Origin of the sequence: Paraliobacillus sp. X-1268, from assembly GCF_003426095.1 — a bacterium.
In the GTDB taxonomy this organism is placed as follows: domain Bacteria; phylum Bacillota; class Bacilli; order Bacillales; family Amphibacillaceae; genus Paraliobacillus_A; species Paraliobacillus_A zengyii.
Genome location: NZ_QJSK01000004.1, coordinates 1 through 57,671, shown reverse-complemented (window position 1 = coordinate 57,671; position 57,671 = coordinate 1). Strand labels below are relative to the sequence as shown.

Here is a 57,671-nt window from a genome sequence, read left to right as displayed (position 1 = left end):
GGTGGGGATAACTTCTGGCTTATTTATAATGCGAAAACAGGCGTAACAAAAGGATTAAATGCAAGCGGGAAGTCTAGTGAAAATGCTACGATTGAATGGTATAAAGAAAAAGGACATGATCGTATTCCTTCACGAGGCTATGAAGCTGCTAATACAGTTCCAGGCGCGCTTTCTGGTTGGGATGAGGTTTATACATACGCAAAAAATGAAATGGGCTCGGAGCTTAAGTGGTCGGAGCTGTTACAAGATTCGATTGATTACGCGGAAAAGGGCTTTCCAGTAACACCAAGTCAGGAAAAATGGACAAGAACAAATATTGACTCTACACAACAGGAGAATCGTTATCTACAAAGGTTTAATGGATTTAGAAAGACATATCTTAAAGAGAGTAAAGATATCTATCAAGCGGGAGAAGTTTTTAAACAACCTGATTTAGCTAAAACGTTGAAGGCTATAGCAGATGAAGGTGTATCAGCGTTTTATCAAGGAAAGATAGCTGATAAAATTGTTGCCGATATGAAGAAGAATAGAGGGTTATTATCGAAGGATGACCTCGCTAACCATCGTGCGGTATGGGTGCACCCAATCGAAACAGATTATCGTGGTTTTAAAGCTATCAATCTACCACCAAATACCCAAGGTCTAGCTTCTCTTATGATTCTTAATACGCTAAATCAAATTGATTTTAGTAAGGTAAAAGAAGGAGAAGACCAGTATATTCATTATATTGTCGAAGCAACGAAAAAGGCATTTGAGGCTAGAGACCAATATGTGACGGATCCAGCGTATATGGAGGCGCCGATAGAGCAGCTGTTATCTAAAGAATATGGAGAAGAGATTGCACGAGGCATTGTGGAAGAGGAAAAGGCAAAGGAACTGGCTAGCTTAGATCCAAAAGGGGATACAGTTTGGTTTGGTATTGTTGATTCAGATGGTAATGCCGTTTCGATTATTCAAAGTATCTATCATGATTTTGGTTCAGGAATTATACCTGAAGGAACAGGAGTCTTACTACAAAATAGAGGAAGTTTCTTTAATCTTGATGAAAACCACATACATGGTTTAGCACCAAATAAAAGACCATTCCATACACTTAATCCAGCTATGTTACTAAAGAATAATAAACCACACTTGGTCTACGGCACAATGGGTGGAGAAGGCCAACCGCAAACACAGGCTGCTTTAGTTACGCGCATAGTCGATTATCAATTTGATCTTCAACAAGCGATCGAGGCACCAAGATGGCTTTATGGCCGAACGTGGGGAGAGGAATCAAATTCACTTAAGGTAGAAAAACGTCTTTCCGAGAAAACAATAGCTGCTCTAAGACAAAAAGGACATGATATCGAAATGGTACCGCCATTTTCTGATGTAATGGGTCATGCTGGAGCAATATTAGTTAATCAAAAGAATCATGTGAAATTTGGAGCTGCGGATCCTAGAGGAGATGGAGCAGCACTTGGATATTGAAGTAGAAAAAGAGAGAAGCGGGATACATGTCCTGCTTCTCTCTTTTATTAGAATCTTTTTGTAGCTAATCGTAAAGCAGGTTTATTGTTTTGACCTGTTTCTTTGTTAATTTTCAAGAAAATCTTTTTGAATAGTGCTTCCATTTCAGGGTATTCCGCTTCTGTAATAGGGATTACTTTTGACAAAGAGCCATTTTCTAAGATACCTTCTACAATAACACACTGTTTTTCTAATTTATTCTCACACTCTAGTGCTAAAAATTGACGATCATGCCGAACAAAATTACATACTACCATGTAGGTAGCGGACGTATCTGGATTACTCGGATCTCCGACGTGAATCTTTGTCGGTTCATCAAAAATAGGTCTATCTAATCCATTTCTTTTTCGTTTATAGTCGCTGAAATCAATTACATTGTTTTTCACTGACATCATAAACTCTCCTCGCTTTCTGGATTAGTAGTACATGACTGCTTTAGTCTTACTAGTAGAGATGAGAAGGCTTGATCCAATTATATCACCTTATGTTAGAAAAAAGGGAGTTATTCTTACTCAGTTCCAAGTAAAAGGATAGGACAGGAAATAATTAACGCATGGCTAGTATTAAAAAAATAACGATTCCCCAAAATGGTAAACAAAGTAGTAACCCCCATCTTAGTCCCTTGAGGAAATCATTTTCTTTCAATGTAATCTTCTCCTTTACGTATTCTTACTGTTAGTCTCGCCGAATATACATGATTTTAGTCTAAGGAATATACATAGTTAGACATCTGTTGTAAACAATAACTAAAAAAAGAGGTATTATATCATGACAGAAAAATTATTAGCTGGAAAAGTAGCGTTCATTACTGGTGCTAGCTCTGGAATTGGTAAAGCAGCTGCTATTCGACTTGCCAAAGAAGGCGCAAAAATTGGCCTAGTTGATTTAAAGGAAAAAAATGCAGAAGCGGTCAAAAGTGAAATTGAGGCTACGGGTGGAGAAGCAATCATAACGGATACAGATATTTCAGACCCAGAGCGAGTGAAAAGTAGTATCGAGGAAATTGTGCGTAAGTGGGGAAGACTCGATATAGTTTTTGCTAATGCAGGAATAAATGGGAAGGTTGCACCTATTGAAGATATAATGCCTGAGGAATGGGACCAAACACTGACGACAAATTTGAAAAGTACATTTCTCACAGTGAAGTATGCTATTCCACATATGAAAGAAAAGGGTGGTAGTATTATTATCACGAGTTCTATTAATGGCAATAGAACATTTTCTGGGATCGGGATGTCAGCTTATAGTTCCAGTAAAGCAGGACAGGTTGCATTTGGTAAGATGGCAGCTTTAGAGCTTGCTACTTATAGGATTAGAGTTAATATTATTTGTCCAGGTGCGATAGAAACGAATATAGGAAAGAATACGTTTGCTGAGCAGGATAATCTCAAAAAAGTTCAAATACCGGTTAATTACCCAAATGGAAGTCAGCCATTAGAACACAAAGCTGGTGCTCCTGCTCAAGTGGCGGATTTGGTTTGTTTCTTAGCGTCAGATTCCGCAAGTCATATTTCAGGTACAGAGGTATATATTGATGGGGCAGAATCCTTGTTATGAACTAGTACGTTGATTCAAAGAAAAAGCATCCCGGAGTTTTAGGGATGCTGGATAATATGTCTTCTTTCTTCACTTATTTCATCAGCTCTTTTAGCAACTACCATCAAGCTCATTATAAATACACCTATGATACCAACAAGTAAAGCGCCTAGAACAAATATGATCATGGTCGATCCCTCCTGTATTAAGGTAATATTTTCTATAACTTTATTATACACCATATTGTAAGCGTTTACTAAATAAAACATTCTTCTCTTTTCGTGTTATTTTGCACTAGTAGTTAAGTTATTTCAATTTAATCTTTAATAGTCTGAAATTGACAAATGATTGATTTTATATTTCAATTATAAGGTCGCGTATTTTATATTCTTTTAAAAATGAGTCGACGATTAGTATAAGTAGTCTTAAATAATAGAATTAATCATATAGGGGGTTAGCAAGATGAGTTTAACGAAAAAAATATTTATTGGTCTTATACTTGGTTTAGGGATTGGCATACTACTACATTTTACAGCCCCTGATTTATTTACTACGCTGGATAGTTATCTATTTAGTCCTCTGGGTACTGTTTTTCTTAATTTAATTAAGATGCTAGTTGTTCCAATTGTTTTCTTCTCGATCACATTAGGAACTGCTTCCTTAGGTGACCCAAAAAAGTTAGGACGAATTGGTGCTAAAACACTGGGCTTTTTCTTAGCGACAACAACTGTTGCCATTTCAATCGCAATAGGGTTAGCTTACTTATTTAAACCAGGAAATACAGGAATCGATACATCAGGTGCTGAATATGAGTCTACTGAAGCGCCATCTGTAGTAGAAACGTTTACAAGTATTATCCCTACTAATCCAATTCAATCAATGGTAGAAGGAAATATGTTACAGATTATTACGTTTGCTGTTTTTGTAGGCTTTGCTTTAGCGGTGCTCGGTAAGAAATCAGAAGGTATTTATAAATTAGTAGAACAAGGAAACGATATTATGATGTTTCTTGTAAATATTATTATGAAATTTGCGCCATATGGTGCATTTGGTTTATTAGCATCAGCAGTTGGTAGAATGGGATTAGATGGGCTGGATGCCATGTTCTCTTATATGAGTGTTGTTTTAATTGCCTTATTAATTCATGGAATTGTAACGTATGGTTCAGCAATTATGTTGCTTGGAAAGATGAATCCAATTTTATTTTTCAGGAATTTCTTCCCAGCTATGACTGTAGCATTTAGTACATCAAGTAGTAGTTCAACACTACCAATTTCAATGAAAACTGCGCAGGAAAAATTAGGTGTACCTAAACCAATCAGTAGCTTTGTTCAATCATTAGGGGCTACGATTAATATGGATGGCACAGCTATTATGCAAGGTGTGGCAACGATATTTATTGCTCAAGTTTATGGAACAGAACTATCGTTTGCACAATTGATTATGGTCGTTCTAACAGCTGTACTTGCTAGTGTTGGGACAGCTGGAGTTCCAGGTGTAGGTCTCATCATGTTAGCGATGGTACTAGAACAAGTATCCCTACCTGTTGAAGGAATAGCATTAATTATCGGTATCGATCGTTTACTTGATATGGCTCGTACTTCACTTAACATTACAGGTGACGCAGCATGTGCTGTCATCGTAGCCGAAACGGAAAAGAAATATGATAGTGAACCTAATTTATCCGAAAATTCATAGTGAAAACCTAATAAATTACTTTTAGAAATAATAAACCTGTACGTAACATTTCAATATGTTGCGTACAGGTTTTTAGTGGTTTATGTGCTTCTCTCTCAATGATACATGTTATTGCAGATTCGGAAAAATGGAGATTTTATTTCTTCCAGATGTCTTTGCCTGGTATAAGGCTTGATCCGCTTGTTTTAATATATTATTTTTGTTTATCATGCTGTTAGGACGGACAGTAATTAACCCAATACTTAATGTTACATACTTGGAAACTGGGGATTTCACATGAGATATTTGTATTTTTTCTACTCGTTCTTTAAGTTCCTGCGCAATTTTTTTTGCTTTAATTTCATTGGAATTAGGTAATACACAGACAAATTCTTCGCCACCATATCGCGCAACTATTCCTTCTGATAAGCCTGTTATACAACTATTTAATTCAGTAGCTATTTTTTTAAGACACTCATCTCCCAATTGATGTCCATAATAATCGTTATAGTCTTTAAAGTAATCGATGTCTAAAAATAATAGAGACAGGAATTTATCTTCACGCACGCATATTTCATATTCTTCTTTATAATATGCATCAAAACGTCTCCGGTTGGGTATACCTGTTAGACCATCAATTAGTGCCATCTTTTTAAGTTTGTCGTTAAGTTCTTCTAATTTAACATTAGCCAATTGAATTTGTTTAGTACGCTGGTCGACTTTAGCTTCTAGTTCATTATTTAATTTTGATAGATCCTTAGTCAGATTAACTGAGAGTTCAAGTGAACTTGAGAGTCTTTTGGATAGAACTATTGAGAAAGAAATAATAAAGAGTGCAATTCCAATAGGATAGAAATTTAACTCAGGATAGGCAAGAATAAAACCAAATGTATCAAAGAGAACGGAAGCCATTAAAAGAATGATTCCGACAAGTAGATATACAGCTTCATTTCTTTTATTTCTAAGAGATTTGGCAGCGACAAACAACACATAGAGTACACCTATAATTATAAATATTTGAAAATAGGTTAAAAAATGATAATAGAATTTTGCATTAGTAAAAATGGTTAATAACGCGTATATACTGGCGACGATGATAGTTATTAGAGTGAATAATCTATTACTCTCTTTTGGATATAGGCGATATATTACCATTCCAAATAAGGGGACATGACTATATAGACTTATGTATTCTAGTTTCATAAGAATATCCCAATCAAACATAGGGAACATTTTTGTTATAAAAACTTCACCAACCAGCAAATAACGAAATCCAGCAACTAAACAAAATAATCCAAAGTATAAGAAATATGATTCAGTTTTCCTGAATAAACCTAAACTAATATGATAAATACCGGATAAAATTAAAACTCCAAGTAAGATAGATTGTACAAAATTTTTTTTGGAATTACTTTGATGGATGGCTTCAAATCCGCCTAGTTTAATAGATTCCCACATGCCACCTGCGGCATTGTCGTAGTTAGATATTTGCATTGTGATAGTGAATTTATTATCTTCAGGCGCAAAATAAACAACTTGGGTATTTTTCTGTGCAACACTTGTATCCTTGTTTGTGCCAACTTGTCCGCTTTTCGCAAGAGGTTTATCATCGATCCATATAATATAGTTTGAATACATAATGGGAAGCATTAAACCTAACACCTCGTCTTTCACGTTGGTAACGCTTACTTGGAAAGTAGCGAAACCTTCTCTAGGGAGTGACGACCCGTTTACAGAAGTGGTATGCCAGTTACTTGGTAAAGATATTGTACCGGTTGGTTGTATAGATGGATCATTTATGAAATCAACTGGTTCAAGTAATTGGTTCCAATAAAGATCCCATTCGCCATCTAATTGAATTAGAGAATTCGTATCATGCCATTTAGATAGATCCAATTGGCCATTATTAGCTAAGTATTCAGACTCAGCTAGTTGATTCGAGCATCCTTGTAGCGTCAGTATAATGAAAAACAGTATGGGTAAGATCGATCGTCTCAGTTTCATTATTTATCCCTCTCTAGCCAAAATCTGATTAACTTTAAATTATATGTATAAGAAATCCGCATTGTAAGAATATCATGGAACCAAGGTGCTGTCACTGTCTGATCTTTAATGTTATTAATAATAAAAAACGGCTAATAGTGTGGCTATATAACGGTGACCCAATTGGATTTTTTTGCATGGATGGAAAGGGGGTTAGGCATACAGTAATAATAAGAGGGGATTCGGTTCATTCAAAATTTCAAGGGAGAAGTATAGGGATATTTTAATCAGAATAATATAATGCTACATAAGTACTATAATGTGGTAAAGTTATAGTACTAAATACGAGGAGTATTATGATGAAAAGATTATTTAGCTTTACTCTGTTAACTACTATTTTTATATTAGGAGCCTGTGGAATATAGAGCAAGAAGATTCTCAAGTTGAAAAAGAAGTGAAAGAGGAAAGTGCAGTAAGTGAAGCAGCAGTAACTGTAGCAGAAAGCCAATTAAGTGTAGAAGTAGAGGAAAGTGAAGTAAGTGAACAGAATAGTGAACCTATAGGTAATGAAACGGATCCACTGAAAATTGCTATGAATCTGGTAGAGCAGGAGATGTCAAAGCAAGTTGGATTAAAAGAGTGGGAGATCACGGAAAATTACATTACTTCCGATGAAATCGTTGATAATATAGCTGATTATGACAAACCTGTGGGAGAAATGAGGAAGTTGTGGGTCTCTGGGAATGTTAAAGCAACTGCTACCGATGAAGAGGGCGGTGCTACAGGGGATTTTGGTTATGAATTGCAACTCTATCAAATGAAAGATGATCCGACATGGTATATTGGAGAACATTATGGGGTCTTAATTGGTCTTATCGTAACAGAGAAACCAGAGGTAGACGAAACAGGAATGGAACTTAGTGATAGCGAAGAACTGCCGACTTCGAATGTACCTATGGACAGTGATGAAACAGTAGAATATGATCAGGAAACGGAAGATTATTATGAGGGATTTTAATAATAGTATCTAGTTTTTAAATATAACGAGCGATTATACTTTTTTGCATTAATATATACTATTTAGAGAGACTATGATCCAATAAGACTCTAGACGTTTACAGAAAAGAAACAATTTAAACATTCAATAATCCATTTTTAATAAATGTATTTAATGAGAACATAGTGAACTATAACTTTATTTTTCAAAATCAGGCGCTTCTCTATACAAGAGAATGCGTTTTTTTTCTATAGGTTTAGTCAAAGAACTCCTGCTTTTTTATTTCCAACGTTAAGCGTATTTTTTCTCTAATCTCTAATATAGCTTCCCTATTACGCCTTTTCATGTACTTTACTGAATAGTAAATAATTTGATATATTAACAAAAAATTCATATCTAGTTAATGGTTGAACTTTATACTTATCATAATGAGATTATGAGGAGGTTCACTATGAGAAAAGAAACTAGAAAGAATGTAACAAAAGTTTTGGCATCTCTCTTAATTTTTTCTGTAATATTTATGGATTTTGCAATGGTTTTCCCTACTAATAGGGTGCTAGCTGTAGAGTCTAATAATATGACGGAAGACTCTGAAGTAGAAATAGTAGAAGAAGATTCCTCCACAGACACGGATCAAGAACTAGACAAAACGGAACAAGATAGTGAGACTGTTGTTGAAGAACCTGAGCAGGGTGATCAGCCGAACAGTGATGCTGAACAGGAAGGCGAACCATCACCATCCCAAGAGGAAGAAGGCATCTCTGAGCCAGTCGTAGAATCACCAGAGGAAGTACCAACAATTAATGAAGAAGATACATCTACAGATGAGGAAGAAACAGATAAACAAGAATCAATAGATAATCCAAAAAGTGAAGAAGAAATTGACTTTAATACACTACCGCAACTACTTCTAACAGAGGTTATGCCAAATAACAATGGAACAGATGATTTCGAGTATTTTGAGCTATATAATAATTCAAATCAATCGATCATTCTTGACCATCATAACCTTGCTATTCGTTATACAGACGGTAGTGGGAAGGAGGATGTTCAAATAGATTTCTCTGAGGCAACAATTGATTCCGGCCAGACACTTGTATTTTGGCGAAATGCTGCAGGCAGCGAGTTAGCTGATTTTAATGCCCATTACGAGACGACCTTATCTCAAGAAGATGTTGTCGAATATACTGGAACAGGTTTCAGCAATAGTGGAAACCGTGCGCTAGTTGTCAAGAACACGAGCAACGAGGTTATTATTTCTGCGAATTATTTATCTGAAGATATTGCTAGTGGGAAAGTTGTAGACTATCAGTATCCGACAACTGGAAATGAAATGGTAAAGTACCAAACACTTAGTGATCCGAATCCTGGTTCACTGATTAATGAACAAGTGCCAGATCAAAAAGTGATTCTATCGGATCATACAGCACCTACCATTAATCATGAGGAAATAAAGGAAATTGAAGCAGGAAAAGACATGAAGATCGAAGCGAGTATAGTAGATGATCAAGCTGATATTTCTGCAAAACTTTACTATCAAACGAATAAGCAAGATAGTTATCAGATGATAGAAATGACCAATATAGAAAGTAATACCTATCAAGCTGTCATTCCTAGTGATGAATTACGAGCTGAAACACTAACCTATTATATTTCGGCTACAGATTCTAATCATCGTGTCTCCTATCCAACTTCAATAGACAAACGGATAGAAATTTCAATCAAAATGGAAGAAGAAGTAGACGAAGATTTCAATCGTTATCCTCATTTATTAATTACAGAACTTGCACCTAATTCAAAAGGTGGTGGAACAGACAATTACGAGTATTTTGAACTATACAATAATACGAATCAGTCACTCTCATTAACTAATTATACGTTTGTCTATCGGTATACTGATTCAGGAGTAGATGTTCCATTTCAGATTCCAGCAACTACAATTGAATCTGAACAGACACTTGTTTTTTGGTATAACAATAGTGGAAAGGAGCTAAGTGACTTCAATCAAAATTTCGATCGCGACTTAACAGTTAAACAGGTAATTGAAGTTACCGATACTGCATTCCCAGGCTTTGCTAATGGTGGGAATCGCGCGCTTTTAATAAAAGATAATCAAGGAGAACAGGTTACGTATGCTGATTATCTTGGAATTGACAATGATAATACTGGAGCTGTTATCGCGTACCAGTATCCGCGAGAGGGATCGAATATGGTTAAATATAGAACTATGGCTGATCCCACACCAGGTATTATTGAATCTGAACAAGTACCGATAAGCACGGTATTAATTCCTGAAATAGAAAAAGACACCGAAGCTCCACAAATGTCACACACACCGGTGACAGAAGTTGATGCCTTTACCTCGATTGAATTAGAGGCAATTATTACAGATGATAAAGCTATTCCGGTAGCGACTTTATATGTTAAAGGTGAAGATGACGAGCAGTTTACTTCATTTGCAATGAGTCCAGACCCGGAGAATCCTAGTAATTATGCAGTAAGTATCCCCGGTGTATATGTTGAATCGGATATAACATATTATCTCGAATCAACAGATGGAACAAATATAAGTAAATCAGACGAATATAAGATAACGGTTCGTAAAGAGGATGTGGATTTTAGCAAGGTGCCTGGATTGCTTGTTACAGAAGTAGTTCCTGATAGTACAAATGTCGGAACTGCAGATGGTTATGAGTTTATCGAAATTTACAATAACACAGATCAAGCAATTAACTTTAAAGATTATAAATTGCAATATCGTTATGGTTCTGATCCAGAAAGTGATATTACGTGGCCGTCCATTCCAGATGATGTTGTTATCCCATCAAAAGAAACACTTGTTTTTTGGATAGTTAATGGCCAGAATGATGCACAAACTGTGGCGGATTTTAATTCGAATTATAATACGAGTTTAGTGGAAAATGAAGATATTGTTAAAATATATAGTGCTGGTATGGCAAATGGAAGTATGCGCGGTTTACTAATCGCAACTAATACAGGACAAGAAATTTCGATCGCTTATTATAATGATGTAGAAACAATCGATGATACACAAGCTGATAAAGGTATTGTTTATAAATTTCCTGTAGATGGATCGAACGTCATGGACAAGATTAGTGCTGGATTGATATCTGCAACTCCTGGAAATGTTGAAGCATTCCAAGTACCAAAACAGCAAATTACAATGCCAACTGATGAGCATGCACCAACGATTGAAAACCTTACGGATGAAAATGATGTGTTACAAACAGATAATATAGACATTTTGGCAGACGTACAGGATGAACTGGAAGTTAAGACAGTTCAAGTATATTATAGAACGAATGAACAAGAGACTTTTCAAACGGCACTATTAACAGAGGATTACGATGATATGCTCTATCACTATCGGATATATTCACCAGAAATAATTGGGAAGGAATACGTCGAATATTATTTTGTTGCATCAGATGGGGTCAATCAAGTTACAAGTGACAGCTATCAAGTTAAAGTGACAAATGATTTAAATGATTCAAGTTTACGTCTAAACGTAAGCGAGGGAGAAATAGTAAACGGTGAAAAAGTGATCAAAGGTACCTCTAAGGATGACCTCCCGAATGACATTACCTTGTCTATTGATGGTGTAAAGCAAATAACGAGTCTGTATAATACAATTGAACATAAAGCCTATTTTGCATACGAGGTTAGTGGAATTAATACGTATTTCCAAAATGGTGTCACAATTGGTGATGAGATTATTCATATATTTGATGACTGGATGGCACAATGGGAAACGATTACTGTGCCAATTGAAGCAGATCAACTTCAAATTGGAGAGAACACGATAACGATACGTGCAGGAAATAAAGCAACGCCATGGGAGGGTGATCCTGGTGAAAATCGGGATGATTATAATCTTAGAAATGTCCGTCTCGTATTAGCGGATGGAACAATTTTAATTGATCCAACACATGGAGATCCAAATCAGGTATATGATATGGGTGACGATGGTACCGACCGGATTTCAGAAGACTTTATTTTTACAGTTAAGGATGAATTAGCTTCATCACAATCTTATCTTTGGGATACAACAACTATTTCTGACGGTGAACATCTGATTACTGTGGCAGATAGTGATGAAGAGCTCCAAACGACTGTACTTGTCGATAATACCGCACCAACGATTACAACAACAATAGAAGAAGGAAAAGAATATAAAGGCGCATTTGAAATTGATGCGACAATTTTAGATGAAATTGCAGGGGTAAAGAACAGTGAAGTATCGTTAGATAATAAGAAAATTGAGCTACCTTACCAGACATCATCGGGTATGTTGCCTGCTGGTAGCCATCAATTAAAAATAGAGGTAGAAGATCATGTTGGTAATACAGCTATATTAGAGGTTGATTTTTCAGTAGTAGATGAAAATCCAAAGAAACCTGGTAGTAATTCAGATGAATTAAATGATTCTGTTACTGGTGATCCTGTTTTAAAAGTGCGCGTTACTGATCCGGAAGGTGACGATATGGACGTAGCTTTTTATCAAGGATACCAATATGAGCCGAGTGATTTGAATCAGGTAAAATCATTTAGTGGTGCATCAGATGTGGAACCGCCAAATACACCAGTTCCAGAAGGTGAAGCAGAATTTAGTGAAGCGGATATTTCTTTGACTTCTAAACAGGATCAGGAATACATGATAACAGATTCAACCACGCAATTTCCGTATCATCGTTTTGATGTCACGGTAGATAGTAAAGTGGATGAAAACGATATTGTTGAGTTTGTTTGGAATGGTAACTCTTTGTCAGGAAGAAAAGTAACGATGTATGCATGGAACCATTCGTTGAGTCAGTGGAATATCGTTGATTCTGAAGTAGCAGGAGAAAATGATTTTGAACTAAAAGGCTCAGTTATTGTAAGCGATTTTGTAAAAGATAGTAAAATTAATGTCATCGTTCAAGATGAAATCCCAGAGACTCCTGAGGAATATGATTATACATTTGTTTGGATGTCAGATACACAGTACTATTCAGAAAGTTATCCATATATTTATGATAGACAAACACAATGGATTGCAGAAAAACAAGAGGAAATGAATATTAAATATGTGTTTCATACGGGTGACCTTGTTGATGAATCTGATAAGGAAGTTCAATGGGAAAATGCAGACAATTCGATGCGTACATTAGATGAGGCAAACATTCCATATGGTGTGCTGGCAGGAAATCATGATGTCTCGCAAAAAACAAATGATTATACAGCATATTATAAGTACTTCGGAGCCGATAGATTTGAAGATAGATCTTATTATGGTGGATCATATCAGAATAATCGTGGTCATTTTGATCTCATTTCTGTAGATGGAAATGATTACATTATGGTTTACCTTGGTTGGGGAGTAGAAGATGAAGGGATTAAATGGATGAATGACGTACTTGCTGCATATCCAGATAGAAAGGCGATACTCAATTTTCATGAATATATGCAGGCAACTGGTACACGTCACCCGCTTGGTGAGAAGTTATACGAAGAAGTTGTTTTACCGAATGAAAATGTATTTGCGGTTCTTTCTGGTCATTATCATGAGAGCCAATTATTAGTAGACGAAATTGATGATGATGGAGACGGAAATACAGATCGTAATGTCTATCAGATGTTGGCTGATTATCAAGGAGGTCCAGAAGGTGGACAAGGCTACATGCGATTACTTCATTTCGATACGGATAATAATCGAATCATGGTTAATACCTATTCGCCTTACCTTGATGATTATAATTATTATGATACAGATGCCTATCCAGGGAAAGATGAGTTCGTATTGGAGCTAGACTTAGCAGCCACAGATAAGCGTGTTGCTACAGATTATTTTGCTGTTAATGTATATAGTGATACAGAGATTGGTTTGGTTAAGGACGTCTCAAGTGGTGAAATAGCGGAAGTAACTTGGAAGGGACTAGAAGAAGATAAAACCTATTCATGGTACGCAGTAGTCACCGATCAATTCACAGGTAAAACGACATCAGATATCTGGTCCTTTATAAAAGGGGACGATATTCCGATTGAAGTTCCTGTTGAAGAAGATAACGAGGATCAAGAGAATGAATCACCAACACCTACTTCTCCTGTAGATGAAAATGATCAACCTACTCCTCCAGAAGTTCCAGGTGAAACGGTTGAGAATGATGGCGAAGATATAATAATTGAACCTGTTTCGAATGAAAATACGTTAAATGAAATAAAAAATGAACAGTCAAATCCTCTGTATGTTGAAACAAGCGATAGTGATGACGGAGGAACAAGTGGACTTGCAAACACGTCGACAAATATGTTTGATTGGCTATTAATTGGTTTCCTAAGCATCATCATGGGTCTAGTATTACTAGTCTATTACAGATACAGAAGAAAACAGATGATTATCTAAGAATAATAACTTAAAAACGCCTTCGTTGAGTGAAAAGCGAAGGTGTTTTGTTTTATAATTTCTGTACTAATAATTAATTAGTAAAACAAGAAGGAAATAGTCGCAAGGCACTATTATAGAAGATAACGTCTATTTGAAGTACCTTGTAACCCCAAATTATTCTTTAATCATAGTATCCATAAGTTTACGCATTTTTATTAGGAGCAGACCTTTTGTTTCCTCAGCAAGATCAACTTCATCCATAGATTTCTCCATAGTGTCTAACCATAATGCAGCATTTTCAGGTGTGGTTTGATAACTGTGTCTTTCTAGAACTTGTTCTTTTTGTTCTTCGTCTGATGTGGCATGTTCCTCATTTAATAGACGTGCAATAAAAATCTTTTGTCGTGCTTTAAGCTTTTCAATATCTACATTTCGTTCAGCGAACATCGTAGTATAGTAAGACTCTTTTGTTAGGTTTTGATAAAAATTTTCAACCAACGCATCAATTACAGACTGATTTATAACGTTGTTAGAAACTTCTACAGTCCCAACCTTATAATCAATGTTTCCAACAATTGATTTTCCGATAAAACAGTTATCTTTAGCTGTATCTGCGACTTGTTTGTAATTAGAAAGCATTAAATTGTCCCCACCAATGATGGTAGGATGAACGATTAATTGTTCGAATTTAGTTGTTAAAGGATAACCGGTAACAATCCCTTCTACACGAACCTCAACGTGATGAACTGGTAATTTATTATTGACCAAGCTACTGTATAACGTACCACTATAGCAAGTTGCAACTGCGCTAATTAACAAGTCTTCTGGAGTAGTTCCAGAGCCTTTTCCCCCCATTGAAGTGGGACTTGAGAATGTGATCGGCCGCTCGTTAAGTGTTACTGACCCTTCACCATCACTTCCGGTTCCATGCCAATCTACATTTGCTTCAAACTTTATATCTGCCATGATCTATTCCACCCTTTCCTCGTGTTTCTTCATTATATCGAACTTTTATGTAAGAATAATTGATTTATATCATTTATTTATTTATTTTTTAAAAATTAAGGCGATTTTGTGATCAATGCTAAGAACATTATGTGTGATTGACTTGTACTTAATCTGGATTTGCTGGAGGTAAGGTTGTAACCTGATTTTTATACATAAAGGTTAAAATAGTGGTACAATAACATTTGTTTTTGTTTATCTCTCATGATTAATGATTTGGAGGATATAAGGATGTTCCAGTTTATAAACCACAGAGCAGCAACGCTTTTTCCTGGTTACTTTGCGCTAGTAATGGCAACGGGTGCATTATCAATAGGCACTCATTTACTAGGGTATGTTTTTTTCGCTAATGTCTTACTATATATCAATACAGTTTCTTATATTGTTCTATGGGCTTTGACACTGCTACGTTTGTGTAAATATTCCAAAAAATTATTAAGTGATATAACAAGTCATACTATAGGACCTGGATTCTTTACATTAGTTGCTGGAACATGCGTGTACGGCAGCCAACTAATTGTTGTTGGTAACATTATTGTGATACCTTTGATCCTTTGGTTCATTGCAATTTGTTTGTGGGTGATTGTTATGTATACCTTTTTTACTGCAGTCACAATAAGTAAAGATAAGCCTACTTTAGCCGAAGGTATCAATGGTGCTTGGTTAATTGCTACCGTTGCAACGCAATCGATATCTATACTTGGTACGTTGTTATCACCACACGTTGAAACAGGCAGAGAGGTTATTCTATTCTTTACGTTGTGTATGTATTTTCTCGGGTGTATGCTTTATTTAAATATTATTACATTAATCTTTTATCGCTTTACTTTTTTAGGATTAAAATTTTCAGCATTAACGCCACCATATTGGATTAACATGGGTGCTGTTGCTATTACAACGCTAGCAGGTTCGACGCTTATACTACACCGAGGCTATTGGGAATTGATAGATGTATTTTCATCCTTTTTAAAAGGCTTCACCTTATTTTTCTGGGTTGCAGGTACTTGGTGGGTTCCCTTACTACTCATACTGATGATATGGCGTCATATTTATCATCGCCACCCTTTATCCTATGAGCCACAGTTATGGGGAATGGTGTTTCCATTAGCAATGTATACAACAAGTACATTGCAATTATCAAAGGCACTTGAAGTTGATTTTCTAAGTTTCATTCCGAAGATCACGGTGTTTATAGCTATTATTGCGTGGTCAATTTTATTTTGTGCTCTTATAATAAATCTCTATAAAGGTATAAAAACAGAAGTAGTTTCAATTAAGGTTTAGAATAAGTAAAAGTACATTTAATTAAGCTATAAATCATAAAATCATGTGATTATAGGAGTCAAACGATTAGATGGATATTTTTCCATCTTGGTGCTTGACTCCTTTTTCTTTTCTAAAAGTTAAATGGTATAATTATCAAAAGAAATAATTTAAAAATTAAAGGAGAATTTTATATGAAAAGGGTTGGAATTGTTGGTGGATTAGGTCCAGAATCTACCGTTGATTACTACCAGTCTATCATCGCTAAATACCAAGAACGGATGCAAAGTAAAGAAGTTCTACCTGAAATGTTTATTAATAGCATCAATATGTATCAAGTTTTTGAATTTATTAATAACAAGCAACTAGATGGGTTAACGAACTACCTTGTTGATGCTGTTAAAAAGTTGGACGCCGTGGGGTCTGACTTTGCGATAATCTCGGCAAACACACCTCATATTGTATTTGAAGAAGTCCAAAAACAAATCCCGATTCCAATGATAAGTATTGTTGAGGCCACATATAATAAGACTTTGGAGTTTGGCTTGAAAAATATTGGATTAATCGGAACGAAATACACAATGGAAAATGACTTTTTTAAATCTCCATTTACATCACGGAATAAAAAAGTCACTGTACCAACGGAATCTGAACAGCAATATATCCATGGTAAGATTGTAGCGGAACTGGAAAATGGGATTGTGAATAATGAGACCAAAATAAACTATTTGAACATAATCAAACGGATGAAAGAAGAGGAAGGTATCGAAGGAGTAATTTTGGGCTGTACAGAACTTCCCATGATTATTAAGGGAGAAGATTTGGATATCCCCGTTTTTAATACTACAGAAATTCATGTCAACCGAATTGTAGATACAATTTTTAGATGAGCGATTAGAAAGTAATTTAGTTGAAATCGATTATTTATAATTATTTTTCTAGGGCCTACACCTTTTGATGTAGGCTTTTTGCTATACTAAAATTTTTTAAACATAATTGAAAATGTACTTAGAACTCGAATGAATTTGAGTGATTGAGGCGAATTATCTTATGATCTATTATTATCCAAATAAAACTACACAGTGCTCAATTAATAAAAATCGACAATCGAATAATAAAATGTCGAAACAACACTAAATATCACGTTTTTTCGTTGCGGTGTCAATAATTTGCTTGTATTATACTTGTATATCAATTTTTTTTAGCTGACACCAATATCTACGAAAAATTTTATAGAATTGACCTCTTTCATTATATTTTGGTGTAAGATTGGATACTGCGGGAAATGATACTATTTTTATCCATTTTTGAAAAAAATAAGCAGCTCAAGTACTTAAGAACGTGAGGTGAATGGAGATTATGCAGTATAAGAGAGAGACAGCGTTTCGTTATGCTTTTGAACAACCAATTTCTGCACTATTTAGAATAGAAAACATTAATGGGAATTCCGTAACTACTTCTGCTGGAGAAGCTAAAATAATTGACATAAGTACAGAAGGGGTCAAATTCACTTCAAAATTGAATATACCAGAAACAGACAAGTCGATCCATCTAGTCATATCTTTTGAATTAAATAAGCAAGAAATGAAATTTAAAGGGATAATAGTTTGGAAGAAAAAAAACCATACTACAAATGATTATGGTGTTAATCTAATGATTGAAGAAAATGCTAAAAAAGAGTTAATAGAACAATTGAAAATATATTCAAAAAAAGTAAAAGGTAATATTGATTAAACTTATTCTTAAATTAATTGTTTGATTTATTTGAAATCGAATATTTATAATTATGTTTCTAGAGCCTACACCATTTGATGTAGGCTTTTTGCTATCCTGAATTCTAATTAATTAATATTTTTCGACAAAAAATTTAAAATACCCCCTCAAATAAAAATAATTCCACGTATTAATAGTAGATTCCTAATTTCAATAAAAACAAAGGCAAAACCATTGAAAGGTGGTGACGCTAAGCTAGAGGGACTAAAAGGTAAATATGCCTATGTCAGCCAGTTGCGATAAGTGAAATAGATACGTTTTTTGGCATTATATTATTCGTGTGAGGGAGAGAATTATTTTGAAAATAAAAGACATATGTGCTACCGGTTTTTTGATAGTCGGCGTATTATTTACTAGCAATTCTGTATATGCAGAAGTTGATACGAGTCAATTAAATGAAATTGAGGACTTGAACAATGAGGATGTAATAGAAGATACAGGTTTAACACCAGATAACTTCTTTTACTTTTTAGATAAAGCAGTAGAAAATTTGCAATTACTACTTACAACTGATTCAGAAAAGGAATCGGAGCTTTTACTTCAAATAGTAGCAGAACGTTTATCAGAATCAGAACAAATGGTTGATGAAGAGCAAGAAGAATATATGAGTGAATTAATTGAGGAATATTTAGTTGCATTAGAAAAGGCACAAGAAGAGGTTGCAGAAGTTGTATCCAATGAACAAGTTGAAGAGGATATCAAAGAAACATTAGCAACTGAATTGGAAGACTCCACAACGGTAACAGAGGAAGTAACAGAAACTATAGAAGAAGAAAAGTTAGTAGAATTTGAAGAAAGGCAACAAGAAGCTTATTTAGTAGCAAATGTTGTAAAAGACCTTGATCCCGAAAAGGTTGCGGAATTACGTGCTCAAGAGCTTGGGTTTGGTCAAATTGTTAAAGTGGTCACTTTAGCAGAAGAGAGCGGTAAAACAGAGGAAGAAATTATTGCTTTATTACAAGAAGGTAAAGGATTTGGTGAAATAGCGAAAGAGTTGAATATCCACCCTTCTCAAATCATGAAAAAGGTAATGGCTAAAAAAGAAAAAGAAATGGAGCAATTGCTAGAAGAAGCGAATGCGTCTGGTGATGAAGAGGCAATCTCGAAACTATCTACTTCATTAGCAAACCTTGATATAAAGAAACTAGATTTTAACGTCACATATGATGAATTGACGGTTGAAGATAAAGCGGTTGTGGATGAAACAGAAATAGAAGTAGTTTCTGATGAAACAACACAAGATGAGGCAAACGACACGATAGTTGAAACGATAGAAGAGACTGAAAATGAATTAATAGAGGAAACAACATCAGAGAACACAGAAGAAGTGGTTGAAGATGAGGTAGAAAACGAAAGAAAAGAAGAAACAAACGAATTGTCCAAAGTAGCTACTGAAGTTGCAGAGGCTGAGAAACAGGCAGCTAAAGAAGAAAAAGCAAGATTAAAAGAGTTAGAGAAAGAAGCGAAACAACAAGCAAAAGAAGAAGCTAAAAAAGAGAAAGAAAGACTAAAAGTATTAGAAAAAGAAGCAGCAGAACAAGCGAGAGAAGCCGCAAAAGAAGCAGCAGAGCAAGCGAGAGAAGAGGCAAAAGAAGCGAAAGAGAAATTGAAAGAAGAGAAGAAAGAACAAGCTGATAAAGCTAAAGAGGCAGCAAAAGGAAAACAAAACAAAGAAGACTAAAGGTAAAATGAAGGAGCCCTATTTTAGGGCTCCTTAAGTCTATTATATTGTTCTTATAAGTAAGAAGATTTAGATGATAGATTCAAATATATGAATAGACAAGTTTTGGTTATTTACCTATACATAAAAAAATCGTATGCTTAGAGTTCAAATGACTGATGATTGAGGGGTGAATAGGGTGCATGAAACTGAAGTGAATCACTATATAAAAGCTGCATCAAATGGTGATGACATTGCTAGAGAGAAATTAATTAATCATCATAAACCCTATATTATCAATACAGTTGGACATGTTTGTAAAAGATTTATCACGTGGAGTGATGAAGAGTCTAGTCTAGGATTACTAGCATTTGATCGCGCAATTGACACATATGATAGTTGCGCTAATAAAAGCTTTCTAAATTATGTATATTTACTTATTAAACGAGAGTTAATAGACTACTTTCGTCGAGAAACTAAGCTAAAACATATACCATTAGAAGTAGAATCAATTAATAGTGAGGATTCAGTAACTGTTTATGATGTTGATCATTCTATGGATACGTATCACCAACATCTTCAACAAAGAGAATTAGTGGAAGAAATTCTGGAATTAAGCGAAATCTTAAAACAATTCAACATTGAATTTGAAGAATTGGAAGCATGTTCCCCTACACATCGGAAAACGAAAGCAAACTTGATTACAATTGCGAATGATTTTATTCAAAATCCAGAGTTAGTAGATTTCTTTTTAAAAAAGAAACGTTTTCCTGTTACTAGATTTATAGAAGTGTCTGGTCATCGATTAAAAACGGTTGAGAGACATAGGAAGTATATCGTGGCTTTGGTTGTTGTACGACTGCATCCAGAATGGCGACAACTATCTGCCTATATACAAGTAACATTCGGAAATGAGGGGAAATCATGAGGTCAAACCGGTTTAATGGAGTCGTTATAAAAGTCACTGCACACTATATTACAATCTTGTGTAAGGATGGTAACTTTAAAAACATGCCGCGTTCAAAGAATGAATTTCCACAACTAGGAGATTCATATACTATTAGTGAGAAGCAGTTCCCAAAAGGCGAGATTATCAAGAAATATTTATCCCTTGTAGCTATATTGTTTTTAACAGTTATGAGTTATTATATAAGTACATTTATGACAAAAGATGAATCGTATCTTTTTGCTATAGATATCAATCCAAGTATTGAAATTTACACAGATGCTGACCTTAATGTAACAAAGGTGAATTCCCTAAATGAGGATGGACAACTTGTTATGGATTCCATTGCATACAAATATAAGCAGATTGACATTGTTTTAGAAGAAATAATTACTGCTGCTGTAAAAGGAGATTACTTGAAAAGTGAAAACGCCCAGGTAGATGTAACAGTTGTTTCTTTAACGGAAAAAAATGACGTGGATATCAATAAAGTAAAAGAAACTATTGATCAATCTTTAATTACGAATGCAACAACTGCGACTGTTCAAGTTAAAAATGGCAGTAAAGAACTAGTGGAAGATGCTAGAGAAGCGAATCTATCAATAAATAAGTTACAGTTATATAACCAAGAGATACAAGGAATAGAAGTACAGCCCGAAGAGCTAAGCGATAATTCTATTACTAAAGTTAATGAGGATATTAAGAAGGAACAAATAGATAGTGAAAAAAAGAAAAGTGTTGAAATAGAAAAAGCAAATAAAAATAGTTCAACAAAGATTGAAAAGGCTAAAAATGATATTACTAATAGCCAAATTAAAAGGGAAGATCAACAAGTTAATAAGCCGGACAAAGTAGAGTCTAATAGACAAGATAAATTGACTGAAGCGAAAAAAGAAGAAAAGAAGCCTGTTGAAGTTAACAAACCTAAAACAGAGAAAGTAACTAAGGAAATTAAAAAGAGTGAAAAAGCTAAAGAGAAAAAGGAACAACAAGCTGACAAGAAAGAAATGCAGGTTATAAAGAAGGATAAGACTGAAGTAGATTCAGAGAAAAATACTTTAAAAGTAGAAAAGTCTAACATTGAAAACAGCCCAGAAAAAAAGGGAAAATCTCCTAACTAAGGCATTACAACCGAATGTTATTATAAGACAAAGAAAAGGACGGATAAAAGTTGAAAAAAGGTTTTTATTATGTATTAAAAATGGCTCCAAAGTTTTTTCAAGTAGTTTTAAATGTTTCATTGGTTATTTTAGCTGTTATTCTATGCTCCCTGCTAGTAAAAGAACTGTTTGTTTTTGCAAACGTATTGTTGACTGATGGTACAAACGATTATAAAGTTTTCGTATCTGGGATTCTCGTATTTTTCCTATATTTTGAGTTTATTGCAATGATTGTCAAATACTTTAAAGAGAACTATCACTTTCCTCTCCGATACTTTATGTACATTGGAATTACTGCGATGGTAAGATTGATTATTGTTGATTATGATAAACCATTAGATACTTTAATATATGCGCTTGTTGTGTTAGTTCTTGTCATTGCAAACTTCATTATGCATATGACTCCGCGCGAAAGACCGACCACAACGAAATTGTCTAAAAAAATAAGCAAAGAATAACATCAGTTACACCAGGGAAACCTGGTGTAATGATTAATAGTAAACATCCCACGTACAGATACTTGTAAAAACACCACTAAATAAAATTGTTATTGCAGAAAGTAGAAACGAACTTGACGATAGTAATAGGCTACCTAAGCAAATAATGAAAATATCAAGAATAAAGATAATAATGACAATATTAACTTGAAATCTTGCTGCTAAAAATTGAGCTAGTAAATCGGTTCCGCCCGTACTCGTTTTATAACGTAGCATGATCCCCATTCCTGTTCCTGTAAGAATGCCACCCAAGATCGCACTTAATATAACTGGAATTGGATAGTTAATTGGAAAGAGCTCTGGTAAGGAAGCGAAATAATCGATAGCAAATGATGAAAGTAATAAGCCATGTAAACTACTGATAAAATAATTTTTATTATGAAACAATGCAAAGATAAAAATGGGAAGACTGACACAAATAATAACCAACCCAGCCTTTATGCCTGTTACATATTTGATGATTAATCCAAGTCCGATTACACCACCATCAAATAGTTCAAATGGAACTAAGAAAAAATTAACTCCCACTGCTATGAAAACACTTCCTACTTTCTTTATGAAATACATAGATAACATCATCTCCGACATTTTTGGGACATGTCTATCTATATGTTAATTATCTGTAATTGTTTCCCATAAAAAAAACAACATGTGGGTAACCATGCTGTTAATGATAATAATCTTCTATTTGTTTTTGAATACTAGTAATATTTTGTTTTGAAATTTGTGCAGGTTTCTCATAATTATAAAAATAAACCATATAGCTTTTACCGATCGTTTGGATATATGATACATGACTAAGGTTAATGATAAAAGAGCGATGAGACTGGACAAACTTTTCTGGTAATAATGTTTTAAGTTCCTCTAATGAATCCATTGAAGGGTAAGTATGATTTGTTGTGTGAAGAATGGCTTTTCGACCTTCCTTTTCTATGAATAATATATCTTCAATAATGACATAGAAAAGCGATCGATTAAACTTAATCGGAATTTTTTTGTTTATTTGTTTTGGTGGATTTATTATTCTATCATTTTGCAATCGTTGCTTTGCTTTTTCTAAAGCTTGGAAGATTCGATCCTTTTGTATCGGTTTTAAAATGTAGTCTAGTGCATTAATCTTAAATGCTTCAACTGCAAAATCATCATGTGCTGTCGTAAATATATAGCATAGATTTGGAATTAGTTGCTGACATTGTTTGATTGCATCTACACCTTTTAATTTAGGCATTTCTATATCACATAAAACAAGATCTGGCTTTTCCACCATGACTTTCTCAACTAATTCCTCTCCATCAGCTGCTTCAGCAACTATTACAAAAGAAGGTTGAATAAGCGAAATAAATTTTCTTAATAATCTTCTAGCTTCCTCGTGGTCATCAGCAATAATAACACGATATTTTTGGTCGGTCATTTATACCATCCCTTAATTGAAAGTAAAGTAATTCAATCACTCTTAGTATACTTCAATTAGTTATAGTAAAAAAGGGGTAACTTGTTGGTTTATTTATCCAGAAATAGAATCAAGTAGCCAAGGTGGCTCTGCTTGATTCTATTTCGCTAATCTTCCAGATCAATGTCTAAAATTTCATGTATGGTTTTGGTGAATTCTTTTACATCGATTGGTTTTGTCATATAATCAATAAATCCAGCGTTTCTTGCCTTTTCTAAATCGCTTGCCATTGCATTTGCACTGATAGCAATGACAGGGATTTCTTTTGTTAACGACTTACTTTTTAGTTTCGTTAACACCTGATAGCCATCTATATCTGGTAAGTGAATGTCGAGTAATACTAAATCTGGAGCAATCGTTTCTGCTAAGTCTAATCCCTTTTGGCCGTCAGTTGCGAAAAATAATTCTACGTAAGGAAACTTTATTAGAATGCTTTCGACTAGACGAACGTTAGCCATGTTATCCTCTACATAAAGAATGCGATAGATAGATCCACTTTTATCAGTATTATATGACGTTAAGTCAACTAGTTGATCAATTTGTTCCAAGTTTTCCGTGTCATATATGTGAATTGGTAATTCGATCCAGAAAGTTGTTCCCTTTCCTTTCAAGCTATTGACGTGAATCGTTCCATTTAAGAGTTCGACTAATTGCTTCGCGACTGATAAACCAATACCTGTACCCTCAATATATTTATTTTCTTCATTTAATCTTAAAAATGGTTCGAAAATATAATCTAATTCATCATCATTAATACCTATTCCTGTATCTGTAACACTTATTTCTATTTGTTCGTTTTGTTGTTTAAAATCAATGAAAACAAAACCGTTAACTTTATTATATTTAATTGCATTTGTTATTAAATTTAATAATATTTGTTTTAATCGAGTCCGATCAGCTTTAACAAAAAGTGCGTCATCATTTTGTGTGTTATTTACAATTGTGATGTTTTGTTTCGCGGCAATTGGTGTTGTAATGCCGATCACATCTTGAAGGATCGATGTGATATTTATAGGCTCCATTGAGATAGATAACTTTCCTGATTCAATCTTTGCTAAATCAAGGATGTCGTTAATTAAAGATAATAAGTGATTTCCCGCTTTTAAGATATCGCTAACGTTCTCTTGTTGATCCTCTGTTAAAGGTTCATTGTCATCTAATTCTAAGAGCTGACTAAAACCAATAATAGCATTTAATGGTGTTCTAAGCTCGTGGCTCATACTTGATAAGAATTCGGATTTAGCTAAATTTGCTCGTTCTGCTTGTTCTTTCGCATTTATTAGTGATTTTTCCATTGCTTTAATTTCAGTAATATCGCGAGCAGATAAAGATACATTCTCAAATGTATTTTGTTCGTCTACAATGATTGGAGACATTCTTCCTTGTAACCAAGTACCACCTTCTCCTTCAGGTGCTGGAACGAATAGTTCCAACACAGTTGCATTTCCTGTGCTGAAAACTTCTTCTAAGTTATTAGAGAACATTTTCAGATCAGCCCCTGATAAAATGGCGGAAACAGAGAGTCCAATTAACTGATCTTTTGGTAGAAATAACTTTGATTCATCACTCAACCATACATTTAAGAATGTACCATGCTCGTCCAATATAAAAATTACATCTTCAATCGAATTAACAAGGGAGCGCAAATCTGATTCGCGTTGTCTTAACTCTGCCTCAGCTACAAGTAAAGCATCATTTTTAATACCTAATTGATCTCCCATTTCAACAATTGCATCAGCAGTTTCTTGGATTTCTATAACTTTTATAGCTTTTGTGGATTGATAGTAGTTCCCTTTCCCAATATCTTTTGCCATCGTATTAATCTGAATAAGTGGTGAATGAATGGTATTGCTCATTTTATGAGATTGTTTATAAATGTATATGAAGAACAAAAGGTAAAAGAAGACAAGTCCAGCAAACATATATATACCTACATGTGCTAATTCCACACTCAACTGATCAAAGTCGGAAAATACATTCGTTAAGGGAACAAATACTATTAATTTCCAATTCGTATCATCAATAGATGTCCAAGAGACAAAATGTTGTTTATTAGCTAATTGTAATGAAGTAGTTCCACTGCCACTCTGGTTCATTTTTGATGTTAGTTGGGCAAGTTCTGTTTGATTATTTATATTGAATTCTTCAGGTTTAAACGTATTTTCCTCAATGGCTTCCTGATAAGTATGGTCATCCAAGTTAACAATAGGAAATGTTTCTTCCCCTTGTTCAGGCATCGCTAAGATCGTTCCATCATCGCTTACTAACAGGCCATTACCGCCCCAAGGTAATTCTATATCTAATATTTGGTTGACTATCGTATTGAGGGTTATATTAATCCCGACAACAGCTTCTAACTTATTATCGTTATAAACAGGTGCAATAGCAGAGGTCATCCAATCGCTACTCGCTGGATCTAAATAGGCCTCAGTCCAAATTAATTCTTCATTGGGATTATGTTCTTTGTCTGCTTCATAGAAAAAATTATAAGAAGGAATGTCCATTAACGGAGAATACTGATCAATGACATTAAAATAAGGGTACCTAACATTTAACGAATCATAGGTATTTATATAAATGGCATTTGCAAGTGGTTGGGAATGATAAATATCCTTCATCACGTCTTCAACAGCTAAAAGTTTATGTACTTTTAGCTCCTCTTTTTCACCAATAGGAACAATACCACTATAGAAAATAGCAGCCCCATCTTGATTAGTGTTTGTTTCCGTATAGAGGGCACCATCACCAGTGGTTTGTAGACGGCTTTCATTCTCAGGCTTTATTACAACATCAGTATTGGTTTGTTGAAAGGCTCTTTTTACTTGTTGTTTATATAGTTCCGTTGCATTCGCAACGCCATTTAACTGATTTTGGATTGAGGTGGCTTCGTTTTCTGCATATTCTAGAAGTTCTTCTTGTGTTTCCAATTCAAAAAAATCTCGTGTTTCACTATAGGCATAACCATTCACAAAAAAATAGATACCAATGAACACTAATTCTACTAATACGAGAGGAATTAGTGCAGTTTTTAAAAAGGTACGCAAAATCCATTTAGATAATGGTTTACCATTACCTTTTTTATCCATAATCAACACTATCACCATCCATTAGATAAAAGCTAAAGTAGTTTTCTAAATCAAGTATACTAGATTTTAATGTAAACTGGCCTATTTTTCAAAAGAATTAAAGTGGTAAATAAATCTATCAACTACTTAACTAACTTGATAGCTGTTATGATCGCCTTTCTTGATTTCCGTAAAGTAATCATTATAGAAACAAGTAGGTTTTTGTATGAGAAGAGAGGAAGATAAGCCTCTGTTTTCGATCTCTTCTTTAAGAAGTGCAATGAATTCATTGGAGCATTTAGCACTATAAGATTTTTGGTATGCTTCTATTAAAAGTTCATTACTCAATTGTTTAATTGGATTAGAATATTTCATTTGTATTTCTCCTTTCGGTGTTGTCGAGTGATAGATAGGTAAATAGTTGTGTTATAACTCTATAGTAGATCAAATAGCCCTATTAATAAAACTTATTCATGCAGATATTTGCACCATACATGCAGAAAAATGTCATATCCAGACGAAAACTTTGACTGAATATGTCGATACAGTCATGAATTTTTAATTAAGTTTTTATTAATTTTATGCGACAAATAGATACAAATTTGATTTGTGTGTAAAAAAAAGAGGAGGTTATATAATAGGAAGGCCTACGAAAAAGGAAATACACTACGCTTTCTGAGCGAACGGGATTTCCGTGATTTTAATAAGAATTAAAAGAAATTACAATAATCTTAAGCAGGAATATTTATCAACTGCAACGTAACCGCCATGTTGATTTTCGCTTCGGCCAGTCGCTTTCCGCGGGCAAGTCTTTTCGATGGGTCGAGTAATCGCAGACCCAACGCTTCAACTTCCTCGGAAGCAAAAAGCGCTTCCTGCGGGATTTTCAGCTGTTGCTTTTCCCGCAGGAGTCGACTGTCCTACGCTACAATCAATCAGCATAACGTGAACAACTGTCATAAGCACAATAAAAATTCTGACCAGTAGACGATATATCACTTTTAACACCTATCCAGCGGAGCAGTGAAATGGGTGAGACTCCTGTGGGAACAGCGCGAGCTGAAGATCCACTCGGAAAGCGATTTATGCTTATCCGAGTTAGCTGAAGCCGTGCCCACGGAAAGCGAGCCCATTTCACTGTGGAGCGGGTAAGGTCTTCTGTTATGTCGCTGTTTCTATCTATTGTGAGGTTAAAAAGATTTGATTTTCAAATGAGTAAATCATTTCATTAGTATGATTATTTAACTTCAATTAAAGTTAAATAAAAGTCTCCAATGTTACCCTTTTTATATAAATTAGTTATCGATGTAGAGTAGTTCTCGATTGTTCCGATAAATGTTAGATTTTTTTCTGGAATGTTCACATCGAAACTGCCTTTATATAGTAAAGTAGTTACATCATGATACTCTTCATGGCTTACCTTAAAATGAACCGTGATCCTCAGATGACCAGTTTCTGTGTTGTTTTCCTGATAATCAACTAAGGTAATTGATCTGTTATCTAAAATAAGTTTTGTAACCAAAGAATCATTCCTTTTTGTTTGATTTATGAATTGCCCTTATTCTACATGTATTTTATCTTTAATCCTAACAAAACAAGTTAGAAGATAGTAAAAAACGTTCTTCTCAATTTATGAAAAGAACGTTTTTGTATTCGTGCATGAACTTATAACCTACTAACAGTTTCATCAAACTCTGCTTCTATTTCAGATGATGGTTTACCACCTAAAAGACTTATGACGATAGCAACAATTAAGTTGAGTAGAAAAGCAGGAACAATTTCATAGAGGTCAAATATTCCTCCAGAAAGGAAATCTCCCCAAATTATAACGGTTAGAGCACCAACGATAATCCCTGCTAACGCTCCATTTCGAGTCATTCTTTTCCAAAATAACGCTAGGATTAGAACTGGACCGAATGCACCACCGAAACCAGCCCAAGCATAACTAACGAGAGTTAATACAGAACTTTCTGGGTTAGTTGCTAAAATGGTTGCAATCAATGCTATAACAGCAACTGCAATACGACCGACCCATACAAGTTCCTTTTGAGAAGCATTTTTACGCAATAATGCTTTATAAAAATCTTCCGCAACAGCAGAAGAAGAAACCAGTAGTTGCGAATCAATCGTACTCATAATAGCTGATAAAATAGCTGCTAATAAAACACCAGCGATAATTGGATCAAATAAAATTTGTGAAAAAGCAATAAATATCTTTTCAGGATCAGCTAACATTTGGATGCCAGCTCCATCTGTAGCAACTTTAATACCAAATTCAGAAAGGACACCAACGTCTTGTGTGCTAATAAAAGCAAGACCTGCAAGGCCAACAAAGACAGCTCCATACAAACCTAGGACCATCCAAGTTATACCAATGAAGCGTGCTTTTGGTACATCTTTAGCAGAACGTAGCGCCATAAAACGAGTTAGTATATGTGGTTGACCAAAATAGCCTAGTCCCCATGCTAGAGATGAAATAATGCTCATTACACCAACACCTGCCACCATATTGATGTGACTAGGTGAGATATTACCTACAGCATCAATCGTAGCATCCCAACCACCAACGATAATAACTGCTCGGATTGGAACAACAATAAGTGCAATAAACATAAGAATACCCTGGATAAAGTCCGTCCAGCTTACTGCTAAGAATCCACCTAAGAATGTATAGGATACGATAACTAATGCGCCGATCCAAAGTGCTTGGTCATATGTTAAACCAAACGAAGCTTCGAATAATTTTGCACCACCAACCATACCGGATGAAGTATAAAAAGTGAAGAACAACAAAATAACGAGTGCAGAAATAACGCGTAATAAATGCGATGTATCGCGGAACCGGTTTTCTAGAAAATCCGGGATGGTAATGGAATTGCTTGATACTTCTGTATAGACACGTAAACGTTTAGCGATGAATTGCCAGTTTAAATAGGCACCTATTGCGAGCCCCACAGCAATCCATGCTTCTCCTAAACCTGAAGCGTAAATCGCACCTGGAAGTCCGAGTATTAACCAACTACTCATATCTGATGCACCCGCACTTATTGCTGCAACACCAGGACCTAGACTTCTTCCGCCAAGCACGTAATCGGATAAATCATTTGTTAATCGATAGGAGATAACACCTATAAGTAGCATACCGAGTAAATAAATGATAAATGTTATTAATGTAACTGTAGACATGATTTACTTTTCCCTCCTTTCTGTAAACATGGAAATAGCTGATAAAATAATTAATATTGGCATGGGTATAAATAACCAAAACCATGTAGCACCACTCAGTGCGAAATCTTCCATGAGATAGCCTCCTCTGCTTATTCATTTTGTTCGCAATGCGTTTTCTTGACACCAAATAAACAAAACATAAGTAACAGCATAACGTAAATTGAAAGAAGATTCAAATCATTGTGATATAATTCACATATTTATGTAGAAGTAAAGAAATTATTATATCAAATAGCTTTGAAATAACTTCCACTCCTTAAGTGGATTTTTAGTTATACATTCTTATGCATATTTTGATCGTTAAATAATATACTACTTATATGTTTTCAAATTCTGATTTATCAGTACAAAATTTGACGTTTATGTGTCGAAAACGTATAATTATTACTTGCGCTTCTTTTAATGTTCTTAGTTATTAAAAATAACAGACATAAAAAGGCGACACAATTGTATAGTAAGCAAGCGGATTGTTCTAGAACTTTACGTAATTATTTAACTGGAGATTTGGTAGATACTGAGCTTTAATAATTTGTTACTAATCATTAGTTGATTAATTTACATCGATTTGTCTACAATACATATAGAAAAAATTGTTGGCACTTGCTTCTAAAAACTAGGAGGAAAAGAGTGTATAAAAACGAAGGTAAAACAACGACGGATAAACCCGTATTAATTATTAGTGGAGGGTTATTGCTCTCATTTGTTGTATTAGCAATTATCGATTTAAGTATGGTAGAAAGCTGGATTAATACTTCATTTGCTTTTTCTGCTAAATATTTTGGCGCTTATTGGGAGCTATTGTTACTAGCAAATTTCGTAATTGGAATTATTTTAGCATTTACAAAGTATGGGAATGTGCGACTAGGTAAAAAGGATAAACCTGAAAATGGTTATTATCGTTGGATCGCAATGATACTTTGTACACTACTTGCTAGTGGAGGGGTATTTTGGGCTGCCGCAGAACCGATGATGCATTTTATCGCTAACCCACCATTATTTGATGATAATTCTTCAACTATGGCTGGCGTTTCACCTGCTTTAGCGCAGAGCTTCTTTCATTGGGGATTTCTTGCATGGGCTATCCTCGGAACATTGGCTACAATAGTTTTAATGTACTTACATTATCACAAAGGATATCCAATGAAGCCAAGAGGAATGCTATATCCACTTTTTGGTGAAAAAATATTCAAAAAAAATAGTATTATAGGTAGCGCTGCAGATATTATTTCAATTGTAGCTGTTGCTGCAGGGACTATGGGTCCAATCGGATTTCTTGGATTACAGTTAGGTTACGGTTTACATTCTTTATTTGATATTCCTAATACACTTACGACCAATATCATTGTAGTTAGTGTACTAATTGTTATCGCTGCAATTTCAGTTGCAACTGGAGTTGATAGAGGTATTCAATTCTTAAGTCGAATGAATGTTGGTTTAGTTGTATTGTTAGCGCTTTGTGTGCTGATGCTTGGACCAACACTTTTTATCATTAATATGTTTGTTTCAGCTGAAGGATTCCATATCCAAAATATGCTAACTATGGCTCTATATCAAGGTGATCAAGGTTGGTTAGGCGGATGGACGATATTCTTTTGGGGTTGGTTCCTGGGATATGGTCCAATGATGGCGATTTTTATTGCTAGAATATCACGAGGTAGAACAATTCGAGAATTAGTAATTGCTGTTTCTATAATCGCTCCACTAGTAACTAACTTTTGGTTTACAGTTGTTGGAGGAACAGGAATTAAAGCTGAATTAGATGTCCCTGGTTCAATTTCTGGACCACTTGCTGAAGGTGGAATGCCTGCAGTAGTAATGGCAATTATGGATTCATTGCCATTAGGGTTCTTTTTAGCAGTAGGATTCTTACTTGTTACATTAGTGTTTGTTTCTACAACAGTGGATTCAATATCCTATACAGTTGCAGTATCCTTAACTGGTACAGATCATCCAAGCAGACTTATTCGCGTATTCTGGGTGTTGATTTTTGGATTAATGTCAATTATGCTACTTGCGATTGGAGAGAATAGTGTATCTGCTATTCAAAACTCTATTGTTGTTACCGCAGTACCTGTATCAATTATTATGTTACCAACACTATGGGGTGCAGTACAGGTTGCACGTAAATTAGCTGTTGAACAGAATATTGTAATGGCTAGTAAAAGTAAAAAGTAAAATAGTTTATGTCTCACTCTCTAATTGTGCAAAGTTCAGTGCATATAATTAGAGAGTTTTTTTTATTCTGGCATAACTGTTCGAAAGACCGTCGATTGAAATCGCTAGAAAGTATGCTAAAGATCTTACATTTAATTCTTCTAGATAATTTGTATTTCTATGTCGGTTTATTTCCGGGGAAATAAGATAGTGTCATATCGTATGTGTTTATTTTGGTTTAGAAATTATGGCATAACCATAATTGGAAAAAACAGGTTGAGTTTTCACGTTTTATAGGTTACCATAACCCTGAATATAAATGTGTTTAGTGGGGTGAAGTAATGAAAGATTTTTCTAGATCAGATCGCGAAAAGATTGTAAGAGAAGAAATGCGAGCATTATCAGATCAGGGATTAATTGATGAGGAAGAATTCATACATATTATGGATGCTTATAAAAAACATCAAAACTACCAACTGCAGAAGACAGAGAAGAAAGAACGACTTATCCAGAAAGATATAGCGCCAAATATGAATCAGAAAAAAACAATTACAAAATCAGAGAAACAACCAAAAGAGAAACCTGCAAAAGTAGTAAAAGGAAAGGAAGAAGTGAGAGAACGAAATATTATTTGGTTGTTAATACTAGGTGTTATCTTTTTACTTATTAGTGGTTTAGTTGTAGCTACAAGTACATGGGCGCAAATGGGGCCATTATTAAAAGTACTCGTATTATCATGTGTTTCTGTATTTTTCTTAGCTTTGAGCGGGATTTCATCTAAGTTTTTAAAAATAGATAAAACAGCTTTTGCTTTTTTAACGTTAGGAAGTTTATTAATACCGATTGCAATTGTGGCAATTGGATACTTTAGTTTGTTTGGAGATTACTTGTCGTTAAGAGGGGAGGGAAGATTTTTATTAGGTGCAATGGGTACTCTAATTCCTTTACCATTATATGTGCGGAATGCTTGGAAACATCGTTCTAGATTATTTGTCTGGATTTCATATTTGTTTTTAACCTTTTCAGTAGGTTTTCTTATTGGATTTACTCCGGTATCTGTCGATGTTTTCTACCTATTGATAATGGTGTTCAACGCGTTACTTTTATACTTATATCACCATTATCGTAGGGCTCCTAAAGTAACGTTATTTGTAAAAGAACTGCCTAAGTATGCACAGTTGAATTTAATTGTGTCAACATTACTGATGTTAGTAATTTTTGAACAATCGCTTTTTTACAGTTTCAATATTCTATTAACCGCCACAATTTATATTGCAATGGTGTTTGTTTATAACACAAAAGAATATCAATTTGTATTCTCTGCATTATTTGCATATGGTGCTTATCAATTAACAGAATCCTCTTGGCTAGGTTCCATTGATTTAATTGTTTATGGATTGATTGGTGTATTTTATCTGGTTTTTGCACAAATCGTAAAAAGTGATGTATTTATATCACACATGTTTCGCTATACCAGCGCTGTAATTTCATTTTTTGCTTTTATTTATATTAGTTACCAAGGGATTGTTATAAGAACAAATGAGGACTCTTTGATTTTATTAGCTGCTTACTTGGTTATTACTTTTACCTATACCTATTTATCTTATATAACCAATCGAGTAATTTTCAGCTGGTTAGCGACAATTTTTCTATACACATTTGGTTTGCAACTTGGAGATATATTACTTGATTATTTGATAGGTATCAGAATGGATTTGTTTCTATTTTTTTATGCTATGCTGCTATTTATATTAATTGGTATAGGTGACCGAATTGTATTTTTGTTGCCGATAAAAAGAAGTGTTTTCTATTTGTCTGTTGCTGCAATGGTAGCTTCCATGATGTATGCAACTCTTTTTGGACCACTTATACAGGCTTCACTTATGTATACATTATTCGGTCTTAGTGCATTGTTTGTTGTTTCTAGCAAAAATAACATAGAAAGAGAAATAGCGAAGTGGACGAATGGAGTCAGTTGGTTGTTTGCTTTGTATTGCTTAAATCCAAAGATTGGAGAGCTGATTTCAGGATACACCGTCTATTTAGATCTTCCATTTCATATTGCGATTTCATCACTTATCCTACTGTTCGTTAGTTTAATTTGGCGAAGATACAAGAAAACTGGATTAGCTAAAGCTGCCTTTTATATAGGTCAAGGTAGTTATCTATTTGGATTATCGTCTCTTGTCGGTCTCTCTACGATTGATACGACCTTTATTCGGCCTGTCTTACTCTTAGTAGGTATTGGTGTATTTATCTGGTTAGTAAGACAGACAAAACTGGACGCATTATGGTTTCTTGTAGCAATCACTACTTTTTGCTTTTACGCTTCTTTACTAAGCACTTTTTCAATTCAAGATTTTGATTCTATTGTAATTTTTCTTTTGTTTGGCCCATTGGTCTTACTTGTCGTGGAAGGGTGGCAAGGAAAACGTCTTCCTGCATTAAAACCATACTTTTTTTGGATTGCACAGGTTATTCAATTGAATGTAATGTTAGTTATTTTGATTGATCAAGCTTTTTCGCAAATGATAAATCCACTATTCTTGTTTGTTCCGTTGGGTGTTTATATATATAGTATGTTAATGAAGAAAAAAGAATGGACGATCAAGCTATTTCTTTATGCAGCTTTGACTTTGGTTACATTTATTCTAATTACGACCGTTCCGTATTATAATTTATTTGAAAATGTCTCACAAGGTTACTATTGGTTTTGGTCTAGCATTCTATTCTTTGTAGGATGGTTCGTTGTAAATAAGACTTGGAAGGAAAGAATGGAATGGTATATTATTCCTTTTTCTAACTACGGTTTATATACGATTCTTAGCGTATACGAAGTTAATTCATTAGGAGGGGTTTTATCCGTTCTATCTTATGTACTTCTTAATGTTTACTTTTTACACAGGAGAAAGTGGTTTGTTGGTTTAGTGATTCCTTTAACATTATCGTTAGGCATTTGGGAACAACAACGCTATTTGTATCAAGATACTCAGTTGTTTTTAATTAGTTTGGCTAGTTTTTTTATTCTATTTATTGCAGGGAAAATCTTGTTTAAGAGCCTGTACCAATGGAATGAAGAAAGTCGCTATATTGATTGGTATTCTATTGTAGCTGTATTTTATCTTGGTTATTCTTTCACTTTTCTTCAAACATTTAATAGTGTTTGGATACAGATTATTCCATATGTGTTACTAACGATATGGCTATTTGCGCAAGTGAGAAGGTTTCAATATCACATAGCGCAGAAAGCTATTGTCACATTAGGTTTGGTTAGTTTTCTGCCAACTTATTATTCTATTATAGAGGAATATCTCTCTTTTATTTCGGAACTTTTTCATACGGAATTTAGGGTTTTACCTGTTCTTGTCTTAGCAATTATTTTGAGTCTGAAGACTTGGAAAAACTATAAAAACATAATGTCACCTATTCAATCGCTCTCTTTATTGTTAGTGACCGTCATTTTAGTAATGGATGCAATTTCGAGTAATACGATATGGGATGCTTTAATTGTCGGAGTTCTTTCCTTACTATCTTTAGTGATAGGAGCTCAATTTCAAATTAAATCTTACTTTTTTATTGGGTTTGGTACACTTCTCTTTAATGTGATCTATCAGACTAAACCATATTGGGGCAATATGCCTTGGTGGGCGTATCTATTACTTGCAGGTTTCCTATTAATTGGTATAGCAAGCTATAACGAGTGGCAAAAGCAAAGAAAAGAAGAGGGAAGGCTAGTAAAGAAAGTGAAAAAACTAGTCTCGAAATTCAAGGAATGGAATTAACGTCATCAAAAATAGAAATTTTTTATTAGTGAGAAAAACACGCGTCTATCATCTGAATAATGGATAGACGCGTGTTTTTTAATGATGATGTGGCGGTAAGCCTTTAGATGAGTTACTTATAGCAAATCCTTCTTGTGGAACAAAGAAATATTGAATCCAGACGCCATCTAAAAAGTCTTCTCTAGCATCTAGTAATACATCGATATCTTTATCCGTTTTAACAATTTCATCATGTTCTGTCGGTGTATCTAACATCACGTCATAGTGCGCATGATTTCCGTGCATCTCCGTTACATATACACGAACCATTTTTCCTTCTGCACCATCACTTTCCAACCAACCTCTAAGTATTTTTGCAGCATTGCGATTCATTTTACATTGCATGTTCGACACCTCATTTCTATATCTATTATTACCGTGTTAAAGAAAAAAATAAAGTGATTTGCATAAACCAACTATTTAATACAGTGAATTTTATGGGAAATATTTTGTTTGAAGTCAAATTATAGTTATAAAGTACCGCATAGGCTGCTTATTTATGATACAATCGAACTATATTATAAAAATGAACTTCTGCATTGAAAAGGCAAACTTATTGAAAAATAAGGACGCAAAGTAACAGGCCTAAGGGAAAACTATGGTGGCTGTGTTACCAAATGGGCAACGATAACTGGTAATTCTAAGGTTATTTCCATTGGGAATAGCCTTTTTATGTATGTTGTGACTATCTGGATCGGGGTGAAGTGCGATGTTTTCCTCTAAACGAAAAGCGATTTTATCCGCTTTTAGTATAGCTTTTAGTTATTATATTGTCTTGTTACTTTTACAGGATCATGATTGGCTACGTTCTTTTCTTACTATTAGTCTACAAGCTATACTCGGAATTATTGCTTTATTTTGGTTAAACAAAGCATATCGTATTACTACTGATAAACAAAGGTATTTTTGGCTGATTTTAAGTATCGGTCTATTTTTTCATACAGTTTCTAGTATTAATTGGTTGGTAGCTTTCCTAACACTGGATTCTATGAAGTATCCTGAAGCATCTTTTTTATTATGGTTACTAGCTTATATTTGTTTTCTAATTGGGTTACTTTATAAAATTAGGGTTATTAAAACAACTATTTCTACTACTCCCTATTTATTTACCGTAGTGGTTTTTATGACTTTTACAACTTCAGTCAGTGCGTATTATTTAATGAGTCCAATTCTAGTTGCTCAAGGAGAAGAGATATTTGGCACGGTGGTCACCTTACTTTACCTAATTTGCAGTATTAGTATTTTGTTTGCGATTTCAAATTTATATTTCCTATCACATAATTCTAAAGAAAAGGAGATCATGATCTTTATAATTGCTGGCTTCTTTTTTCAAGTAGTTGCTGATATATACTATACGTATTTAAATGTAATGGGAGGATATCAGATTGGAAGTCTTGTGGATGTTGTTTGGTTTTTCGCTTTATTAATGATTGGTGTCTCAGGGAAATTCGTGCATTCAAATACAACAGAGTTAGATTGGAAAGTCATTAATTACTTTAACAACAGAGAAAATGCCTTACCTTATATTAGTGCGATTACATTATTAATCCTCGTAACACAAAGTTATAATTGGGAACTTAATGCGTTAAGTATAGGATTAAGTGTTACCTTTTTCATGATTATTGGTCGCCAACTAGTAGTTATGCGAAAAAACAGTAAGTTAGTAAGTGAGTATAGAAACTTAGCTTATCATGATACATTAACAGGTTTGAAAAATAGAGCTTCCTTTATTGAAGATCTAGGAACGATGATGGAAAAGGCTAAAGAATCTAATAAACCGTTGGCGTTATTGTTAATGGATTTAGATCGCTTTAAGAGTATTAATGATACATTAGGACACCAAATTGGAGATCGTGTCTTACAAATAGCCTCAGACAGATTAAGAAAAGTATTAAGCAGTACGGCAGATGTTTATCGAGTTGGGGGAGACGAGTTTGTTGTTATTTTGCCAGGTCAGAATCAAAAGGATTGTAGCCATATTGCCGATAACTTGTTGTGTGTTTTTAACAAACCTTTTTTAATTGATTATCATGAAATTCCCATTGCACCCAGCATTGGAATTAGTATGTATCCAACCGATGGGTTAGACGGACTTAAATTATTTAAACATGCAGATGCAGCAATGTATGTTGCGAAGAGTAAGGGAAATAAATATCACTTTTTTAATCCAGAACTAAATGCACATATTACGCGCAAAATGACAATTGAGATTGAGTTAAAAAAAGCAATTGAATTAAATCAATTATCACTTTTGTATCAACCAAAAGTAAATATCCAATCAGGTGCGATAATTGGAATGGAAGCATTGTTAAGATGGAATCATCCAGTATTAGGTCAAGTCTCACCTGCTGAATTTATTCCCATAGCAGAGGAAACGGGACAAATATTTTCGATTGGTGAATGGGTCATGCGTAGAGCTTGTCAGCAGAATATAGATTGGCAAAAGAAAGGTTTTCAACCGTTATGTGTTTCCGTAAATATTTCTGTCCAACAGTTTGAACAAGAAAGCTTTGTTACGATAGTACGTGATGTTTTAATTGAAACAGGTCTTCCAGCAAACTATTTAGAATTGGAAATAACAGAAAGTATTATGCATAATATTGAATCGTCCATTGAGGTTTTAAACGGTTTAAAAGAACTTGGAATTGAAACTGCTATTGATGATTTTGGTACAGGTTATTCGTCATTACATATCCTAAAAGAGTTACCTATTAACACAATTAAAATAGATAAGTCCTTTATCGAGCATATAGAAAATGCAAAGGATCTTTCTATTGTAAAAACAATTATAGATATTGGAATAAACTTAAATTTAAATATAATTGCTGAGGGAATAGAAACACACCAGCAAGCTAAAGCTCTCTTAGAGTTACAATGTGGATATGGACAAGGTTATTTATATGCGAAACCGTCAGATGTTAATGCATTTGAAGAGATTCTTTTAAGTTCTTTTGCAACAGAAACCGTAGATTGAAAAATGCTAGTTAATGAAAGTAATCGTCACAGTCAATGATTGTGTCGGTTGCTTTTTTATTTTCTAGTCGTTTCAATCGGTAACATTTGTCCATTCTTGTACTATTCGTGATAAGAACCCGCTCACATTATAGATAATCGTATATATATATGGTGTAAGATAACTTAGCCAAAAGGGGGGAGAACATTGACAGATGGGGATATCCAAAACCAGTTGAATCAAATATCAAGTGACTTGATTCAAGTACATGTCTCTGATCTTTTTAAGAGACTAAATATTTCTAGAAATACAGAACTGTCAGATGATGAAAAAAGCAACCTTAAAAAGTCGGTTGAAGGACTTAAAGCACAAACAGAGGCTTTTTTAGCTGATCAACAAAATAGTGAAAAAACGATGACTGTACAGACAGAGGCATTAATTGAAAAATTGCAGCAAATCAAGCGCAATAAAGACAATTCTGAGTCCTAAAAAAAACAAGGAGGTATTTTTGTGAGTAGAACGAATAATCAATCAAGAGCGGTTAGTCAGTATGCAGACCAAATTTCTGACATTGAGCAGCAATCAAAAGAGGCAATTTTTATTTTGAACTCCACAGATGTAACGGTGGATACGACTGATACCCAGGTGGCTGTATCATTGCAAGCCGCCTTGCAAGTAGCGATCGTTATTGTAGTAAACATTTCAATAGCGAGTAGTTCAAGAGCACAAGAGGTAACAGAAGAACTTCTAGGATATTCTAGAATTGATCAATCTAACAGACAACTTATTGTAATTGACGGAAGTGAATCTGTTAACGTAACAACTACCGATACGGATGTTGCAGCATCCATCCAAGTGCTTTTACAGATTCTTTTAACACTTGTTGCACAGTTAGACATTCTTTAATAAAAAGAGAAGTTCTCCTTTCCATTAATTAATAATATCCTATTGGTCCCCCTGCTACTGAACCATAATAATTGGTTCAGTAGCATTTTATGTTTCTTTAATTAAAATGTACCTAATTTGCGAATAATTAATAGTGAAAATAAGGAATCTCACGGTTAACATCGATAAATTCAGACGAAAAAATCACAGGCTTAACGCAATCTAGAAATAAACAACACTTTCTTAATGATAAATTCCAATTGTGAGAGGTTCATAAGTTAACGTAGCAATTACCTTTCCATTACAACAATCATCAACTGCGACACAAGGCTCGCTCTAAAAATACACGACGCTTTCCGCAGGCACGTCTACGTCTTCAGCTAACTTCGTAAAGTAAAAAGCCCTCCAGCGCAGATAACTGTGGAGGGCTTGCTAATATTACTATTCTATTTCTGATAAGATAGTGCTGTTTTTCTTATGATCTTTGCAGCATCTACCATTGTTTGAAGTGCTTCTATTGTTTCAGTTTCATTCCTAGTCTTTAAACCACAATCGGGATTAATCCAAAACTGATTTGGTGAAATCGTTTGTAATGCTCGGTTAATATTTTGCTTAATTTCTTCTATACTTGGGACACGAGGACTATGAATATCATAAACACCAAGTCCAATTTCCTTGTTATAGGTATTATCTTCGAAAGTAGCAATCAAGTTCCCGTGACTTCTTGACGTTTCAATTGAAATTACGTCTGCATCAAGCCCATCAATCGCTTCAAAGATATCTTCAAAATTCGAATAACACATATGGGTATGAATTTGTGTATCCACTTCAACTGATGATGTAGCTAATCTAAATGCCGTAACCGCATCGTCTAAGTAGGCAGGCCATTTGTTTCGATCTAATGGTAGTCCTTCGCGTAATGCTGGTTCATCCACTTGAATAATTTTAATGTTACTTTCCTCTAATATTTCTATTTCTGCCTTTAATGCAATTGCAATTTGGTTTAGAACCGTCTTACGAGGTAAATCATCATGCACAAACGACCAATTATAAATAGTTGTTGGTCCAGTAAGCATGCCTTTTACCGGTTTTGTTGTTAAGGATTGGGCATATACAATCTCTTTTACTGTCATCGGTTTTGCAAAAGAGACATCACCGACAATTACTGGTGGTTTTACACAACGTGAGCCATAAGACTGGACCCAGCCAAACTTGGTAACAGTAAAGCCATTCAGCTTCTCACCAAAATATTCCACCATATCTGTTCGCTCAGGCTCTCCATGAACGAGAACATCAAGCCCAATCTGATCCTGTATTGTTATCCATTTCTTGATATAGTCACGAATATATTGTTCATACTCTCCTGTTGTTACATGTCCTTTTCGCCATTTTGTTCGTACTTTTTTCAATTCACTTGTTTGCGGTAAACTGCCTATTGTTGTTGTCGGTAACAAAGGTAATTGGAAATACTGCTTTTGTTTTTTTATTCGTTCTGAAAAGATTACTGTCCCATTTATATCGGTATCTGTTAAGTTTTCAAGCTTTTGATGCACTTCTTGATTTTTACCGAAACTTGCATCCTTCCATTGTTTAAGCGATTCAGTAGCATCTTTTAAATCTGATTGAACAAGATCTCGCCCCTTATCTAATGCTTTTGTAAGCGTAACAATCTCGGCTAATTTTTCATCTGCAAATGCTAACCCGCCATAGATAAAAGGATCAATCTCTTGCTCCAGTTTTTTTGTTACTGGAACATGTAGAAGGGAGGTAGACGGTTGAATAATTAACTTATTTGTTACAATTTGTTTTAACTGCTCTAACACATCTAAACGTTCTTCTAAATCAGCACGCCATATGTTACGACCATTTATAATGCCTGCTGCTAAGACTTTATCATGTGGAAATCCATGTTTTTGAATAAATGAAAGGGCATCACCATGAACAAAATCTAGGCCAATTCCTTGTACAGGGAAATCTACTACTTTTTTATAATCCACTACATTTTCAAAATACGTTTGTAACAGAATATTTATGTTAGGAACTGCTTTATTTATTGTGTCATACGCCTTTCTTGCAAAAGTTAAAATATGTGGAGATAAATTCGTACCGAAAATGGGTTCATCTACTTGTACCCAAGATACCCCAGCTTGCTCCAACTCTTTTAAAACTTGAATGTAAAGTGGTATGAATGTTTCTAGCAACTTTTCAAAATGTACATCATCTTGGATTTTTGCTAATTTCAAATACGTAATTGGGCCTAATAACACGGGTTTTCCATCAATACCAAATTCTTCTTTTGCCTCTTGATAGAAAGAAAGTGGATGATTTTCTGTCACACTTGGTTGGATATTTTCTAACTCTGGTACGATGTAATGATAATTCGTGTTAAACCACTTTGTCATTTCCGATGCAACTGCGTTTTTTGTTCCGCGTGCAACGGCAAAATAAGTGTCTAAGCCTACCTTGCCACCTTTATAATCAAAACGTTCTGGTATGACACCAAACATAACAGAAGTATCTAATACATGATCATATAAAGAAAAGTCACCAACTGGAATAAGATCAATGCCTTTCTCTTGTTGCTTTTTAAGGTTATTTAGTCTTATCACTTTCGTTATTAAAAGTAATTCTGTTTCTTGAATTTTCCCTTCCCAAAATTGCTCGAGTGCTTGTTTCCATTCTCTTTTTTCACCGATTCGTGGATAACCTAGATTGGAACTAATTATTTTTGTCATGTATAAACCTCCATTAAAATAGTCTTATAAAATTATTTCTTGCGCATTTTCAACCTTTTGTTTGATATAACTGGAAAGTTTAACTGTGATGTCATAGCGCATAAATGGTGTTACTAAATAGATGCCATTAAAATGTTCAAAAGCAACATCGATTAATTCTTTTGCTACTGACATACCTTCTTGTTCTGCCAGTATTCTATTATCACCTGTCGCCTTCATTCGTTGACGGACGTCATCTGTTAGTTTCATACCTGGTACTTCATGATGTAGGAATTCTGCATTTCGTGAGGATGTGAGTGGCATAATACCAATATAGATTGGTTGTTTAATATGTTTAGTTGCTTGTTTTAGCGACTCAATTTGTTCGGGTTGATAAATTGGTTGGGTCAAAAAATAATCTGCTCCACAATCAATTTTTTTCTCTAGCCTACGTACTGCTTTATCAAGGTGATGAACATTGGGGTTAAAAGCTGCTGCGATACGAAAGGATGTTTTTTCTTTTAATGACTTACCTGAAAATGAGATACCTTCATTACATTGTTTGATTAGCTTAATCAATTCAAAAGATGTAGCGTCAAATACCGACGATGCACCTGGAAAACCGCCTATCTTAGTAGGATCACCAGTAATAGCTAAAATTTCATGGATACCAAGTGTGTGTAATCCCATTAAATGAGACTGTAGTCCGATTAAATTACGGTCACGACAAGTTAAGTGAAGAAGAGGCGTGATGGCTATTCTTTGTTGTTTCATTAGTGTGGCCATTGCTAGATTGCTAATTCGTGGTGTGGCTAAAGAATTATCAGCAAGTGTAATGGCGTCAACACCAATGTCTTTTAATGCTTGCACACCTTTTAGATATTCTTTCGTTTGTAAATTCCTTGGTGGATCTAATTCAACAATAATAGAATGTCTCTGTGTCACAATTTGAGCTAGATCTAACTTTTTTCGAGCAGCAGGCTCCTGTACTTCTATTATTGGAGGGTGCTTAACGTCCGTCTTTTCCAATAAGGGAGTGAAACCTTCGACACCTTTTTTAAGGGCTACAATATGTTCAGGAGTGGTACCACAACAACCACCAAATAACCGCACACCTTGATTACGAAATTCTCTAGCACATTGTTCAAAATAGTCTGGGTTATTGTTATAGATTAACTTTCCATCACTGTATGCTGGTAAACTCGCATTAGGATAAGCGGAAAGGTAAGCTGTCTTCGGTAAGGCCACTGTTTTTAAAGATTCAATCATGTAGTGTGGACCTAATCGGCAATTGACGCCAACGATATCTGCACCAGCATCGTCCAATTGTGTTAATGCATCATTTAAAGGTGTACCATTCTCTAATAATCCAATTTCATGCATCGAAATATTTGTAATAATCGGTAGATTAGTTGCTTCTCTAGCAATTGCTAACACGGTTGTTAATTCTTCTAGGCTATAATACGTTTCTAAAAGGAGCCCGTCTACACCTTCTAATAAGAGACAATAAAGTTGTTCGCGAAAAATTCGCTTGATTTCCTCTATAGTGCCAAGATTTTTTTGACTTCCACGAATACCACCGATTGTTCCAACAACAAATGTATCCTTATTTGCTGCTCGTTTAGCTATTTTTACTGCTTGCGTGTTGATTTCTTTTACCTTATCCTCCAAGCCATAACGTGCCAATTTAATATAATTTGCACTGTACGTATTTGTTTGAATAACATTAGCCCCTGCTTCTACATACGCCCTATGTGTATGGAAAATTTCTTCAGGATGGGTTACATTTAATTCTTCAAAACAACGATCAACACCATGTGAGTAAAGCAAGGTACCCATAGCACCATCAGCAATTAGAATCTTTTCCTTCAGTGTGGTTAATAAATCCAATCGATCAAACCCCCTTGTTTTTACTTTATCCAGTTGCAACTAACTAGATTGAATTTTTACTTTATACGCAACAAAAAACCCCCCTTCCATTAAGAAGAGGGGCAGTATTATAGTGGTTTATATAACGACAGCCTAACTCTTCTCATCTTTCAAACATACGTTTGACGGAATTGGCACAGTACTTTTATATAAAAGTAAGCTGCCGAGGTATCATAGGGCCGTTCCCTCCACCTCTCTTGATAAGAAGACTAACTATTTAGTTTTATGTTCCCTGTTATAGTAAGTTACATTCTAAATAATGTCAACTACTATAATGTAAAAATTCAAATAATTTATTAACTAACTAATATTGTTTATTTTTTTAAAATTATAGAATTTGGAAAGGAAAGCCACTTCAAGAATACTTACTTTTAATTTCCTTCTAGTATTTCCATTGTTTTATCTAATATTTCTTCATCTTTTAAGCGGAACTTGAATTCAACTCGGCGTGAAGCATCTGGACTGTAGTCACCATTTTCATCGGTGCGACCGTCTGAGAATGATTTACCATTTACCGTTAATTTTTCCTGCAAGTGATCTTGAATGTTTTTATATGGGAATTCATCTCCTAGTATATATTCTGCTACACTATATGCTCTTTCTTGTGATAGCTGTAGATTATATAAATAGCCATCTGTTCGATCTGCATGACCTTCAATAATAATTTCTGAGATATATTCTTCATAGCCACTTGCTAATAAGACGTCTAAATATTTTGGAACAAACTCATCTAAAAATTGAAAGGAGTCATCCTTTAATTCTGCACCATCATACTCAAATAAAATTTCTGTGTCAAAGATAATTGCGCCTGTTTTCTCATCTACCTCGATGCCTAAAGTAGAATCTTGAAATTCTGCATTTAAGTCCTTTACAAGATCTGAGCGTACTCCCATAATTTGATCAATTGTTTCTTTCATTTCTTCAATTTGAATGGACTTAATAACCATCATTGAAATAAAGATTAATACAAAACACAGTAAGATCGATGTTAATAAATCAGTGAAAGATGGCCAAAAATGATTCTCTTCCTGCTCGTCCTTAAACAACCGTTGATATTTATTAATCATGTTGATTTAGACCACCCGTACGCCTTGTATTAAGGCTTGTTGTTTCCTGGCTGAAGGTCTGTAAATGCTGGTTTAATTTATCAATTTGTTGGAGAAGTTCCGTAAATGTTTGTTGTGTATAACGATTATTACTTTGTTGAATGTCTTCGTTAATCGTCCGAATTTCCTTAAATTCTCTTTTTAGATCCTGATTTGTTCCCTGTGCATATTCACTAATATTTCGAGCAACCTTATCTAACTTTTCACCAAGTGTTCCTTCTAAAGTAGTCACATAGTTAGCAAGCGTATCTTTTAATACACCAACATTTGCTTCGAGTTGATTTTCTCTTTGAATGAATGTGCTATTCATTTGTGAAATAGTGGTATTTATATCTGTAATAAGCTGCTTGTTCTTCATTCCAATTTGTTCATAGGTGTTTGTGGCTTCACGTACGTGCTTTTCAAATGAAACAGAATCTGCATTGTGTGCTTTGAGATGATTATTAAAATCTCGATTAAATTGTTTTAATTCATCAAAGCGATCAGATAGAAGGTGTTTATATTCTGTTTGTGCTTGGTTAATGGTTTCTAGTACATCTGGTAATTGAACTAGTGATCCTTCTAAGCTATTAAAACCGTTAGAGAGTTCGCTTAAGTATGTTGTAATTCCGGCTAGTTTCGCTCCTAGGTCTTTGCCGAATATTTGTTTAAATTCTTTATTTTGTTCTTCCATATGACGCACTAAACGCTGACTTTCTTTACTTATTGTTTGTTGGCCATCTAAGATAGAAGAGGTGAATGTTTTTAAATCAACCACGGTATCTTCAAAATGAGTTAAGGTATCTATTTGTGTTGTCGAGACTTCTTCGATTTTTTGATACGTATGTTCAAATGTACTTGCCATTTGTTCATTTCTTTGATCAATTTTCTTAAAATAAGAGAAGAGTTGATCGAAATTTTTGTTTAGTTTTTTAGATGCATCATCAAAGCCGTTTGTTACCTTATTCATACTAGTAAATAGAAGTTGAAAGTCATGTAGATTAGTAGATAATCCTTCATTAAATGTAGCTAAATCTTTTGCGGCTTGTTGTAAGCCAGAAGTATAGTCTTTAAAACCATCAAAAGAACTTTCAATACTTTGTAAGGATTTTTGGTTTGTCTTTTGAAGCATGAGAATGGAGTTATTAATACTTTCCGAAACTTCAATTAGTTTACTTATTCCGTTCTGTTCGTTTTCAGTTAAATTTGTTTCAACTTTTAACATAATATCAGTTAGGAGAAATTCTGTATTCAGCGCTTTGATCATTACCGTCATAATTAATGAAAGCCCCATACCGGCAATACTTGTGTAAAATGCTACATCAATTCCTGATAAAACACTTGCGACATCTTCAACAAGCTGATTTCCACCTGAATTAATATTTCCTAATGACATGGTTAAGCCAATAAATGTTCCTAATATCCCGATTAAAATAAAAATAGATACGGTCATTTGAATCATTTTAATGAGACTGACAATAGGTATACCATAGACACGCCAACTAGAAAATTTCTCTTGAACGAATGTTTCTATTTTGACAGGTTCGGTTTGCTGTTTAAGGTCAAACTGTTCCTTGAAGGTACGCAAAGGGTTAATGTCCATGCGGTTTGTTTCTTGTAAGTAAGAACGTATTTTCTTTAGTTTACTGAACAAGGAAACATGAACAAAGAAGGTAACAATAAACGTAACAAATAAAATGATGAAGATTAGCTCAATCATTTGATTTGAAAGAATAGCTTGTGCTTTTTGCTCACTTGTAAAAAGTTGTAGAATTGCTTCTATCATTCGATTTCCTCCTAGATGGACAACATTAATGTCTCTATTCCATAAGTATTCAAAGCATGTCCAAATCATGAACTTTTCTTAGTAAATTAATAGTAAATACATAAATTTGCTGGTTTTCCACATTCTAAAAAGATTCTATTTTTAGAAAGGTGTGCAAAGCATATCGATACGAGTTGGATGTCCATTATCCCTTTTTTGATTGTGATTCCTGTTGCCATGTTTACACGACAAGTACTTCCAGGTTTAGTGTTGGGACTACTTGTTGGATCCTACATCATTTCACCCTCACTTATTGGTGGCATGCAAGAGATGCTAACCTATGTGATACAAGCACTTATTGATGAAAGTAATATTAAAATTATTGTCTTCCTTTATGTTTTTTCTGGACTTATTGGGATGATCAAAATGACAGGTGGAATCAAAGGATTTGTTGAGAAATCGGCAGAAATAATTACCTCCAAAAAGCAAGCCTTATTTCTTACTTATGTCTCTACAATTGGAACATTTAGCGCACCGACCTTTCGTTTTGTAACGATAGCGCCAATTATGAAGGCGATATTAAAAAAGGTGAAAATGTCAACGAAAGAGCTAGGATTTGTAATTGAAACAACAGCAACACCTGTTATCGTCTTGATTCCAGTTGCAACTGCATTTGTTGGTTATATGGTATCTGTCATTCAAATTTCTACGGAAACCATGGGGACTACTATTGATCCTTATACACTTTTTATTCAGAGTATTCCATTTAACTTTTTTGCTATTGTAATTATTTTACTCGGCATCTATTTGAGTTTTTTTCATCATTCACATACGGATGCACCACTGGAAATGGATGAGGGAAAAGAAGACGACTGGCATGACTGTCATCCAGCGGTGCATAAGGATTTACCAAGTAAGCCACTAAACTTACTCATTCCTGTTTTATTAGTAATTGTACTCACGTTATTTTTGACCTGGTGGGATGGACGTGGTGCCGGTCAGTCATTATTTGAGGCCTTTATTCGTGCTGATGTATTACAGGCAATGGTAGTTGCCTTATTAATTACGATTTTTGTCTCGATTATTTTATATGCGATTCAACGTTTTAAATTAAGTGACTTAGTTAACAGCTTTATTGTTGGTGGGAATGATCTTATGTCTGTAATTGTTCTATTGTCGATTGTCTGGGGATTGTCATCTGTGACGAGTGATTTAGGATTTTCAGAATTCGTTACAGCACATACGGATTGGATCCCTCAGATGTTTGTCACACCACTTATGTTTGTTTTTGGCGCTACTATTTCTTATTTTATTGGTTCCGCCTGGGGGACGTGGGGAATTTTAATGCCTTTAGGTGTATCGCTTGCTTTATCTGCAGATGTATCCTTGCCATTAATGATCGGAGCAGTTTTCGCAAGTGGTTCGTTTGGCGCGTTTGCATCGCCTCTTAGTGATGACACAAATACATTAGCAAATATTCTAGATATATCTACTATGGACTATGCACGATTCAAGCTGAAACCAGCATTGATCGCAGCTGCAATAACTACGATTCTATATACTGGTGTGACTTTTATTCTTTAAAAAGGAGGAGAAAGTCTAGTTTGATCACAAACCAAAAACGCAAGGGCCACTGAGTAGCTCTTGCGTTAATTTTAACTAATTGGCGTGATCCGCTCAATATGTGATGCGTATCATTTGTAATTGAGCTTAAAAGTATGGTGGGAGAGGGATTATTTGCTAACGTATCGCCAAACGACCAACATTGCTAATACCGTAATGAACAAGTATAAACTAGCAAAAGATAGGGCGGCAACAATAAAAATAGTCCAGTTTAATGTATATAATACGACAAACAATAGGATACTTGCTAAATTCCCGATCAATAAGGCGCAACCGGTCCATAGAAGAATCTCTTTCATGTAGAGAGTAAAGATGTCTTTCTGTTGCCAACCGATAGATAACAATTGTTTTATTTCTTGTTTACGAATTTTAAATAACGACATTAACGCTTCAATTAGTGTAATAAATGCTAGGATATATGCAGAGGCTACCAAGATAAGGTGCCAATGATTAACTTGAACGTTAATATATTGACCAAGAACGGTTGCATTTGTTTGCTTAACTGTTTCATTGATTGCAAGATAGACAAAAGTTGCTAACGTACTAACGATTGCTAGCTGGATAAATGTTGAGACAATATAGTTCCAATAATAGTATATGTTTCTACTAACTAATGATCTTCGCTTGGTAGACTGCTCTTTTTTTATCGAAATGTTTTTTGGCTTCGATGGTTGGAGCATTTTCGGTATTGCTTTCCGAACAAAGAACCAAACAAAGACGGTAGTCGTTATAACAGCTATAAGCTGATATAGGTATATGGCCGTGGTCAATCCGCCCAATTGCGATAACCCAATTAACAATGGGATAGCCAATATAGCTGCTCCAGCTAAAATATATAAAACTTCTCTGCTCCACAACGCTTGAATATGGTGATTAGTCCAGCCAAGTTGCGATAATAGCAGTGTGTCATTTTCTTTAGTAATCCGCCAGAAGGTAAAACGATTAAGAATGTAGGCACATCCAACGAAAACAAAAAGGACGGATAAGACAACGTTCGTAATACGCCATTCACTAACAATTGTTCCTGCTGCTCCAAGTGTTGTCCAAGATTCTTCCACAAGCCCAATCCCTTCTACGTCAACCTCTACTTGTTGCGGAGAAGCCCCTGCTACAATCGTAACATTTAGGTTCATAGTACGAAGCTCCTGGGCAATTGCTTCGATCTTTTCTGCCGCTTCGTCTGTATATTGATCGATACCAGCTACTTTTACGCGAATAGCATCAATAGCTTCCTCCCCTTTTACGGTAACTGCTGCTTCCATATTGGTAAGTCCTTTAGCAGAGGGAGTAACGAAACTTCCAGGTGTCATGGTTGGTTCTAATTCTATTGAATCTTTTTTATCCTCTCCGATATATCTAGCTGGTTCAAATTGATAAATACCCAACGGACTTGCGGCTAGTTGCGCATTTTTTTCTCCCATCACTACTGTGTCAACGGGATCTGGAATGAATGCAATGTCTTCAGGGGTTAATGCATCATCATTAAATACCTCCACCATCGTATTTCCATGCCTTATTAAATCCCGATAGATAGGAACCCCATTTTTAACGTCTAATATATTAACGGATAATTTCCCGTCGGTTAGCTGGTATGGCGTTTTGCTAGCTTGATAATATGTGCTAGCTGCACTCATACCTTGAGAAATAGAATATCCCAGATCAAAAAGTTCAGGATGATTTTCAATGGTATCTAATTCGCCATCTTCTGTAAGGTATATTCCTTGCTTATTTTGATCAAATGCATTGATCAGCGAGGATAAATTGAGATTGTAGTCTTTGTTTTCAATTGTATCTTGTGTGGACAAGATTTCTATCAGATTATTGTACTCTGGCGTGTCTTTTTGTTGAAAAAAACTAGTTGGTAAAGTTGGATCTTCCGTTTCACTAGCATCAACTAAACCTAATTGATCCCTGAATTGAAGAATATCATCAGGTGATAAACCAAGCTTAGCTACAGATAAGTTTGTTGATAAAGAAGTAGCTGCATCTACCACTTCAATGATAGGAAGAAGTGTTGCATTTGGATAATCGGCAGTATACCACGATCCAGTACCGTTTAAGCTAGAGTCAGGTGCAATGCTTGCGAAAGAAGTGTTAGTTAACTTCTCCTCTTCAGTCGGATCTATACCAACAACCAAATGATAGGTAATGGGTAGAGGAAAAGCAGGGACTTCGTCACAGTTATTTCGTAAATTATCATGATTGATAATGTTTTCATAAGTAAACATTTCTGTCTCATATTTTAACAAAGCACACATATAAGTGGGTTCAATAGGATAACTCGTAACCCCATCGGTAGTTGCGAATTCCAAAGTGTAACGCATGTAATCCGCATCAGGTGGATAGACGCCGAAAGTGGATTCAACCCCAGTAAAGTAGCCGAGTGAGGCTACTGGAGCCGCAATTTCAATATCTTCACGGTTCTTAATCGTTTCCCATGTAGCGATAGAAATGCCACCATTGCCAAAACCGATGTAGTTTTCTGGGACGATTCCTAGTTCTTTCTCCAATGGATCCGCTGAATCCATTGGACGAACAAGTAAATCATAGCTACCTCTAGCATAGAAAGTGATATCAGATTCCACTTGTTGATGTGCACCTTGAAGGGAATTCAAGGCAAGAGGAACGGTTATGAAAATGAGTAATAGTGCAAGAAAAAAGAGGAAATGTTTCCATTTATTACGATTTAGTTGAAGGAAAGCTAGACGGTGCATATGATTCACTCCTAATAGTTAATAGTGAAAATTATAAGCGCGTTTCTTGAGCTGATTTTACTATTTTAAGAAAGGGTGATCTAATGACTTAGATCACCCTTATTATTTAATTACTTAAACGTTTGTGTACTGTTGCAGATCCAGTTCCTACCGTTGCTCCTGAAGTTAGGTCATATACAGCTATTTTAGGGTAATAAAGTTTTGAAACACTGCTACTGCTGTATTCGTACTTATGTGTCATACTTGATGAATTAGTTCGAGAGTTAGCCGTTCTGTATCCAGTTCCGTCACCAGGGTTAAATGATACTTGCTTTGCGTAAGAACTGGAAGTCCAAGCAAATGTCCAATTTGCGTAAGCATCAGTCCCGTAAATTGTTTGGTTTGATGGACTAATACTCGCTGCTGCATCTACTCCTACTCCTCCTGCAAAACCTGCTATTAAAAAAAGAGTGAATGCGCTGGTAATTATTTTTTTAATCATAATATTCACCTCCTTTCATTTTTATTCTTTTTCCATAATTAGTTAAACTAGTTGACCATCACGAATAAATAGTTCTCTGGTACCGCGCTTGGCAACTTCTTGGTCATGTGTCACAAGAATGATGGTTATGCCTTTTATTCTGAGTTCCTCGATAATTTCCATCACATTGTTACGATTATCTGCATCTAAATTTCCAGTTGGTTCATCACATAATAAAATATCAGGTTGATGAAGCATAGCTCTAGCTATTGCAACCCGCTGCTTTTCACCACCAGAAAGTAAAGCAGGAAACGATTTTTCGCGATGACTAATTTGTAGTTCTTTTAATAATGCACGTGCTTTTATTTCAATAGTATCCTTTGAATCATAGGGCCATTGGGGTAACATGACATTTTCTAAGACGGTGAATTGATCAAATAACCGATAGTCTTGAAAAATATAACCGATTTTTGTTCTTCGGAATGTTTGTAATTCACTAGCTTTTAACTCGTGAATGGCTTGTCCATCAATATGAATTTCTCCACTAGTAAGCGGAAGCATTCCACCAATGACATTGAGCAATGTTGTTTTCCCAGAGCCAGATGGACCCAATATGGCTAGGCATTCCTTGTCTTCTATTGTTAAAGAAATGTTTTTTAATGCTTCCACTTTTTCTACTCCGTCAAATGTAATAGAAGTATTATGCAGTTTGATAGTCATATGAGTCATCCTTTGCTAATAAATTGAATTTATTTACTTAATTACTAATAATAGTAATATATTTAACAATTATTAGCAATATATATTTCTAATTAATTTAGATATTAAAGAATCAGAGATTCATACCCGCATCACTTTTGTGCTTTAGAACGGTTTAGTTTAATCACAAATAGTGAAAAATAACGATCACAAATCCAAAAAAACGCAAGTGCCACTGAGTAGCTCTTGCGTTAATTTTAACTAATTGGGATATCCATATGTGCTTTGGACGCTTTGGTTGTCATTCCAATTTGATGTAGTTACTACCATCTTTATCAATATCTGAGTAGGAGCAGACCATATTTCTACCGCTATTTTTTGCCTTGTATAATGCAGCATCTGCGTTTCTATACAAGTCATCCACATCACCTGTGTTAACAAGATACGTTGCGACACCAATTGATACGGTAATGTTAATATGTAAGGTGTCATTATTTATTGAAAAGGTATATTCCGAAACATTTTTTCTGATTTTTTCAGCTATTTGCGAGACACTTACATGTGAAAGATCCGTAACTAGAACGGTAAATTCTTCACCACCATTTCTTGATACAGTATCAACTGAACGACAACTATCTTTAATGAGTGTGGCGACATGTTTAAGAATTAGATCACCTTGGGGATGTCCATAGGTGTCATTTACCTGCTTGAAGTGATCAATATCAATAACTAAAATAGATAAATTTTCTTGCTTTTTAACTATTCTTTGTTTCGCTCCATTAAATGCACGGTCAAAACTTCTTACATTATTCAGTCCAGTTAATGGGTCTATGAATGCGTTCATTTCATACTCTTTAAATAACCTATTTGATTGGAGTAAGTGATTATTCATTGAGATAGCAAGTATGCCAGCTGTAATTGTTATTAGCCAATACGCAACATTAATCGTAAGATAAACTTTAAAATCAGCAATTAGAGCATATGTTATAAACGAAAATACGGTATTACTAAGAACAAGCATCGTGATAATAGACAACCACCTGTTTTTCATTCTACTAGCAAAAAATAAAAAGATTAGTGCTGAAAAGATCACTAAGAGTAAATTTGATAGGGAAGATAGATTAACACCTATTAGAAATCGGAAAAAGATGATGCTAGCTCCTGTAATAGTTGTCGCAATCCAACCACCATATAGCGCAACAAGCATTAATGGAATTACTCTTAAGTCGATTATCGTATTACCATCGACTTGGATACTAAAGTGCATTAATACAATACCTAATAGCCCACCTGCAATACCAAGTAGAATGCCTCTATGACTAAATAAATGACTGTTTCGTGTTGAAGTTGTTACAAATTTTGAACGATAGATTTGATGATATAGAAATATAAATGAAATTAAGACTGTAAGATTTAAGAAGAATTCTTCAATAAACATTATCACGTTGAAAACGATCCTTTCAGTAATTGCAAGGCTATTTTAAAGAACATAAGAAGTATATTCTAATATATCCCGATCATTTTTGCTATAAAATAATTAGTTTTAAGCGTATGAAAATTCTGCTTTATATTAATCCATTGAAAAAACTAGGAACGGGTATTTCTTTTCTAACTTGGATTGTAAATGATATAATAAAGAGATAACTATGGAGTAAGGTGGGTGGTTTGCCACATCCTTAATATAGAAGTAGAAGAATCACAAGATTATGAAAGGGTTGGTGCATCATGTCCACAGACAAATTAGATCTATCTAGCTTCGAAAAAAAAATGGAAGTAAGAAATATTAGAAAAGATGATTTTGAACAAATTATTCAGATGCAAGCTGTATGTTTTCCAAATATGGATCCTTGGGAAATTGAGCATTTAGAAAGTCATCATGCTATCTTTCCAGAAGGACAAATATGTGTAGAGTATGATGGAAAGTTAATTGGAAGTAGTTCTAGTCTTATCATTAACTTTGATGAGTACGATGATAAACATACATGGGATGACATTACAGATGAAGGATATATTACAAACCATGACCCAGAAGGATATAACCTTTATGGTATTGAGGTAATGGTTGATCCGGCATTTAGAGGGATGAAAATCGGCAAAAGAATGTATGAAGCGCGTAAAGAATTAGCGCGTGAACTGAATTTGAAAAGTATTATCATTGGTGGAAGAATTCCTAATTATCATAAATATGAACATGAATTAACACCACGGGAATATGTAGAAGAAGTAATGAGCAAAAATATTCACGATCCCGTGCTAACATTTCAGAACATGAATGGTTTTACCGTTATGCGGATAAATCCTGGCTACATGCCAGATGATAAACAATCAGCAAAATATGCTACATTAATGGAATGGAATAATGTTGATTATCATGCAAAAACAAAACGACATTTTAAAACAGCTTACCCTGTCCGAATTACTGTTATCCAATATATGATGAAGAATATAGAATCGTTTGAAGAGTTTGCTACACAAGTTGAATATTATGTAGATGTGGCCTATGATTTCGGTTCCGATTTCGCTGTATTTCCAGAAATCTTTACGACGCAGCTAATGTCATTTTTAGAAGAGAAGGTTCCTTCTAAATCAGTTAGAAAACTAGCTGAATATACAGAAGATTACATTGAACTTTTTACAAATCTAGCTGTTAAATATAACGTGAATATTATAGGTGGTTCCCATTTTGTTGAAGAAGATGACCATATTTATAATATTGCCTATTTGTTCCGTCGTGATGGTACGATTGAGAAACAATATAAGATTCACGTAACACCAAATGAGAAAAAATGGTGGGGAATCAAGCCAGGAGATGTTGTAAAAGTATTTGATACAGACTGTGGTAAAATTGCCATTCAAATCTGTTATGATATTCAATTCCCAGAGCTTTCTCGTTATGCAGTAGATCAAGGTGCAAATATTATCTTTGTCCCGTTTTGTACAGATGATCGGCAAGGATATCTACGTGTACGCTATTGTGCACAAGCCCGTGCTGTTGAAAATCAAGTGTATACCGTTATTGCAGGTACAGTTGGTAACTTAACACAGGTAGAAAATATGGATATCCAGTATGCACAATCCGGGATTTTTACTCCATCTGATTTTGAATTTGCACGGGATGGAATTATTGGAGAATGTCACCCTAATATCGAAACAGTAGTAGTCGGTGATGTCGACTTAGAAATCTTGCGTAGACAACGTAAATCAGGAACAGTTCGTCAATTACGAGATCGTAGAAAAGATTTATTCGAAATTAATTACAAAAACATTGAAACAGAAGTGAAACATTTAAAATAAGTTTTTATGAGAAAGTCCGCCATTAGCAAAAGCTACTAGCGGGCTTTTTTTAACAAGCTTAGGAAATGTGGTTCGCCTTTCATAAGCATCATTGCGCTCCATCTTGCGAACTTGAGAGAAACTCTGTGGTAAGTTTAGAGTGGTCCTTTTCTATCTTTCCAAGAAAAGAGTTGGTCTAGCGCTGCAGAAAAACACTCGCTTTCCGTGGGGAACGCTTCAGCCTCCTCGTGAGCAAATGTTTTCGATGGGCCGAGTAATCGCAGGTCCAAAAAACGCTCACTGTGGGGTCTTCAGAATGTTCCTTTCCCACAGGACTCTGAAAAAACTTCTATGAATTTACAACGCACGCAGAAAATCGCTTTTTATTTTCAAGGATCTCGTATTTTTCTGCAGCTTAGTGTAGTTTTCTGTTCCGAAGAGACGTTAATGCAACACTTTACTGAAAAAGATAAGTACACAGTTACTTGATAAGCGGTTTATGACTTTTTTTCGGAATAAATAATCTGCTGGATCATAATTTGTATTGTTATTGTTGGTCTAATCCCCTTAATGCATATTTCCAACTAGCGGTGAAAATACACTACGACTCCTGCGGGAACAGCACGAGTCTGAAGATCCACTAAGTAAAGCGTCTTTTGCTTTACTTAGTTAGCTGAAGCCGTGCCCCATAGCCGTCAAGCTAAGGATAAACTATAGAAAAAACAAACATTACGCAACTAACTTCTAACATAAAGTTGAATTATTTTCCAATTAGATGTATGCGTAATAATAAGCCACTTTACTATTTTAAAAAAATGTATACCGTAAGCCTATACTGCTTGGAAGGTTTGTTCATACGTAAGATATAGAATGTCAAAAGGACTCTTATGTTGATAACGATGATCTTTCCTTCCATGCCTGTAGACATTTTGATAGATGTTCTTTATCAATGTAATAAAGGAAGTGCTATGATACAACGCTTGGCCTTGATCCTCTTCAATGGCGCTTTTCACATGGTCGATACATTTGAACTCACTGCCTTCGATCTGATGCTTCTGATAGAGGTAATAACGACATTGAAAAGCAATCATAGATGATAGAAGAATATGAATTAGCGTACCATATAAATGGCACGAAAATCGTTCAGGATTCATTGCGCGCACCTTGTCGATATGAAATAATGATTTCCATGTTTTAAATAGAATTTCCACTTGCCAACGTAAGGAATAGATTGGGTATAACCCTTGCATATCTACTTGATCCGATGTTATATTGGTGGCAAGGATTTGGATTTGATTTTTTTTGGTGGCGGATTGGGTGTGACCCCCTTTCCGCCTTCTCTTTTGTAAATACCCCTCTCTTTTCTTTTTTTGTTCCTCGGTTAATTGTTGCACGACCAGACGTGTTTGGAGTGTGTTTTTCCCTTTCTTTCCGATTTGAATGTGCCCATAATCTATCGCTT

39 protein-coding genes, 1 pseudogene and 3 riboswitches (1 of these 43 running past the window's edge) are annotated in these 57,671 nt (G+C 34.8%); of the genes and pseudogenes, 20 read left to right on the top strand and 20 right to left on the bottom strand.

Going from position 1 to position 57,671, the window contains the following annotated elements; translation table 11 throughout:
• Window positions 1-1,470 carry the 3' portion of a gamma-glutamyltransferase gene (gene ggt / locus D2K62_RS07890; protein WP_112182032.1) on the top strand. 171 nt of this gene lie to the left of the window's left edge, so the window shows 1,470 of its 1,641 coding nt (coding positions 172-1,641); the start codon falls outside the window, past its left edge; its stop codon occupies window positions 1,468-1,470.
• 47 nt (window positions 1,471-1,517) lie between these two features.
• On the opposite strand, the gene D2K62_RS07885 is transcribed toward ggt, so the two are convergent.
• Window positions 1,518-1,901: a hypothetical protein gene (locus tag D2K62_RS07885; protein WP_112182031.1), complete on the bottom strand. Its 384-nt coding sequence runs from the start codon at window positions 1,899-1,901 to the stop codon at window positions 1,518-1,520.
• A gap of 376 nt (window positions 1,902-2,277) precedes the next feature.
• On the opposite strand from D2K62_RS07885, the gene D2K62_RS07880 reads away from it, so the two are divergent.
• Entirely contained in the window at window positions 2,278-3,066 is a 789-nt protein-coding gene (locus tag D2K62_RS07880; protein ID WP_112182030.1) for an SDR family oxidoreductase, read from the top strand.
• Between the two features lie 38 nt (window positions 3,067-3,104).
• Here the strand turns inward: D2K62_RS07880 and D2K62_RS19285 are convergent, their stop codons facing one another.
• Window positions 3,105-3,233 (bottom strand): hypothetical protein, encoded by a 129-nt coding sequence (locus D2K62_RS19285; protein ID WP_255421362.1) that lies wholly within the window; start codon window positions 3,231-3,233, stop codon window positions 3,105-3,107.
• Window positions 3,234-3,507: 274 nt separating this feature from the next.
• On the opposite strand from D2K62_RS19285, the gene D2K62_RS07875 reads away from it, so the two are divergent.
• Window positions 3,508-4,743, top strand: coding sequence for a dicarboxylate/amino acid:cation symporter (locus D2K62_RS07875; RefSeq protein ID WP_112182029.1), 1,236 nt, complete (start codon window positions 3,508-3,510; stop codon window positions 4,741-4,743).
• 108 nt (window positions 4,744-4,851) lie between these two features.
• On the opposite strand, the gene D2K62_RS07870 is transcribed toward D2K62_RS07875, so the two are convergent.
• Window positions 4,852-6,726, bottom strand: a complete 1,875-nt coding sequence (locus D2K62_RS07870; protein ID WP_117161213.1) for a sensor domain-containing diguanylate cyclase — start codon at window positions 6,724-6,726, stop codon at window positions 4,852-4,854.
• Between the two features lie 433 nt (window positions 6,727-7,159).
• Between D2K62_RS07870 and D2K62_RS07865 the strand changes: the two genes are divergently transcribed.
• Both D2K62_RS07865 and D2K62_RS07860 read left to right on the top strand, forming a co-directional pair.
• Window positions 7,160-7,723, top strand: a complete 564-nt coding sequence (locus tag D2K62_RS07865) for a hypothetical protein (protein ID WP_112182027.1) — start codon at window positions 7,160-7,162, stop codon at window positions 7,721-7,723.
• A gap of 430 nt (window positions 7,724-8,153) precedes the next feature.
• Complete coding sequence (locus tag D2K62_RS07860; RefSeq protein WP_117161212.1) at window positions 8,154-14,105, top strand: lamin tail domain-containing protein; 5,952 nt, start codon at window positions 8,154-8,156, stop codon at window positions 14,103-14,105.
• A 156-nt stretch (window positions 14,106-14,261) separates the two neighbouring features.
• Here the strand turns inward: D2K62_RS07860 and D2K62_RS07855 are convergent, their stop codons facing one another.
• On the bottom strand, window positions 14,262-15,053 hold the full coding sequence (locus D2K62_RS07855; RefSeq protein ID WP_112182025.1) for an OsmC family protein: 792 nt from the start codon (window positions 15,051-15,053) through the stop codon (window positions 14,262-14,264).
• Between the two features lie 270 nt (window positions 15,054-15,323).
• On the opposite strand from D2K62_RS07855, the gene D2K62_RS07850 reads away from it, so the two are divergent.
• From D2K62_RS07850 to psiE, 8 genes and pseudogenes are all read left to right on the top strand, one after another.
• Complete coding sequence (locus D2K62_RS07850; RefSeq protein ID WP_232827982.1) at window positions 15,324-16,376, top strand: tellurite resistance/C4-dicarboxylate transporter family protein; 1,053 nt, start codon at window positions 15,324-15,326, stop codon at window positions 16,374-16,376.
• Window positions 16,377-16,549: 173 nt separating this feature from the next.
• On the top strand, window positions 16,550-17,245 hold the full coding sequence (locus D2K62_RS07845; protein ID WP_112182023.1) for an aspartate/glutamate racemase family protein: 696 nt from the start codon (window positions 16,550-16,552) through the stop codon (window positions 17,243-17,245).
• Window positions 17,246-17,714: 469 nt separating this feature from the next.
• The gene (locus D2K62_RS07840) at window positions 17,715-18,089 is read left to right on the top strand and encodes a PilZ domain-containing protein (RefSeq protein ID WP_157967335.1); all 375 of its coding nucleotides are present in this window, start codon (window positions 17,715-17,717) and stop codon (window positions 18,087-18,089) included.
• A 193-nt stretch (window positions 18,090-18,282) separates the two neighbouring features.
• Window positions 18,283-18,370: riboswitch (cyclic di-GMP riboswitch) on the top strand.
• Between the two features lie 56 nt (window positions 18,371-18,426).
• Window positions 18,427-19,809 carry a DUF5667 domain-containing protein gene (locus D2K62_RS07835; protein ID WP_112182021.1) on the top strand — a complete coding sequence of 461 codons (1,383 nt, stop codon included), beginning with the start codon at window positions 18,427-18,429 and terminating at the stop codon, window positions 19,807-19,809.
• A 178-nt stretch (window positions 19,810-19,987) separates the two neighbouring features.
• Window positions 19,988-20,716: a sigma factor gene (locus tag D2K62_RS07830; RefSeq protein ID WP_157967334.1), complete on the top strand. Its 729-nt coding sequence runs from the start codon at window positions 19,988-19,990 to the stop codon at window positions 20,714-20,716.
• Window positions 20,713-20,838 (top strand): annotated as a pseudogene (locus tag D2K62_RS19535) (anti-sigma factor domain-containing protein); the annotation flags it as partial. The gene D2K62_RS07830 and the pseudogene D2K62_RS19535, both read left to right, overlap by 4 nt.
• A gap of 111 nt (window positions 20,839-20,949) precedes the next feature.
• Entirely contained in the window at window positions 20,950-21,855 is a 906-nt protein-coding gene (locus D2K62_RS07825; protein WP_157967866.1) for an anti-sigma-I factor RsgI family protein, read from the top strand.
• A 50-nt stretch (window positions 21,856-21,905) separates the two neighbouring features.
• Complete coding sequence (gene psiE, locus D2K62_RS07820; RefSeq protein WP_369974643.1) at window positions 21,906-22,352, top strand: phosphate-starvation-inducible protein PsiE; 447 nt, start codon at window positions 21,906-21,908, stop codon at window positions 22,350-22,352.
• A 33-nt stretch (window positions 22,353-22,385) separates the two neighbouring features.
• Here the strand turns inward: psiE and D2K62_RS07815 are convergent, their stop codons facing one another.
• The 6 genes from D2K62_RS07815 to putP all read right to left on the bottom strand — a co-directional run bounded on the left by D2K62_RS07815 (window position 22,386) and on the right by putP (window position 30,092).
• Window positions 22,386-22,958, bottom strand: coding sequence for a YitT family protein (locus D2K62_RS07815; protein ID WP_112182018.1), 573 nt, complete (start codon window positions 22,956-22,958; stop codon window positions 22,386-22,388).
• Between the two features lie 100 nt (window positions 22,959-23,058).
• Window positions 23,059-23,802, bottom strand: coding sequence for a LytR/AlgR family response regulator transcription factor (locus D2K62_RS07810; RefSeq protein ID WP_112182017.1), 744 nt, complete (start codon window positions 23,800-23,802; stop codon window positions 23,059-23,061).
• 146 nt (window positions 23,803-23,948) lie between these two features.
• Window positions 23,949-26,927: an ATP-binding protein gene (locus D2K62_RS07805; protein WP_162632666.1), complete on the bottom strand. Its 2,979-nt coding sequence runs from the start codon at window positions 26,925-26,927 to the stop codon at window positions 23,949-23,951.
• Between the two features lie 126 nt (window positions 26,928-27,053).
• Window positions 27,054-27,281 carry a sporulation histidine kinase inhibitor Sda gene (sda, locus tag D2K62_RS07800; protein WP_232824131.1) on the bottom strand — a complete coding sequence of 76 codons (228 nt, stop codon included), beginning with the start codon at window positions 27,279-27,281 and terminating at the stop codon, window positions 27,054-27,056.
• Window positions 27,282-28,143: 862 nt separating this feature from the next.
• Window positions 28,144-28,428, bottom strand: a complete 285-nt coding sequence (locus D2K62_RS07795; RefSeq protein WP_112182015.1) for a DUF3219 family protein — start codon at window positions 28,426-28,428, stop codon at window positions 28,144-28,146.
• 143 nt (window positions 28,429-28,571) lie between these two features.
• Window positions 28,572-30,092: a sodium/proline symporter PutP gene (gene putP / locus D2K62_RS07790; protein WP_112182014.1), complete on the bottom strand. Its 1,521-nt coding sequence runs from the start codon at window positions 30,090-30,092 to the stop codon at window positions 28,572-28,574.
• A gap of 669 nt (window positions 30,093-30,761) precedes the next feature.
• Here putP and D2K62_RS07785 point away from each other — a divergent pair.
• Window positions 30,762-32,309 (top strand): BCCT family transporter, encoded by a 1,548-nt coding sequence (locus D2K62_RS07785; RefSeq protein ID WP_112182013.1) that lies wholly within the window; start codon window positions 30,762-30,764, stop codon window positions 32,307-32,309.
• Window positions 32,310-32,629: 320 nt separating this feature from the next.
• The gene (locus tag D2K62_RS07780) at window positions 32,630-36,070 is read left to right on the top strand and encodes an SCO7613 C-terminal domain-containing membrane protein (protein ID WP_117161210.1); all 3,441 of its coding nucleotides are present in this window, start codon (window positions 32,630-32,632) and stop codon (window positions 36,068-36,070) included.
• Window positions 36,071-36,148: 78 nt separating this feature from the next.
• Here D2K62_RS07780 and D2K62_RS07775 read toward each other — a convergent pair whose 3' ends face one another.
• A complete protein-coding gene (locus D2K62_RS07775) occupies window positions 36,149-36,454 on the bottom strand; it encodes an iron-sulfur cluster assembly accessory protein (RefSeq protein ID WP_112182011.1) in 306 nt (101 codons plus the stop codon).
• Window positions 36,455-36,645: 191 nt separating this feature from the next.
• Window positions 36,646-36,727, top strand: a riboswitch (cyclic di-GMP riboswitch).
• 91 nt (window positions 36,728-36,818) lie between these two features.
• Here D2K62_RS07775 and D2K62_RS07770 point away from each other — a divergent pair.
• The 3 genes from D2K62_RS07770 (at window position 36,819) to D2K62_RS07760 (ending at window position 39,968) form a co-directional block, all read left to right on the top strand.
• Entirely contained in the window at window positions 36,819-39,083 is a 2,265-nt protein-coding gene (locus D2K62_RS07770) for a putative bifunctional diguanylate cyclase/phosphodiesterase (RefSeq protein WP_117161209.1), read from the top strand.
• Window positions 39,084-39,269: 186 nt separating this feature from the next.
• Window positions 39,270-39,551 (top strand): hypothetical protein, encoded by a 282-nt coding sequence (locus D2K62_RS07765; protein ID WP_112182009.1) that lies wholly within the window; start codon window positions 39,270-39,272, stop codon window positions 39,549-39,551.
• Between the two features lie 21 nt (window positions 39,552-39,572).
• On the top strand, window positions 39,573-39,968 hold the full coding sequence (locus tag D2K62_RS07760) for a spore coat protein (RefSeq protein ID WP_232824129.1): 396 nt from the start codon (window positions 39,573-39,575) through the stop codon (window positions 39,966-39,968).
• Between the two features lie 425 nt (window positions 39,969-40,393).
• Here the strand turns inward: D2K62_RS07760 and metE are convergent, their stop codons facing one another.
• The 4 genes from metE to D2K62_RS07740 all read right to left on the bottom strand — a co-directional run bounded on the left by metE (window position 40,394) and on the right by D2K62_RS07740 (window position 47,461).
• Window positions 40,394-42,682 (bottom strand): 5-methyltetrahydropteroyltriglutamate--homocysteine S-methyltransferase, encoded by a 2,289-nt coding sequence (metE, locus tag D2K62_RS07755; protein WP_117161208.1) that lies wholly within the window; start codon window positions 42,680-42,682, stop codon window positions 40,394-40,396.
• Window positions 42,683-42,706: 24 nt separating this feature from the next.
• Window positions 42,707-44,551: a bifunctional homocysteine S-methyltransferase/methylenetetrahydrofolate reductase gene (locus tag D2K62_RS07750; RefSeq protein ID WP_117161207.1), complete on the bottom strand. Its 1,845-nt coding sequence runs from the start codon at window positions 44,549-44,551 to the stop codon at window positions 42,707-42,709.
• A gap of 139 nt (window positions 44,552-44,690) precedes the next feature.
• Window positions 44,691-44,797, bottom strand: a riboswitch (SAM riboswitch).
• A 164-nt stretch (window positions 44,798-44,961) separates the two neighbouring features.
• Window positions 44,962-45,657 (bottom strand): OmpA family protein, encoded by a 696-nt coding sequence (locus D2K62_RS07745; RefSeq protein WP_117149001.1) that lies wholly within the window; start codon window positions 45,655-45,657, stop codon window positions 44,962-44,964.
• Window positions 45,650-47,461 (bottom strand): MotA/TolQ/ExbB proton channel family protein, encoded by a 1,812-nt coding sequence (locus D2K62_RS07740; protein WP_117161206.1) that lies wholly within the window; start codon window positions 47,459-47,461, stop codon window positions 45,650-45,652. The genes D2K62_RS07745 and D2K62_RS07740 overlap by 8 nt, the downstream gene beginning before the upstream one ends.
• A 162-nt stretch (window positions 47,462-47,623) precedes the next feature.
• Between D2K62_RS07740 and D2K62_RS07735 the strand changes: the two genes are divergently transcribed.
• Window positions 47,624-49,024 carry a Na+/H+ antiporter NhaC family protein gene (locus D2K62_RS07735; protein ID WP_117148999.1) on the top strand — a complete coding sequence of 467 codons (1,401 nt, stop codon included), beginning with the start codon at window positions 47,624-47,626 and terminating at the stop codon, window positions 49,022-49,024.
• A 149-nt stretch (window positions 49,025-49,173) separates the two neighbouring features.
• Here the strand turns inward: D2K62_RS07735 and D2K62_RS07730 are convergent, their stop codons facing one another.
• From D2K62_RS07730 to D2K62_RS07715, 4 genes are all read right to left on the bottom strand, one after another.
• Window positions 49,174-51,777, bottom strand: a complete 2,604-nt coding sequence (locus D2K62_RS07730) for an ABC transporter permease (RefSeq protein ID WP_117148998.1) — start codon at window positions 51,775-51,777, stop codon at window positions 49,174-49,176.
• Window positions 51,778-51,883: 106 nt separating this feature from the next.
• Complete coding sequence (locus tag D2K62_RS07725) at window positions 51,884-52,258, bottom strand: hypothetical protein (protein ID WP_117161205.1); 375 nt, start codon at window positions 52,256-52,258, stop codon at window positions 51,884-51,886.
• A 42-nt stretch (window positions 52,259-52,300) separates the two neighbouring features.
• Window positions 52,301-52,957, bottom strand: coding sequence for an ABC transporter ATP-binding protein (locus tag D2K62_RS07720; RefSeq protein WP_117161204.1), 657 nt, complete (start codon window positions 52,955-52,957; stop codon window positions 52,301-52,303).
• Between the two features lie 280 nt (window positions 52,958-53,237).
• Complete coding sequence (locus tag D2K62_RS07715) at window positions 53,238-54,374, bottom strand: diguanylate cyclase (protein WP_232824145.1); 1,137 nt, start codon at window positions 54,372-54,374, stop codon at window positions 53,238-53,240.
• 287 nt (window positions 54,375-54,661) lie between these two features.
• On the opposite strand from D2K62_RS07715, the gene D2K62_RS07710 reads away from it, so the two are divergent.
• A complete protein-coding gene (locus tag D2K62_RS07710; protein ID WP_112181998.1) occupies window positions 54,662-56,230 on the top strand; it encodes a bifunctional GNAT family N-acetyltransferase/carbon-nitrogen hydrolase family protein in 1,569 nt (522 codons plus the stop codon).
• Window positions 56,231-57,039: 809 nt separating this feature from the next.
• Here the strand turns inward: D2K62_RS07710 and D2K62_RS07705 are convergent.
• The coding region (locus D2K62_RS07705) for a transposase (RefSeq protein WP_157967865.1) at window positions 57,040-57,671 on the bottom strand (632 nt) is incomplete at its 5' end.

What these genes read in the sequence shown, in the direction of transcription:
- D2K62_RS07885 (WP_112182031.1), bottom strand. Translation starts at nt 1,901, where the DNA reads ATGTCAGTGAAAAACAATGTAATTGATTTCAGCGACTATAAACGAAAA.
- D2K62_RS07880 (WP_112182030.1), top strand. Translation starts at nt 2,278, where the DNA reads ATGACAGAAAAATTATTAGCTGGAAAAGTAGCGTTCATTACTGGTGCT.
- D2K62_RS19285 (WP_255421362.1), bottom strand. Translation starts at nt 3,233, where the DNA reads ATGATCATATTTGTTCTAGGCGCTTTACTTGTTGGTATCATAGGTGTA.
- D2K62_RS07875 (WP_112182029.1), top strand. Translation starts at nt 3,508, where the DNA reads ATGAGTTTAACGAAAAAAATATTTATTGGTCTTATACTTGGTTTAGGG.
- D2K62_RS07870 (WP_117161213.1), bottom strand. Translation starts at nt 6,726, where the DNA reads ATGAAACTGAGACGATCGATCTTACCCATACTGTTTTTCATTATACTG.
- D2K62_RS07860 (WP_117161212.1), top strand. Translation starts at nt 8,154, where the DNA reads ATGAGAAAAGAAACTAGAAAGAATGTAACAAAAGTTTTGGCATCTCTC.
- D2K62_RS07855 (WP_112182025.1), bottom strand. Translation starts at nt 15,053, where the DNA reads ATGGCAGATATAAAGTTTGAAGCAAATGTAGATTGGCATGGAACCGGA.
- D2K62_RS07850 (WP_232827982.1), top strand. Translation starts at nt 15,324, where the DNA reads ATGTTCCAGTTTATAAACCACAGAGCAGCAACGCTTTTTCCTGGTTAC.
- D2K62_RS07845 (WP_112182023.1), top strand. Translation starts at nt 16,550, where the DNA reads ATGAAAAGGGTTGGAATTGTTGGTGGATTAGGTCCAGAATCTACCGTT.
- D2K62_RS07840 (WP_157967335.1), top strand. Translation starts at nt 17,715, where the DNA reads ATGCAGTATAAGAGAGAGACAGCGTTTCGTTATGCTTTTGAACAACCA.
- D2K62_RS07825 (WP_157967866.1), top strand. Translation starts at nt 20,950, where the DNA reads ATGACAAAAGATGAATCGTATCTTTTTGCTATAGATATCAATCCAAGT.
- D2K62_RS07815 (WP_112182018.1), bottom strand. Translation starts at nt 22,958, where the DNA reads ATGTATTTCATAAAGAAAGTAGGAAGTGTTTTCATAGCAGTGGGAGTT.
- D2K62_RS07810 (WP_112182017.1), bottom strand. Translation starts at nt 23,802, where the DNA reads ATGACCGACCAAAAATATCGTGTTATTATTGCTGATGACCACGAGGAA.
- D2K62_RS07805 (WP_162632666.1), bottom strand. Translation starts at nt 26,927, where the DNA reads ATGGATAAAAAAGGTAATGGTAAACCATTATCTAAATGGATTTTGCGT.
- sda (WP_232824131.1), bottom strand. Translation starts at nt 27,281, where the DNA reads ATGAAATATTCTAATCCAATTAAACAATTGAGTAATGAACTTTTAATA.
- putP (WP_112182014.1), bottom strand. Translation starts at nt 30,092, where the DNA reads ATGTCTACAGTTACATTAATAACATTTATCATTTATTTACTCGGTATG.
- D2K62_RS07780 (WP_117161210.1), top strand. Translation starts at nt 32,630, where the DNA reads ATGAAAGATTTTTCTAGATCAGATCGCGAAAAGATTGTAAGAGAAGAA.
- D2K62_RS07775 (WP_112182011.1), bottom strand. Translation starts at nt 36,454, where the DNA reads ATGCAATGTAAAATGAATCGCAATGCTGCAAAAATACTTAGAGGTTGG.
- D2K62_RS07770 (WP_117161209.1), top strand. Translation starts at nt 36,819, where the DNA reads ATGTTTTCCTCTAAACGAAAAGCGATTTTATCCGCTTTTAGTATAGCT.
- metE (WP_117161208.1), bottom strand. Translation starts at nt 42,682, where the DNA reads ATGACAAAAATAATTAGTTCCAATCTAGGTTATCCACGAATCGGTGAA.
- D2K62_RS07745 (WP_117149001.1), bottom strand. Translation starts at nt 45,657, where the DNA reads ATGATTAATAAATATCAACGGTTGTTTAAGGACGAGCAGGAAGAGAAT.
- D2K62_RS07740 (WP_117161206.1), bottom strand. Translation starts at nt 47,461, where the DNA reads ATGATAGAAGCAATTCTACAACTTTTTACAAGTGAGCAAAAAGCACAA.
- D2K62_RS07730 (WP_117148998.1), bottom strand. Translation starts at nt 51,777, where the DNA reads ATGCACCGTCTAGCTTTCCTTCAACTAAATCGTAATAAATGGAAACAT.
- D2K62_RS07725 (WP_117161205.1), bottom strand. Translation starts at nt 52,258, where the DNA reads ATGATTAAAAAAATAATTACCAGCGCATTCACTCTTTTTTTAATAGCA.
- D2K62_RS07720 (WP_117161204.1), bottom strand. Translation starts at nt 52,957, where the DNA reads ATGACTATCAAACTGCATAATACTTCTATTACATTTGACGGAGTAGAA.
- D2K62_RS07715 (WP_232824145.1), bottom strand. Translation starts at nt 54,374, where the DNA reads ATGTTTATTGAAGAATTCTTCTTAAATCTTACAGTCTTAATTTCATTT.
- D2K62_RS07710 (WP_112181998.1), top strand. Translation starts at nt 54,662, where the DNA reads ATGTCCACAGACAAATTAGATCTATCTAGCTTCGAAAAAAAAATGGAA.